The sequence below is a fragment of the Lysobacter sp. yr284 genome (assembly GCF_900107375.1).
Lineage (GTDB): Bacteria > Pseudomonadota > Gammaproteobacteria > Xanthomonadales > Xanthomonadaceae > Lysobacter.
In genome coordinates this window covers 1-56,986 of the sequence record NZ_FNPT01000015.1, presented here as the reverse complement: position 1 = coordinate 56,986, position 56,986 = coordinate 1, and the positions used below count along the sequence as shown (strand labels likewise).

General features: G+C 69.2%; 52 protein-coding genes and 1 pseudogene (1 of these 53 cut by a window edge). 42 read left to right on the top strand and 11 right to left on the bottom strand.

What is annotated here, in order from left to right; translation table 11 throughout:
- Positions 1-800: the 5' portion of a purine-nucleoside phosphorylase gene (locus tag BLV01_RS18695; RefSeq protein WP_091803365.1), read on the bottom strand. Its footprint begins 346 nt before the window's first position; 800 of the gene's 1,146 nt are visible here — the first part of the coding sequence; it begins with the start codon at positions 798-800; its stop codon lies off the left edge, out of view.
- A 488-nt stretch (positions 801-1,288) separates the two neighbouring features.
- Between BLV01_RS18695 and BLV01_RS18690 the strand changes: the two genes are divergently transcribed.
- From BLV01_RS18690 to BLV01_RS18645, 10 genes and pseudogenes are all read left to right on the top strand, one after another.
- Positions 1,289-1,987 (top strand): response regulator, encoded by a 699-nt coding sequence (locus BLV01_RS18690; RefSeq protein WP_091803362.1) that lies wholly within the window; start codon positions 1,289-1,291, stop codon positions 1,985-1,987.
- Positions 1,988-2,012: 25 nt separating this feature from the next.
- Positions 2,013-3,494 (top strand): sensor histidine kinase, encoded by a 1,482-nt coding sequence (locus tag BLV01_RS18685; protein WP_091803359.1) that lies wholly within the window; start codon positions 2,013-2,015, stop codon positions 3,492-3,494.
- Positions 3,494-5,026 carry a TolC family protein gene (locus BLV01_RS18680; RefSeq protein ID WP_254782690.1) on the top strand — a complete coding sequence of 511 codons (1,533 nt, stop codon included), beginning with the start codon at positions 3,494-3,496 and terminating at the stop codon, positions 5,024-5,026. Before BLV01_RS18685 ends, BLV01_RS18680 begins: the two co-directional genes overlap by 1 nt.
- On the top strand, positions 5,023-6,159 hold the full coding sequence (locus tag BLV01_RS18675; protein ID WP_091803356.1) for an ABC transporter permease: 1,137 nt from the start codon (positions 5,023-5,025) through the stop codon (positions 6,157-6,159). The genes BLV01_RS18680 and BLV01_RS18675 overlap by 4 nt, the downstream gene beginning before the upstream one ends.
- Entirely contained in the window at positions 6,156-6,956 is an 801-nt protein-coding gene (locus BLV01_RS18670) for an ABC transporter ATP-binding protein (RefSeq protein ID WP_091803353.1), read from the top strand. Before BLV01_RS18675 ends, BLV01_RS18670 begins: the two co-directional genes overlap by 4 nt.
- Positions 6,940-7,893, top strand: coding sequence for an efflux RND transporter periplasmic adaptor subunit (locus BLV01_RS18665; RefSeq protein WP_254782689.1), 954 nt, complete (start codon positions 6,940-6,942; stop codon positions 7,891-7,893). Before BLV01_RS18670 ends, BLV01_RS18665 begins: the two co-directional genes overlap by 17 nt.
- A 535-nt stretch (positions 7,894-8,428) precedes the next feature.
- Positions 8,429-9,289 (top strand): alpha/beta hydrolase, encoded by an 861-nt coding sequence (locus BLV01_RS18660; protein WP_091803348.1) that lies wholly within the window; start codon positions 8,429-8,431, stop codon positions 9,287-9,289.
- On the top strand, positions 9,286-9,645 hold the full coding sequence (locus tag BLV01_RS18655; protein ID WP_091803345.1) for a DMT family transporter: 360 nt from the start codon (positions 9,286-9,288) through the stop codon (positions 9,643-9,645). Before BLV01_RS18660 ends, BLV01_RS18655 begins: the two co-directional genes overlap by 4 nt.
- A pseudogene (locus BLV01_RS18650) lies at positions 9,642-10,010 on the top strand (EamA family transporter); the annotation flags it as partial. The gene BLV01_RS18655 and the pseudogene BLV01_RS18650, both read left to right, overlap by 4 nt.
- 88 nt (positions 10,011-10,098) lie before the next feature.
- The gene (locus tag BLV01_RS18645; RefSeq protein WP_091803338.1) at positions 10,099-11,331 is read left to right on the top strand and encodes a DegT/DnrJ/EryC1/StrS family aminotransferase; all 1,233 of its coding nucleotides are present in this window, start codon (positions 10,099-10,101) and stop codon (positions 11,329-11,331) included.
- 721 nt (positions 11,332-12,052) lie between these two features.
- On the opposite strand, the gene BLV01_RS18640 is transcribed toward BLV01_RS18645, so the two are convergent.
- On the bottom strand, positions 12,053-12,955 hold the full coding sequence (locus BLV01_RS18640; protein ID WP_091803335.1) for an arginase family protein: 903 nt from the start codon (positions 12,953-12,955) through the stop codon (positions 12,053-12,055).
- The gene (locus BLV01_RS18635; RefSeq protein WP_091803332.1) at positions 12,936-14,051 is read right to left on the bottom strand and encodes a GNAT family N-acetyltransferase; all 1,116 of its coding nucleotides are present in this window, start codon (positions 14,049-14,051) and stop codon (positions 12,936-12,938) included. The genes BLV01_RS18640 and BLV01_RS18635 overlap by 20 nt, the downstream gene beginning before the upstream one ends.
- A 113-nt stretch (positions 14,052-14,164) precedes the next feature.
- Here BLV01_RS18635 and BLV01_RS18630 point away from each other — a divergent pair, with 113 nt between their 5' ends.
- Positions 14,165-14,431, top strand: coding sequence for an acyl carrier protein (locus tag BLV01_RS18630; protein ID WP_091803329.1), 267 nt, complete (start codon positions 14,165-14,167; stop codon positions 14,429-14,431).
- 57 nt (positions 14,432-14,488) lie between these two features.
- On the top strand, positions 14,489-15,703 hold the full coding sequence (locus BLV01_RS18625; RefSeq protein WP_091803326.1) for a beta-ketoacyl-[acyl-carrier-protein] synthase family protein: 1,215 nt from the start codon (positions 14,489-14,491) through the stop codon (positions 15,701-15,703).
- A 222-nt stretch (positions 15,704-15,925) separates the two neighbouring features.
- Here BLV01_RS18625 and BLV01_RS18620 read toward each other — a convergent pair whose 3' ends face one another.
- The 3 genes from BLV01_RS18620 to BLV01_RS18610 form a co-directional block, all read right to left on the bottom strand.
- Complete coding sequence (locus BLV01_RS18620; protein ID WP_091803323.1) at positions 15,926-17,380, bottom strand: aspartate aminotransferase family protein; 1,455 nt, start codon at positions 17,378-17,380, stop codon at positions 15,926-15,928.
- Entirely contained in the window at positions 17,377-18,084 is a 708-nt protein-coding gene (locus BLV01_RS18615) for an MtnX-like HAD-IB family phosphatase (RefSeq protein WP_091803321.1), read from the bottom strand. Before BLV01_RS18615 ends, BLV01_RS18620 begins: the two co-directional genes overlap by 4 nt.
- 235 nt (positions 18,085-18,319) lie before the next feature.
- Positions 18,320-19,114, bottom strand: coding sequence for a hypothetical protein (locus BLV01_RS18610; RefSeq protein ID WP_091803318.1), 795 nt, complete (start codon positions 19,112-19,114; stop codon positions 18,320-18,322).
- Between the two features lie 55 nt (positions 19,115-19,169).
- Between BLV01_RS18610 and BLV01_RS18605 the strand changes: the two genes are divergently transcribed.
- The 21 genes from BLV01_RS18605 (at position 19,170) to BLV01_RS18505 (ending at position 40,928) form a co-directional block, all read left to right on the top strand.
- Positions 19,170-19,982 carry an alpha/beta fold hydrolase gene (locus BLV01_RS18605; RefSeq protein ID WP_091803315.1) on the top strand — a complete coding sequence of 271 codons (813 nt, stop codon included), beginning with the start codon at positions 19,170-19,172 and terminating at the stop codon, positions 19,980-19,982.
- A 165-nt stretch (positions 19,983-20,147) separates the two neighbouring features.
- Positions 20,148-20,366, top strand: coding sequence for a hypothetical protein (locus BLV01_RS18600; RefSeq protein WP_091803312.1), 219 nt, complete (start codon positions 20,148-20,150; stop codon positions 20,364-20,366).
- A gap of 192 nt (positions 20,367-20,558) precedes the next feature.
- Positions 20,559-20,894, top strand: a complete 336-nt coding sequence (locus tag BLV01_RS18595) for an I78 family peptidase inhibitor (protein ID WP_091803309.1) — start codon at positions 20,559-20,561, stop codon at positions 20,892-20,894.
- Positions 20,895-21,101: 207 nt separating this feature from the next.
- The gene (locus BLV01_RS18590) at positions 21,102-21,845 is read left to right on the top strand and encodes a fimbrial biogenesis chaperone (protein ID WP_254782688.1); all 744 of its coding nucleotides are present in this window, start codon (positions 21,102-21,104) and stop codon (positions 21,843-21,845) included.
- A 7-nt stretch (positions 21,846-21,852) separates the two neighbouring features.
- Positions 21,853-24,486 (top strand): fimbria/pilus outer membrane usher protein, encoded by a 2,634-nt coding sequence (locus BLV01_RS18585; RefSeq protein ID WP_091803306.1) that lies wholly within the window; start codon positions 21,853-21,855, stop codon positions 24,484-24,486.
- The gene (locus tag BLV01_RS18580; RefSeq protein ID WP_091803303.1) at positions 24,476-25,450 is read left to right on the top strand and encodes a fimbrial protein; all 975 of its coding nucleotides are present in this window, start codon (positions 24,476-24,478) and stop codon (positions 25,448-25,450) included. Before BLV01_RS18585 ends, BLV01_RS18580 begins: the two co-directional genes overlap by 11 nt.
- Positions 25,451-26,102: 652 nt before the next feature.
- Positions 26,103-26,639, top strand: a complete 537-nt coding sequence (locus BLV01_RS18575) for a fimbrial protein (RefSeq protein WP_091803300.1) — start codon at positions 26,103-26,105, stop codon at positions 26,637-26,639.
- 112 nt (positions 26,640-26,751) lie between these two features.
- Entirely contained in the window at positions 26,752-28,509 is a 1,758-nt protein-coding gene (locus BLV01_RS26940; protein ID WP_091803297.1) for a S8 family serine peptidase, read from the top strand.
- A gap of 1 nt (position 28,510) precedes the next feature.
- Positions 28,511-29,053, top strand: coding sequence for a hypothetical protein (locus BLV01_RS18565; RefSeq protein ID WP_091803294.1), 543 nt, complete (start codon positions 28,511-28,513; stop codon positions 29,051-29,053).
- A 171-nt stretch (positions 29,054-29,224) separates the two neighbouring features.
- Positions 29,225-30,910, top strand: a complete 1,686-nt coding sequence (locus BLV01_RS18560) for a S8 family serine peptidase (protein ID WP_091803291.1) — start codon at positions 29,225-29,227, stop codon at positions 30,908-30,910.
- 20 nt (positions 30,911-30,930) lie between these two features.
- Entirely contained in the window at positions 30,931-31,449 is a 519-nt protein-coding gene (locus tag BLV01_RS18555) for a hypothetical protein (RefSeq protein WP_139178855.1), read from the top strand.
- 456 nt (positions 31,450-31,905) lie between these two features.
- Positions 31,906-32,442, top strand: a complete 537-nt coding sequence (locus tag BLV01_RS18550) for a fimbrial protein (protein WP_091803288.1) — start codon at positions 31,906-31,908, stop codon at positions 32,440-32,442.
- Positions 32,443-32,543: 101 nt separating this feature from the next.
- Positions 32,544-34,313: a S8 family serine peptidase gene (locus BLV01_RS18545; protein ID WP_091803287.1), complete on the top strand. Its 1,770-nt coding sequence runs from the start codon at positions 32,544-32,546 to the stop codon at positions 34,311-34,313.
- Between the two features lie 2 nt (positions 34,314-34,315).
- Positions 34,316-34,876: a hypothetical protein gene (locus BLV01_RS18540; RefSeq protein WP_091803286.1), complete on the top strand. Its 561-nt coding sequence runs from the start codon at positions 34,316-34,318 to the stop codon at positions 34,874-34,876.
- 334 nt (positions 34,877-35,210) lie between these two features.
- On the top strand, positions 35,211-35,633 hold the full coding sequence (locus BLV01_RS26395; RefSeq protein ID WP_175486107.1) for a transposase: 423 nt from the start codon (positions 35,211-35,213) through the stop codon (positions 35,631-35,633).
- Between the two features lie 69 nt (positions 35,634-35,702).
- Positions 35,703-36,110: a transposase gene (locus BLV01_RS18530; protein ID WP_091803281.1), complete on the top strand. Its 408-nt coding sequence runs from the start codon at positions 35,703-35,705 to the stop codon at positions 36,108-36,110.
- Between the two features lie 233 nt (positions 36,111-36,343).
- On the top strand, positions 36,344-37,012 hold the full coding sequence (locus tag BLV01_RS18525; protein ID WP_091803279.1) for a hypothetical protein: 669 nt from the start codon (positions 36,344-36,346) through the stop codon (positions 37,010-37,012).
- A gap of 308 nt (positions 37,013-37,320) precedes the next feature.
- On the top strand, positions 37,321-37,791 hold the full coding sequence (locus BLV01_RS18520) for a DUF952 domain-containing protein (protein ID WP_091803276.1): 471 nt from the start codon (positions 37,321-37,323) through the stop codon (positions 37,789-37,791).
- A gap of 198 nt (positions 37,792-37,989) precedes the next feature.
- On the top strand, positions 37,990-38,208 hold the full coding sequence (locus tag BLV01_RS18515) for a hypothetical protein (protein ID WP_091803273.1): 219 nt from the start codon (positions 37,990-37,992) through the stop codon (positions 38,206-38,208).
- A 401-nt stretch (positions 38,209-38,609) separates the two neighbouring features.
- Positions 38,610-40,376, top strand: a complete 1,767-nt coding sequence (locus BLV01_RS27135; RefSeq protein WP_091803541.1) for a S8 family serine peptidase — start codon at positions 38,610-38,612, stop codon at positions 40,374-40,376.
- A 3-nt stretch (positions 40,377-40,379) separates the two neighbouring features.
- Entirely contained in the window at positions 40,380-40,928 is a 549-nt protein-coding gene (locus tag BLV01_RS18505; RefSeq protein ID WP_091803271.1) for a hypothetical protein, read from the top strand.
- Positions 40,929-41,072: 144 nt separating this feature from the next.
- Here the strand turns inward: BLV01_RS18505 and BLV01_RS18500 are convergent, their stop codons facing one another.
- Positions 41,073-42,275: an acyltransferase family protein gene (locus tag BLV01_RS18500; protein ID WP_091803267.1), complete on the bottom strand. Its 1,203-nt coding sequence runs from the start codon at positions 42,273-42,275 to the stop codon at positions 41,073-41,075.
- Positions 42,276-42,459: 184 nt separating this feature from the next.
- Here BLV01_RS18500 and BLV01_RS18495 point away from each other — a divergent pair, with 184 nt between their 5' ends.
- The 6 genes from BLV01_RS18495 (at position 42,460) to BLV01_RS25660 (ending at position 47,154) form a co-directional block, all read left to right on the top strand.
- The gene (locus BLV01_RS18495) at positions 42,460-42,816 is read left to right on the top strand and encodes a nuclear transport factor 2 family protein (protein ID WP_091803264.1); all 357 of its coding nucleotides are present in this window, start codon (positions 42,460-42,462) and stop codon (positions 42,814-42,816) included.
- A gap of 411 nt (positions 42,817-43,227) precedes the next feature.
- Positions 43,228-44,004, top strand: a complete 777-nt coding sequence (locus BLV01_RS18490) for a hypothetical protein (RefSeq protein WP_091803262.1) — start codon at positions 43,228-43,230, stop codon at positions 44,002-44,004.
- A gap of 414 nt (positions 44,005-44,418) precedes the next feature.
- Positions 44,419-44,802, top strand: coding sequence for a DUF6491 family protein (locus tag BLV01_RS18485; RefSeq protein ID WP_091803259.1), 384 nt, complete (start codon positions 44,419-44,421; stop codon positions 44,800-44,802).
- Between the two features lie 102 nt (positions 44,803-44,904).
- Entirely contained in the window at positions 44,905-45,525 is a 621-nt protein-coding gene (locus BLV01_RS18480) for a flagellar basal body L-ring protein FlgH (protein ID WP_091803255.1), read from the top strand.
- 257 nt (positions 45,526-45,782) lie between these two features.
- Positions 45,783-46,106, top strand: coding sequence for a hypothetical protein (locus BLV01_RS18475; RefSeq protein ID WP_091803252.1), 324 nt, complete (start codon positions 45,783-45,785; stop codon positions 46,104-46,106).
- A gap of 709 nt (positions 46,107-46,815) precedes the next feature.
- Positions 46,816-47,154: a cytochrome P450 gene (locus BLV01_RS25660; protein ID WP_139178853.1), complete on the top strand. Its 339-nt coding sequence runs from the start codon at positions 46,816-46,818 to the stop codon at positions 47,152-47,154.
- 133 nt (positions 47,155-47,287) lie between these two features.
- On the opposite strand, the gene BLV01_RS18470 is transcribed toward BLV01_RS25660, so the two are convergent.
- Complete coding sequence (locus BLV01_RS18470; protein ID WP_091803249.1) at positions 47,288-47,500, bottom strand: hypothetical protein; 213 nt, start codon at positions 47,498-47,500, stop codon at positions 47,288-47,290.
- Between the two features lie 569 nt (positions 47,501-48,069).
- On the opposite strand from BLV01_RS18470, the gene BLV01_RS18465 reads away from it, so the two are divergent.
- Positions 48,070-48,516, top strand: a complete 447-nt coding sequence (locus tag BLV01_RS18465; RefSeq protein ID WP_091803245.1) for a hypothetical protein — start codon at positions 48,070-48,072, stop codon at positions 48,514-48,516.
- Positions 48,517-48,771: 255 nt separating this feature from the next.
- Positions 48,772-49,113, top strand: coding sequence for a hypothetical protein (locus tag BLV01_RS18460; protein ID WP_139178851.1), 342 nt, complete (start codon positions 48,772-48,774; stop codon positions 49,111-49,113).
- A 507-nt stretch (positions 49,114-49,620) separates the two neighbouring features.
- Here the strand turns inward: BLV01_RS18460 and BLV01_RS25655 are convergent.
- Entirely contained in the window at positions 49,621-50,091 is a 471-nt protein-coding gene (locus tag BLV01_RS25655; protein WP_139178849.1) for an SEL1-like repeat protein, read from the bottom strand.
- 15 nt (positions 50,092-50,106) lie between these two features.
- Positions 50,107-54,282 carry an RHS repeat protein gene (locus BLV01_RS18455; protein ID WP_175486103.1) on the bottom strand — a complete coding sequence of 1,392 codons (4,176 nt, stop codon included), beginning with the start codon at positions 54,280-54,282 and terminating at the stop codon, positions 50,107-50,109.
- A gap of 956 nt (positions 54,283-55,238) precedes the next feature.
- On the opposite strand from BLV01_RS18455, the gene BLV01_RS18450 reads away from it, so the two are divergent.
- A complete protein-coding gene (locus BLV01_RS18450) occupies positions 55,239-55,658 on the top strand; it encodes a LuxR C-terminal-related transcriptional regulator (RefSeq protein ID WP_091803234.1) in 420 nt (139 codons plus the stop codon).
- Positions 55,659-56,354: 696 nt separating this feature from the next.
- Here the strand turns inward: BLV01_RS18450 and BLV01_RS26915 are convergent.
- A complete protein-coding gene (locus tag BLV01_RS26915; RefSeq protein ID WP_254782691.1) occupies positions 56,355-56,540 on the bottom strand; it encodes an HNH endonuclease in 186 nt (61 codons plus the stop codon).
- Positions 56,541-56,986: the final 446 nt, after the last annotated feature.

Genomic DNA, 56,986 nt, shown 5'->3' with positions numbered 1-56,986 from the left:
CAGTAATGATTCGACGATACGCTCGCGCCGCGCCGCACCTGCGGGCCGTCCTGGGTGGCGGGGAATCCGCGCCACAGCCGGGCGAGCGCGCGGGTGTCGTCGCTGGCGCCGAGCGCGGTGTCGCGGGTCAGCGCGAACGCCCAGCCGGTCAGTCCGGGATCGAGCGGATAGACCTGGGCGTAGCGCGCGAACGGCCCATACTCCATCGCCTGCGCCGGCCGCCGGCCCGGGCCGGCGGCGCGGAACGCGTACACGCCGTAGGGCCAGTCGGCCGGCGCTTCGCGCGGATCCAGCGAGCGGGCCATGTCGTTGAGCGCGTAGTCGACCCACACCGCATCGCCGACCGCGCCGGCCTGCGGATCGATGCCGGCCACGCCGGCCACCAGCCAGTAGGCGCGCCTGAAGTCGAAGCGCGGGTCCATCGCCAGCGCCATGGTCGAGGCGGCGGCATTGGCCAGGCCCATGCCGGTGGTCATCGCCAGCACCGAGCGATCTGCGTTGGCGCGCAGCGGGCGCACACCGCCGGGGAAGTCCAGGCGCCGGTCCAGGCCTTCGCGCTCGACCCACAGTTGCAACTCGCCCGGCGCGTCGCCGCGGTCCTCGCCGTTTTCGTACGCGGTCACGATCACCACCTTGACCGGCCACGGCCCGGCTTCGTCCGCGCTGGCGGCGGCAGCGGCCAGCGGCGCCGCCGCCGCGCAGGTCGCCAGCGTCCAGCCGGCGACGCGGCGCCGCGCGGACGCACTTCGGCGTTTGCCGGCCGGATTCACAATCGCGCGCTGCCTGCCTGCGGTTGCCATCGTGTTCTCTCCCTGGTGCGATCGGTTCGCGACCGTTGCGCGGCATCGTCGCCGATCTTAGGCCAGGCCGATGACCGCGCCGCTGCGGCCGCGGCGCTAACCCAAGCTCACCGTGCAACCGCGGTCACGGCGCGGCCGACTTTGCTGCGATAGGCATCGACTGCGCGCGATGCGGAACCTTGCCGGCCCGCCCCGGTCGAAGCCGCGCCGCGACCATGCCGGCTTTGTAACCGTACGTATCGGCCGGCTGCATCGCAGCCGAACGGCAGCTGACCCGCTGCGACTTTCGACGGATTCGCGGTAATGGAAAAAGGCCTTGAATCCAGCGGTGCCGAATCGGCGTCGAACGCGTCGGGCCCGCGATTTTCACCGTATTCCGACATATTTTTGACAGTAAGTAACGTTAACGAAAATCCGCAATGGCGAGTGCCACACTTTCGCCATCACGCCGGACGCGCTGCGCGTCCGCCACGAGCACAAGGACGCCTATGCGCATCTTGATCGCCGAAGACGATCCGGCCATCGCCTCGGGCCTGAGCGCCGCGTTGGCCGACAGCGGGCACGCCGTCGACCGCGTCGCGCGCGGCAACGACGCCGACGCCGCGCTGCACGACGGCACCTACGACCTGGTCGTGCTCGATCTCAACCTGCCCCAGCTCGACGGGCTGACCGTGCTGCAGCGCGCCCGCGCCCGCGGCGAGAACGCGGCGATGCTGGTGGTGACCGCGCGCGAGGGCGTCAGCGAGCGCGTGCGCGCGCTCGACTCGGGCGCCGACGACTATCTGGTCAAGCCGTTCGTGCTGGAAGAGTTCGCCGCGCGCGTGCGCGCGCTGCTGCGCCGGCGGGTCAGCCAGGGCATCCCGATGCTGTCGATCGGCCGGTTGCGCCTGGACCTGGCCGGCCGCCGCGGCTGGAACCAGGACACCGCGCTGGAACTGACCGGGCGCGAATTCGCCCTGCTCGATGCGCTGCTCAGCCGCCGCGGCAGCCTGGTCAGCCGCGAGCAGCTGATCGAAGCGCTGTGCAACTGGGAACAGGACATCACCAACAACGGCCTGGACATCGCCATCCACCGGTTGCGGCGCAAGCTCGACGGCACCGGCGTGACCATCCGCACCATCCGCGGCCTGGGTTACGTGGTCGAGGAAACCGGCGCCGTCGCGGTCGTCGGCGAGCGCCGCGCCTGAACGCCCGCGCCGTGCCGGAACCGTCGTGACCCACGCCGAACCGTCGCCCGGCCCGCGCGCACCGTTGGCCGCGCCGCGCGCCGCCGCGCCCGCGCGCGGCGACAGCCTGCGCCGGCGCCTGCTGCTGTTCCTGCTGGTGCCGGTGTGCATCACCGTGGTGCTGGTGTCGGCGCTGGTCTACGCGGTGGCCTCGCGCTACTCCGACAGCGTCTACGACGAAGGCCTGCTCGAAGACGCCTATGGCCTGGCCAAGGTGCTCAAGGCGACCGGATCGGACGGACAGCTGTCCGCGCAGGCCGCGTTCCTGCTCGAGTACAACAAGCTCGGCCACAACTATTTCTCGGTGCGCAGCCTGCGCCGCGGCGTGCTCAGCGCCAGCCACGAAACCATTCCGGCCGGGCCGGCGCCGCGCCTGGACGGCGACGCGCGGTTCTACGACACCGCCATCGGCGGGGTGCGCTCGCGCGCGGTGTCGCTCGCGGTGCCGGCGCCGGCCGATCCCAGCGACACGCTGGTGGTGACCATGGCCGAGACCGTGCAGGACCGGCAACTGCGCGCGCGCCAGATCCTGATCATGTCGATCCTGCTGCAGTTGGTGCTGACCGCGGTGCTGCTGGCGCTGACCTGGAGCGGCGTCAGCCGCGGGCTGCGCGCGCTGGACCCGCTGATCGGCCGGCTGGCGCGCCACGGCCAGGAACTGGTGCCGGTCGGCGACGTGCCGGTGCCGGCGGAGATCCGCCCGCTCAGCGCGACCATCGACGCCCTGCTCGAACGCATCCGCCGCTTGTTCGTGAGCCAGGAGCATTTCATCGCCGACGCCGCGCACCAGCTGCGCACGCCGCTGGCCGGGCTGGCGCTGCACGCCGAGCGCGCGCGCAGCAGCGGCGACGAAGCCCAGCGCGCGCAGGCGCTGGAGCAAGTGCAGGTGTTGACCATGCGGCTGGCGCGCACCGCCACCCAGTTGCTGGCGCTGAGCCGCGCGCAAGCGCCGGTGGAGGCCGATGCGCCGATGACCGGGCTGCGCCTGGACCAACTGCTGCCGCAGATCCTCGGCGAGCACGTCGCGCGCGCGGTGCGCGCCGACGTCGACCTGGGCTACGAAGGCCCGTCGGAGCCGCTGTCGGTGCGCGCCGACGCCTATGCCCTGCACGATGCGCTCGGCAACCTCATCGACAACGCGCTCAGCTACGTGCGCCGCGGCGGCACGATCAGCGTCGCCCTGCGCCGCCGGGGCGACTGCGCGCAGGTCAGCGTCGACGACGACGGTCCCGGCGTGGCCGAGCCGGCGTTGCCGCGCCTGGGCGACCGCTTCTTCCGCGCGCCGGACGCGGTGGAAGGCGGTACCGGCCTGGGCTTGGCGATCGTGCGCCGCATCGCCGACCGTCACGGCGCGCGCGTATCTTTCGCGCGTTCGGCCCTGGGCGGACTGCGGGTCGAGCTGGATTTCCCCCTGATTGCGCCCTCCGGCGCGCCTGCGACGGCGCCCTTGAGCGCGGAGCCGCGTTGATGTCCCTGCTTCTGCCCCTTGCACTGGCGCGCGACGCATTCGTGCGCGCCGCGCAGCCGCGCGATCCGCGCCGCGCGGTTGCGCGCGCGTGCGCGGCGCTGTTGCCGCTGGCGCTGGCCGCGTGCTTGAGCACGCCGATCCCGGACCAGACCCCGCCGCTGCCGGCGCAGTGGCGCAACGCGCCGGCGGACGCCGCGGCCGCGCCCGCCGCCGCGCCGGATCCGCGCGGCTGGTGGCGCGCCTTCGCCGACCCGCGCCTGGACGCGTTGGTCGAGCAGGCGCTGGCGGCCAACCTCGACGCGGCCCAGGCGCGCGCGCGGCTGCGCTCGGCGCGGCTGCTGCACGAACACGCCGGCGACCCGCTCAAGCCGGAACTGCGCGCGCGCACCAGCAATCCGATCGACCCCGACGCCAGCGCCTCGTTCTTCGTGATGGGCCTGGACGCGGTGTGGGAGATGGGGTTCTTCGGCCGCAGCGAGGCGCTCGAACGCGGCGCGCGCAGCGAACTCGACAGCGCCGCCGCGCAACTGCGCCAGGCGCAGATCAGCGTGGCGGCGGAAACCGCGCGCGAATGGGTCGCGTTGCGCGACGCGCGCGAACGCGAGCGCCTGCTCGACGGCATCCGCGCCGCGCGCGCCGAGCAATTGCGCGTGCAGCAGGTGCGCGCCGACCTGCGCCTGGCCGCGCGCGACAGCGTCGAAGCGCCGCGCGCCGCGCTGGCCCAGGCCGAGGCCGCGCTGGGCGAGCCGCGCCAGCGCGTGGTCGCCGCCGAACAGGCGCTGGCGGTGCTGCTCGGCCGCGCCGAACCCGATCCGGACTGGCGCGCCGGCGGCGCGCGGCCGGCGCTGGCCGCGGCGGCGATCGAACGCGCGCCGGCCGACCTGCTGCGCACCCGCCCCGACATCGCCCAGGCCCAGGCCGCGGTGCTGCGCGCCGCCGCCGACCTCGGCCTGGCCCGCGCCGACCAGTACCCTCGCCTGGCGTTCGGCACGTCGATCCAGTGGTCGGTCAACGTCACCGCGCATCGGCGCACCGAGACCGAAGGCATCGGCGTGTCCGGCCCGATCATCGACGTGCCGCTGTTCGACTGGGGCCTGCGCCGCGCCCGCGCCCACGCCAAAGGTGCGGAACTGGAAGCGGCCGCGCTGGCCTACCGCAAGACCGTGCTGGCGGCGGTGGCCGAAACCGAATCGGCGCTGTCGGCGCTGGAGCAGCAACGCCTGCGCGAGGACGCCGACCGTCGCGCCTTCTACGCGCTCGCGCGCAGCGCGCAGATGCAGCAGGTGCGGCGCGGGCTCGGCCTGGGCGGCGACGCGGAACTGGCGGCGAGCCGGATCGAGCGCGACCAGGCCGCGCTGGAGCTCAACGCCGCGCGCAGCGACCGCGCCCAGGCCTACATCGCGCTGTACAAGGCGCTCGGCGCGGCGCCGGAGCAGCGCCTCGGCCTCGGCGAAGACACCGCCGGCGCGACCGCGGCGAACCAGGCCGCGACCGCGCCGCGCACCGCGCGCGCCGCCGGAGCGCGCCGATGACCTCGCTGGCGCGCCAGACTTTGCGCTACGAATGGCGCCGGTTCCTGCCGGCGGTGCTGGCGATCGGTTTCTCCAGCCTGCTGTTGTTGCTGCAGGCGGCGCTGGTGCTGGGCATCTTCGGCAGCGCCAGCGTGTACGTGTCGGGCTCCTCGGCCGACCTGTGGCTGGGCTATCCGGGCACCCAGAGCGTCGACCAGGGCCGGCCGGTGGACCCGAACCTGCAGTCGCTGCTGCTGATGCAGCCGCAGGTGGCCAAGGTCGAACCGTTCTACTGGCTCGACGCGGATTGGCGCGGCCCGGCCAAGGACACCGGTGGCGTGTCGGTGTACGTGTCGGGCATCGATATCGGCCGCGACGGGCTGATGTTCTCCCACGCGTTGTCGCCGCAGCTGCGTCAGCGCCTGGCCTTGCCCGACAGCGTGATCGTCGACCGCGCCGAACTCGACAAGCTCGGCGTCGGCATCGGCCAGAGCGCGCACCTCAACGGCCATCGCGTGCGCGTGGTCGGCGCGACGAGCGGGCTGCGCGCGCTCGGCGGGGTCAACGTGGTCGCGTCGCTCGACACTGCGCGGCGCCTGCAGGGCGGCCACGGCAGCGCGACGTGGCCGGCGTACTTCGTCGCCCGCCTGCACGATCCGGCGCAGGCGCCGGCGGTGATGCGGAAACTGCGCGACGCCGCCGGCTTCGGCCGCTTCGAGGCCTGGACCGCGCCGGACTTCGCCCGCCGCGCGGTGCTGTTCTGGATGTTCGACACCGGCGCCGGCGCCGGCGTGCTGTTCCTGGCCGGCGTGGTGCTGCTGGTCGGCGCGGTCATCACCAGCCAGGCGCTGGTGGCCGCGGTCAACGGCTCGGTGCGCGAGTACGCGACCTTGAACGCGCTCGGCATCGGCATGCGCTCGCTGCGCTGGGTGGTGCTGGAGCAGGCGCTGTGGGTCGGCGCGATCGGAGTGATCGTCGCCACCGGCGCGGGCCTGGCGCTGATCGCGCTGGCGCGCGCGCGCGACGTGCCGGTGCTGTTCAACCTGCAGGTCACCGCGGCGTGCATGCTGGTGGTGATGGCGCTGGCGTCGCTGTCGGGCCTGTCGGCCTTGCGCGGGTTGCGCCGCGCCGATCCCGCGGTGCTGCTGCGATGAGCGCGCTCGCGCAGCCGCCGGTGCCGCCCGCCGCCGCCGATCGCGAGGCGGGGCTGGTCGCGCACGGCATCGTCAAATCCTTCGTTTCCGGCCAGGTCCGCACCACCGTCCTGGACGGCATCTCGCTGCGCATCCATTCCGGCGAGCTGACCCTGATCTCGGGCCCGTCGGGCTGCGGCAAGAGCACCCTGCTGTCGGTGCTCAGCGGCCTGCAGCGGCCCGACCAGGGCCGCGTGAGCGCGCTGGGCGAGGACCTCGGCGCGCTCGGCCTGCGCGCGCTGGAGGCGTTCCGGCTGCACCACACCGGCTTCGTGTTCCAGGGCTTCAACCTGTTCCCGGCGCTGACCGCGGCCGAGCAGGTGGCGCTGCCGCTGCACTACCTCGGCCTGGGCCGCGCCGACAGCCGCGCGCGCGCGCTGGCGGCGCTGGAGGAAGTCGGCGTGGCCCGGCGCGCGCACCTGCGCCCGGCCGAGCTGTCCGGCGGCGAGAAACAGCGCGTGGCGATCGCGCGCGCGCTGGCCAAGCGCCCGGCGTTGCTGTTTGCCGACGAGCCGACCAGTTCGCTCGACGCCGCCAACGGCCAGATCGTCATCGACATCCTGCACGGCATCGCCCGCCGGCACCGCACCCTGGTGCTGTGCGTGAGCCACGATCCGCGCCTGATCGGCCACGCCGACCGCCTGCTGACCATGGAAGACGGCCGCATCCTCAGCGACCGGCGCGATCCCGGCGCCGACCTTCCGCTTCCCCCTCTTCCTTCCCGTGATGCCTCCGTCCGCGATGATCCGACTCCCTGACCGCGCCGCCGCGCTCCTGCTCGCCGCCGCGCTGGCGCTGGCCCTGTCCGCCTGCGGCCGCGACGAACCCGCGCGCGCGAATGCGCCGCAGGCCGGCGCCCCAGCCGCGGCCTTCGCCGCGGTCGCGCGCGGCCGCGTCGATGTCGAAAGCGGCCTGCTGAAACTCGGCATGGCCGCCGAAGGCGTGCTGGCGCGGGTGCCGGTGCGCGAGGGCGAACGCGTCGCCGCCGGCCAGGAACTGGCCGCGCTCGACGCCACCGCCGCGCAGGCCGAGGACCGCATCGCCGAGGCGAAGCTGGCGCAGGCGCGCGCGCAGGTGAACCTGCTGCAGCAACGCCTGACGCAGGCGCGCGTGCGCGCCCAGCGCCTGGGCGCGGCCGCCGCGGCCGGCGCCGGCGACGGCCAGAGCGCCGACGACGCCCGCGACGCCCTGGCCCAGTTGCAGAACGAAGCCGACGGCGTCCGCGCCGCCGCCGACATCGCCGCCGCCCAACGCGACCAGGCCGCCTGGACGCTGAAGCGCCAGACCCTGCGCGCGCCGGTCGCCGGCGAACTCTCGCGGGTGTCCGCGCGCGTGGGCATGAGCGTGTCGCCGCACGACGCGCCGCTGTTCGTGCTGCTGCCCGACGGCGAACGCATCGTCCGCGCCGAGCTCAACGCCGCCTTCCTCGACGCGGTGCGTCCGGGCATGCGCGCGCAGATCCTCGACGACGGCGACAACCAGCGCCTGCTCGGCGCCGCCCGGGTGCTGCGCCTGGCGCCCGCGTTCGGCCCCTCGACCCTGGAAGACGACCCGGAAGTGCGCGCCAACGAACGCACGGTGGAATGCGTGCTGGCGTTGGACGCACCGGGCGAACTGCGGATCGGACAGCGGGTGTTGGTGCGGTTTCTCGGCCACGCCGGGCGCGCCGCGGCGGCGCCGGCGAGCGAACTCTGAGCGCGGCGCGCGCCATGCCCGCGAAGGCGGGCCGGCGGGCGTCGCCGAGGCATGCCGCTGAAGTCGCTGGATCCCCGTTTTCGCGGGGATAACGGCCTGCGGGATGCGCGGCCAGTTATCCGCCTGCATACCTGCGAAAGCAGGCATGCAGGGTTTCATCGCAGCATGGCGCTGAAGTCCGCGGATCCCCGCCTTCGCGGGGATGACGGATTGTGGGATGCGCGGCCCAACTGCCCGCCGTCATGCCCGCGAAGGCGGGCATCCAGGGCTTCACCGGAACAGGGCGCCGAAGTCTCCGGACCCCGCGTGCGCGGGAAGGACGCTGCGAAAGCCGCGTAGCCAAGTCCCTCCCTCCTCGCCGTCGTCCCGGCGCCGGCAGGCCGCGGCCGCCGTCCGGCTGAATCGCCGCTGCGGCCGCGGTCGTTTCCCGCCGGCGGCGAAAGGTTGGTGAAACCCGCACTGGGCAGACTGCCCGTTCCAGCCCAGGTCCGCCGGACGCATCGGTGCGGCCGCAGCGGCAGCGATGCGAGCGGCGATGATCACCAACGCGCAATTCCATTTCGAAGGCGGTCGCGACGGCGTGCTGCTGATCCACGGCCTCACCGGCACGCCGCACGAGATGCGCCTGCTCGGCAAGGGGCTGCAACGGGCGGGATACACCGTGTACGGGATGCAGCTGGCCGGGCACTGCGGCGACGAGGCCGATCTGCTCGCGACCGATTGGCGCGATTGGTACGCCAGCGTCGAGCGCGCGGCCGACGAGCTGCGCGGAAACGTCGATCGCCTGTACGTGGCCGGGTTGTCGATGGGCGCGCTGCTGTCGCTGCTGCTGGCGGCGCGGCGGCCGGACTGGGTCTGCGGCGTGGGCGTGCTCGGCGCGACCTTCCGCTACGACGGCTGGAACATGCCGGCGATCGGCCGCCTGTCGTTCCTGCTGCCGCTGTTCAAGCGCCTGGGCATCGGCCGCGGCCGCAGTTTCCAGGAAGCGCCGCCGTACGGGCTGCGCGACGAACGCATCCGCGCCCAGGTCAGCGGCGCGATGCTCGGCGGCGACAGCGCGGCGGCGGGGCTGCCGGGCAATCCCTGGCATTCGCTGGCCGATCTGTACTCGCTGTCGGCGCACGTGCGCCGGCGCCTGGGCGAGGTGCGCGCGCCGTGCCTGGTCGCGCATGCGACCGAAGACGACGTGGCCCACGTGCGCAACGCGCACCTGGTCGCCGACCGCGTGGCCGGGCCGGTCGAGTTGCTGTGGCTGCGCGACAGCTATCACATGATCACCCTCGACCGCGACCGCCGCCGCCTGATCGACGGGCTGGCCGGTTTCTTCCAGCGCGTCGGCGAGGGCCGCGCGGTCGGCGCGCCGGCCGCCGCCGACCCGGCGGCGCGCGCGGCATGAGCGCGCTGGTGTGGACGCTGTGGTCGGCGACGGTGCTGCTCGACACCGGCGGCCAGCTCGCGTTCAAGGCCGCCGCCGCCGATCCCGAGGCCGGCGACGGGCTGGCGCGTTGGAAACACATGCTGTCGCGGCCGTGGCTGTGGCTGGGCGGCGCGTGCTACGTACTCGAATTCCTGGCCTGGATCGCGTTCCTGTCGCTGGTGCCGCTGGGCCGCGGCGTGCTGCTGGGCTCGATCAACATCGTCGCGATCATGCTCGCCGGGCGCTGGCTGTTCGGCGAGAAACTCACGCCGTGGCGGCTGGCCGGCATGGGCCTGATCGGCGCCGGCGTGGCGCTGGTGGGAGCGGGCGCATGAAGCGGTTCTACCTGGTCGGCTTCGCCCTGCTGATGGGCTTCGACACCCTGGCCCAGCTGAGCTTCAAGCACGCCGGCGCCGGCGCGTTTCCGCCCGAGGCCTCGCTGGCGTGGCTGTCGCGGCTGTTGCAGCAGCCGTGGCTGTACGGCGCGCTGCTGGGCTATATCGGCGCGTTCTTCACCTGGATGAGCCTGCTCAAGCACGCGCCGATCGGCCCGGCGTTCGCCGCTTCGCACCTGGAAGTGGTCAGCGTGCTGGCGTTGTCGGCGTGGCTGTTCGGCGAGCGCTTGAACGCGTTGCAGGTGGTCGGCGCGGTCGCCATCGTCGCCGGCATCGCGTGCCTGGCCAAGGGCGAACCGGACGATGGCGGACATCGGGACACGCCGCCGGACGGCGCAGCGGCCGCGCGGCGCGCGGCGACCAGGCGCCCGTCGATGGCCGCGGGCGAAGCCGATGGCGGCGCCGCGCACTGAGCTGCCGCCGACGGCGGGGCTGCCGCTGCGGTGGCGCGACTTCGCGCCGGGCGCGCCGGCGTTGGCGCTGGGACCTGCGCTGGCGCGGATGCTGGAGGTGGACCCCGCAGCGGTCGCGCTGACCTGTTCGGGCACCGCCGCGCTGGTGCTGGCGCTGAGCGCGCTGCAGCGGACCAGCGCGCGCCGCAGCGTGATCGTGCCGGCCTACACCTGCCCGCTGGTCGCGATCGCGGTCGCGCATTGCGGCCTGCGCCTGCGCTTGTGCGACACCCGGCCCGGGCATTTCGAGATGGACCCGGACGCGCTGGCGGCGCTGTGCGACGACGACACCCTGGCGATCGTGCCGGCCCACCTGGGCGGCCGCCTGGCCGACCTGGGCGCGCCGCTGCGGTCGGCGCGCGCCGCCGGCGCCTGGGTGATCGAGGACGCGGCGCAGGCGCTGGGCGCGCGCCACGCCGACGGAACGCCCGCCGGCGCCGCCGGCGACCTGGCGATCTGCAGCCTCGCCGCCGGCAAGGGCCTGAGCATCTTCGAAGGCGGCGCGCTGGTCGCGCACGACCCGGGCGTGCGCGCGCTCATCGCTGGCCTCGCGCCGCAGCTGTTGCCGCGCTCGTTGGCCTGGGAGGCGCGGCGTTGCGTCGAACTGGCCGGCTATGCGCTGTTCTACGGCCCGCGCGGCTTGCGCTGGGTCTATGGCCGGCCGCTGCGGCAGGCGCTGCGCCGCGGCGACGACGTGGCCGCGGCGCAGGACCGGTTTCCCCTGGACATCCCGCTGCACCGGCTCGGCGGCTGGCGCCAGCGCATCGGCGCGCGCGCCGCGCCGCGGCTGCCGGCGTTCCTCGACGCCGCGCGCCAGCGCGCGCTGGCGCGCAGCGCGCAACTGCGCGGGATCGAAGGCGTGGAGGTGCTCGGCGACCGCCGCGGCGAACGCGGCACCTGGCCGACCCTGACCCTGCTGTTCGCCGATCCGCGCGCGCGCGACGCCGCGCTGAGCCGGCTGTGGGGCGCCGGCCTGGGCGTATCGTGGCCGTTCGTGCGCGCCTTGCCCGACTACGCCTACCTGCGCGGCACGGTACCGCGCGCGCCGACGCCGAACGCGCGCGACTTCGCCGCGCGGGTGCTCGCCATCGGCAACAGCCCGTGGCTCGACGATGCCGCGTTCTCGCGGATCGCGCAGGCGCTGGAGGAAAGCTGCCGGCAGCCGCGCGGCTGAGGTGGCGGGGCGAAGGCCCGTCGCAGGCGCGGCGTCGCGGTCGCGACTCGCGTCGCTCCTACAGTCGCGAACGAAGCCGCCCGAAGCCCCTGTAGGAGCGGCGCAAGCCGCGACCGCGCCATTGCGGCTACGTCTAAGGCCGCACCGCAGTTGCGGCGTCGCGGTCGCGACTCGCGTCGCTCCTACAGTCGCGAACGAAGCTGCCCGAAGCCCCTGTAGGAGCGGCGCAAGCCGCGGCCGCGCCATCGCAGCTACGGCGAAGGCAGCGCCGCAGTTGCGGCGTCGCGGTCGCGACTCGCGTCGCTCCTACAGTCGCGAACGAAGCTGCCCGAAGCCCCTGTAGGAGCGGCGCAAGCCGCGACCGCGCCATCGCGGCTACGTCGAAGGCCGCGCCGCAGTTGCGGCGTCGCGGTCGCGACTCGCGTCGCTCCTACAGTCGCGAACGAAGCCGCCCGAAGCCGCTGTAGGAGCGGCGCAAGCCGCGACCGCGCCATCGCGGCTACGTCGAAGGCCGCGCCGCAGTTGCGGCGTCGCGGTCGCGACTCGCGTCGCTCCTACAGTCGCGAACGAAGCCGCCCGAAGCCGCTGTAGGAGCGGCGCAAGCCGCGACCGCGCCATCGCGGCGACATCGAAGGCTGCGTCGAAGTTGCGACTTCGCGGTCGCGACTCGTGTCGCTCCTACAGCCAGATGCGGGACGGCCGCAGCGATCGCGCCAATGCTTCATCCCAGCGCCGCCAGCAGCCGCAGGTTGATCCGGTGCTGTTGCGCCTGCCACAGCCGCAGCGCGTCGGCGTCCGGCGCGCTCTGGCCGTCGGCCGCGGCCAGCAGGCGCTTCCACCATTGCGGGTAGGCGGCGATGGAGATCTCGCCGGTGACGTCGCTGGCGACGATGCGCGCGTGCAGCCGCGCGACCGCGTCGAGCAGGGCGTCGGCGCGCATCGCGCCCTGGTCCCAGTTGGTCATCGCGTCTTCGGGCCGCAGCACGTCCTTGTCGATGCTGAGGTAGATCGGATCGTCGCCGGCGCCGATCTCGTCCATGCACGCGGCCAGCGCCGCGTCCACGCCGGGGTAGCCGCGCACCGCGCCGCCCAGGCCCAGCGCGCGCGCCCAGCCGACCGCGACGCCGCTGGACCAGTAGCGCAGCTTGCCGCGGTACAGCGGCCGCAGCCGGTTCTCCCAGGCATGGCCCAGGCCGATGTCGGCGGAGGTGATGCCGACCACGTGCACGCGCGCGACCTGCGGCAGCGCGGCCACCTGCGCCACCCACGAGCCGCAGTGGATCGCCAGGGGAAAGCGCATGTTGTCGGGGTGGTTGTCGAACACCACCACCTGCAGGCGGCCGCGCGCGCGCGCGGCGCGGCGGATCAGCGGCAGGCTGAGGTGGTGGAAATCGCCGCTGCCGAGGAACGCGCAGCCGTGGCGCGGCGGCAGCGCGGCGTCGAGGCGTTCGCCGAAGCGCGCCAGCGCGCGCCGCGAACAGGCGAAGCGCAGCCGGTCGTGCCAGTCGCGCAGGTCCAGGCGCAGCGCGCCGGGCAGGGCGCCGACCGAGGCGTCCAGGTCGAGCACGACCGGCGCGTTCGCGGCGCCGGCGGCGCCCGCCGACTCAGGCGCGGCCGGCGGCATCGACGTCCTCCCCATCGGCCATCGCCGGCGCGGCGGCGGCGTCCAGCACGCTGCGGTCGGATTCGAACCACCGCGCCAACCGCCGCAGCGTCGCGCGCAGCAGCGGGTTGCGCGCGTACACCGCGTGGCGGGTGAAGGCGAAGCGCGCGCCGAGCTGGCGCTTGACCTGCGGATCGGTCCAGCCGGCCACGTAGGCGTCGAGTCCGCGCCGGCGCGCGTACTCCAGGTTCTCGAACCAGCTCAGCGCGTAGAGGTTGTGTTCGCGCGCCTGCGGATAGCGCAGGCCGATGTACTTGTCGACCAGCAGGCCGGCGTGTTCGTAGCACAGGTTCCAGCCGATCATCGCGCCCTCGTGGCGGTAGACGAAGACCACGCCGCCGCTGTCGCCGTCGCGCAGCAGGGCGCGGAAGTAATCGCGGCTGAGCCGGTCGAAGTGGATCTCGCTCTGGGCGTAGACGTTTTCGTACAAGGCGTAGAACGCATCGATGGTCGCTTCGTCGTCGAATTCGGGCGCGCCGGCGGCGAGCGCGTCCACGCTCAGGTCCGCGCGCGAGCGCAGCTTGCGCCGCAGGTCGCGGCGGCGCACGCGCGACAGCCGCGCCAGGTAGGCGTCGATGCAATCGAAGTCGATCGGCACCCAGGCCAGGGCCTGGCCTTCCAGCAGCACGAACCCTTGCTGCGCCAGCGCCTCGGCGAAGGCGGCGGCCTGGCGGTTGGCCTCGGCCGGCAGCAGCGGCGAATCGCAGGGCAGGTCCTTGACGATCAGCAGCGCGCACTGCCCGCCCTGCTCGGTACGCAGGCGCCGGGCCAGCGCGGCGGCGTCGGCGGCAAGGGGCAGCGGCGGCAGCCACAGGTATTCGGTGTTGGTCGCGCCGATGAAGCGGGTGCGCAGGCGCAGCCACGGCCGCCACAGCCGCTGCCCCGGCCAGCGCCGGATCCGCTGCAGCAGTTCCGGTTCGGCCGTGGTCAGCAGGTCGAACTGAGCGGTGAAGGCGGGCACGCCGCCGCCGGCCATCTGCGCGCTGAACCCTTCCGGCGGATGGGCCAGGAAGTGGCCGAGCAGCCGCTCAGGTTCCAGTCGGGTCACGAAAGGCATGTGCAAGGTTCGCCGGCTAGAGTCGGCCCCTGGTAGGCCGGGCCCGGCCGCGTCGCGCGTCGGGTGCGCCCTGCAGCGCGCAAGCCCCCGCAAGCGACACCAGGAGCGTCAGCATGAACGAGTCCGTCGAACGCCAGTTGTACGAGATCATCGCCAAGCAGAGCGGCATCGACGTCGCGACCATCACCCCGCAGTCCACGCTCAAGGACCTGGGCGTGGATTCGCTGACCGCGATCGAGACCATCTTCGAGATCGAAGAGCACTTCGGCGTGACCCTGCCCGACCGCGATCCCAATTTCGATACCGACTCGGTCCAGGGCCTGGCGACCGCGTTGCAGCAGGCGCTCGACGGCGCCGCCGCCGCGCCCGACGCGGCCTGAGCCGCGCGCGTCGGCCGCGTTCGGGCGCAGCCCCTCATTCGTCCGCCGGAGAACCGGATGCGCAGAGTAGTGATCACCGGCATGGGCGCGATCGGCGCGCTCGGCCACAACGCGGCCGACACCTGGCGCGAAATGCTCGCCGGCCGCAGCGCCATCGGCCCGATCCGGGCGGTGGCGGCGGAACGGCTCAAGGTCAAGGTCGCCGCCGAGGTGCGCGATTACGACCCGGCCGCGCACTTCGACGACAAGCGCCTGCCGCTGCTGGACCGCACCTCGCAGTTCGCCGTGATCGCCGCGCGCGAAGCGGTGCGCCAGTCCGGCATCGACTTCGACCACGACGACCTGCGCGAGCGCAGCGCGGTCATCGTCGGCACCGGCGTCGGCGGCGAGACCAGCCACGACGAGGCGTTCCGCCGGCTCTACGCCGAGAACAACCCGCGCGTGCATCCGTTCACCATCGTGCGGGTGATGGCCAACGCGCCGGCCTGCCACGTCAGCATCGAATTCGGCCTGACCGGCCCGGCCTTCGGCGTGGTCAGCGCCTGCGCCTCGTCCAACCACGCCTTCTCGCAGGCGCTGATGAGCATCCGCGCCGGCGCCGCCGACGTGGCCGTGGCCGGCGGCGCCGAGGCCTGCATTTCCTTCGGCCTGACCAAGGCCTGGGAAGCGATGCGGGTGCTGGCCGAAGACACCTGCCGGCCGTTCTGCCTGCAGCGCCGCGGCCTGGTGCTGGGCGAGGGCGCGGCGATGTTCGTGCTGGAAGAGTACGAGCACGCGCGCCGCCGCGGCGCGACGATCCTGGGCGAACTCGCCGGCGCCGGGCTGTCGGCCGACGCCAGCGACCTGGTCCTGCCCTCGCAGGCTGGCGCGGTCGCGGCGATCCGCCGCGCGCTCAAGGACGCCGGGCTGACCGCGGCGCAGGTCGGCTACATCAACGCCCACGGCACCGCCACGCCGGCCAACGATCCCAGCGAGAGCCGGGCGATCCGCGAAGTGTTCGGCGACCGCGCCGACGCCGTGCCGGTCAGTTCGACCAAGGCCGTGCACGGACATGCGCTGGGCGCGGCCGGCGCGCTGGAGCTGGTCGCCGCGCTCGGCGCGCTGCGCGAGCAGGCGGTGCCGCCGACGGCGAACTTCCTCGATCCGGACCCCAAGTGCGATCTGGACTATGTGCCCAACGTGGCGCGCGAAGCCAAGGTCGATGCGGTGCTGTCGAACTCGTTCGCGTTCGGCGGGTTGAATGCGGTGATCGCGGTGAAGCGCGTGGTTTGAGAGCGGCGGGTCGCCCTCAGCCCAAGCCCTCTCCCGCAGGCGGGAGAGGGGCTCGAACGCGGGCGGCGGCCGCAAACCGCGCTTGCGCGACTCGGGAGTGGCAACTGCGGGCGCAGCGACCGAGGGCGCGGGCCGCCGCCCTTGCTGCAACGGCGCCACCAACGCGACAACCGCGACGACCGGCAAACGAGGAAGCACAGCCGCCGCGGCCATCGCGTCCGCTTACAGCGAGCGCTTGGCGCGCGTCAGCAGCTGGTCGAGCAGCGCCAGCGCCTGGTCGATCTCCGCGCCGGAGATATGCAGCGACGGCGCCAGCGTGATCACGTTCTTGTAGTAACCGCCCACGTCCAGCACCAAGCCCATCTTCTTGCCGTTGTAGTCCAGATCGCCGGCCAGGCCGATGTCGCACATGCGGTCGAGCAATGCCTTGCTCGGGGTGAAGCCATCGGCTTCGCAGATCTCCGCGCGCAGCGCCAGGCCCAGGCCGTCGACGTCGCCGATCTCCGGATGGCGCTGCTGCAGGTCCTTCAGCCCGGCCAGGAAGTGCGCGCCGGCGCGCATCACCCGGTTCTCGTAGTCGCCCTCAGCCAGCATCTTCATCGTCTCCAGGCCGACCGCGGTGCCCAGCGGGTTGGAGGCGAAGGTCGAATGGGTCGAACCCGGCGGGAACACGGTCGGGTTGATCAGCTCCTCGCGCGCCCACAGGCCGGCGAGCGGGTTGAGGCCGTTGGTCAGCGCCTTGCCGAACACCAGCACATCGGGCTGCACGCCGAAGTGCTCGATCGACCACAGCTTGCCGGTGCGGTAGAAGCCCATCTGGATTTCGTCGACCACCAGCAAGATGCCGTACTTGTCCAGCACGCGCTTGAGGCCGGTGAAGAAGTTCGGCGGCGGGATCACGTAGCCGCCGGTGCCCTGGATCGGCTCGACGTAGAACGCGGCGTACTCGCACTGGCCGACCTTGGGGTCCCACACGCCGTTGTATTCGGTCTCGAACAGGCGCTCGAACTTGGCCACGCAGTGCTCGCCGTACTCTTCCTTGCTCATGCCCCTGGGGCCGCGGAAGTGGTACGGGAATTCGATGAACTGGGCGCGGTCGAAATGGCCGTAGCGGCGGCGGTAGCGGTACGAGGAGGTGATCGCCGAGGCGCCGAGGGTGCGGCCGTGGTAGCCGCCCTCGAAGGCGAACATCAGGCTCTTGCCGCCGCTGGCGTTGCGCACCAGCTTGAGCGAATCCTCGACCGACTGCGCGCCGCCCACGTTGAAGTGCACGCGGCCCTTGCGGCCCCATTTGTTCTGCGCGTCGAGCGCGATGGTCTTGGCCAGCTCGATCTTGGTCGGGTGCAGGTACTGGCTGGCGACCTGCGGCAGCAGATCGACCTGGCGCTTGAGCACCTCGTTCAGGCGCGGGTTGCGGTAGCCGAAGTTGACCGCCGAGTACCACATCTGCAGGTCGAGGAACTCGGTGCCGGCCGAGTCGTAGAGGTAGCTGCCGTCGGCGCCGGTGAAGATCTTCGGCGGATCGCTGTAGTGCACGGTGTCGCCGAAGGAGCACCAGGCCGCTTCGTCGGCGAGCAGTTCGGCGTCGCCGCGCGGCGGCGGGTCGGACAGGTCGGCGGTCGGCGGGGCGGCGTCGCGGAACGCCGCGTCGTCGGCGAGCAGGGCGGAATGGGTCATGGAGTGCGGGCCAGGGTGGGGAGGGGGAGGGCGGTGTCGTGCGGCGCGTCGAGCAGCCCGTCGAGCAGGCTCGGCAACAGCGCCAGCGCTTCCAGGAAGCCGCCGATCGGCGCATGCGCGATGCGCTGCTGGCGGCAGTGTTCGATCAGCTTGGCCTTGGCGAAGACGTAGTCGGCGCGCGCGGCGACGCAGAAATCCGATTGGCCGTCGCCGATCAACAGGTTGCGCAGGCGCGGCGGCGCGGCGCCGGCGACCGCGCATTTGCAGGTGCCGCTGCCGACCCGGCAGTCCGCGCGCGAATGCGGGAAGTCCAGGCGCCAGCCGCGTTCGCCGTCGGCGAGCAGGCGGTTGGCGATCACCGGCAGTTGCAGGCCGTGGCGGGCGAGGATGCGCTCGATGGCGTAGTCCAGGCCGTCGCTGACCACGGTCAGGCGGCAGCCGGCGGCGTGCGCGGCGCGCGCGAATTCGGGAAACGCCGGATCGATGCGGATGTCGTCGAGCAGCGCGTCGAGTTCGTCGCGGCCGGCGTCGAGCAGGGCGACCTGCTGGCCCATGCACTCGCGCGAACTGATCCGGCCGGCCTTCCACGCCGCCTCGATCAGCTCCCATTCCGGCCGCGCGTAGCGCACCAGCACGGCGTCGGTGACGTCGCGCAGCGCGATGGTGCCGTCGAAATCGCAAAGGATGTTCCAGCCCAGGCTCATGCGCGGTCCTGTGGGGATAGGCGTTGGCGGCAGCCTAGGCGGCTTTCCTTTCGCACGCCTTTCGCCGGCGCGGGCCGCGGGCGGCGGCGTTCAGGCGCGAATGTGACGCGGTGTAACCGCGATGCGGTAGCGGTGTCGCGGGAGGGTCGCGGCGGGCAGTACCGGCCGGGTTGTCGCGACTCGCCGGTTCATGGCAATCGAGCGGCGCAGGCGGCTCACGAGCGGCGCAGGCGGCTCAGCGCGGCGCCTCGGCCTCGTCCCATTCGGCGTATGCCAGGAATGGCTTTGCCAGTCCGATCCGCGCGAGGTGTTCGCCCAGGCCGTTGTCCACGTACAGGGCGTGCTGGCGGCCGAGCAGCGCGCTGGCGAAGTTGGGCAGCGGGAAGCTTTCGGCGTGCGGATCGCCGTATTTGCGCCGCAGGCTGTCGTAGGACGGCCATTCCCACGGCACCTCGGCGCGCCAGCGCAGCCGGCAGGCGCCGGCGTCGCCGCATTCGCGCAGCACGCGCACGCGGCCGTAGTACAGGCCGTAGACCGAATCGGCCTGGCTGCGGTCGGGCATGTAGAAGCGCGCCGATTGCAGTTGCGTGCGCGGCTGCCGCGGCTGCGCGGCGACGGCTTCGCGCAGCGCCGCCATCTGCGCGCGGACCTTGGCGTTGCCGGCGAAGATGCCGGGATCCAGGCGGTAGTCGCGGCCGCTGCCGTCGAGGTAGTGGTCCATCATCCGCCCGGTCTGGCGCGCGAACACCACCAGCCGTCCGCCGCTGGCGAGGGTGCGGTAGAAGTCGGACGCGAAGCGTTTGTCGTCGGCGTCGAACGGCGCGCCGGCGATCGCGAGTTCCTCCAGCGCGTCGATGCGTCGCTGCAGGGCGTCGCGGCCGATGCCGGTGCCCAGGGTGAACGCCAATCCGAAGCGGCGCCCGGGGAACAACGCGATCAGCGCGGCCAGCGCCAGCAGCGATGCGGCCAGCGCGATCCATCGCCATGTGCGCGGCCGTCTCGTGCGGCCGGGGTCGAGGCTTGCGTGCATGCGTCCTCCTGCGCGCATCCTACACGCACGATTGCGGCGGCCCTATCATTCGCCGATGCCGTCGACTTCAACCCAGAACCCGTTGCCCGAACCGGAGTCGCAGTGGATCGCGAGCGAGCGCGGCCGCCTGTTCGCGCAGCGCTGGCCGGGGCGCGACGCGGCCGCCGCGCCGATCGTGCTGCTGCACGATTCGCTCGGCTGCATCGCGCTGTGGCGCGAGTTTCCCGCGCGCCTGGCCGAGGCCAGCGGGCGCGAGGTGATCGCCTACGACCGTCTCGGCTTCGGCCGCTCCGATCCGCATCCGGGCGCGCCCGGCGCCGACTTCGTGACCGGCGAAGCCGCCGGCGGCTTGCGCGCCGTGTGCGATGCGCTGCGGTTGCAGCGGTTCGTCCTGTTCGGCCACAGCGTCGGCGGCGGCATGGCGGTGGCCGGCGCGGCGCTGCATCGTTCGCGCTGCAGCGGCCTGATCGCCGAGTCGGCGCAGGCCTTCGTCGAAGACCGCACCCGCGCCGGCATCCTCGCCGCGCGCGCGGCGTTCGCCCGGCCGGGACAGATGGAGCGCCTGCGCAAGTACCATGGCGACAAGGCGCCGTGGGTGTTGCATGCGTGGATCGACACCTGGCTCGACGACGGCTTCGCCGGCTGGAACCTGGACGCGCCCTTGGCCCGGGTGGCCTGCCCGGCCCTGGTCGTGCACGGCGACGGCGACGAATTCGGCAGCGCGCGCCATCCCGAGCGCATCGCCGCGGGCGTGGCCGGGCCGGCGACGCTGCGCCTGCTCGCCGATTGCGGCCACGTGCCGCATCGCGAGCGCGGCGACGAGGTGCTGGGCATCGTCGCGGCCTGGCTCGAATCGAGCGGGGCCTGATCGCGCGACGTCGTGCATCGCGGCGTCGCCGATCGCGCCGGCACTGTGTTTTTTTACAGGCGCAGCGCCGATTTGCGACGGCGATTGGCAATTGCCCCGCTTTTGCGCCGCAACAGCGGTGCTAGCCTGCGCCCTGCCCGGTCCTGGGCCTCTAAGGAGAGAGAAATGACCCGCAAGACCAAGTTGATGGCGCTGTGCGCGTTCGCGTTCGGCCTGAGCTTCGCCGCCTCGTCCGCGATCGCCGCGTGCAACGTGAGCTGCTTCAACACCTGCAAGACCAATGCGATCAACCGCTGCATCGCCAACGGCGGCACGCAGGAGGATTGCAACATGGACACCACGTATTACCAGTGCTATCGCAACTGCGGCTGCATCATTCCCTGATCGCCGCGCGCGTGGCAACGGCGCCCCGTCCGCGAGGACGGGGCGTTCGTTTTTTGCGGCCGGACGTTCGCGCGCGGATCGCCGGCGCGGCGTCGCATCGGGCGCGATCCGCCGCCGCCGGCACCCGCGCGCGGGTGACAAAGCACCGCGGATCGTCGGAGTATGGGGGCCACGCTCCGTCGAGACCGCCCGATGAACGCCGAACGTCCCATCGCCGTCCGCGCCGCGCTGCGCCCGCGCGCGCCGCTGCTGTTCGCCGCCGCGCTGGCGCTGGCCGCCGGCGCCTGCGCGCAGAACGCGCCGCGCCCGGATCTGGCCGGCAAGGGCCGCTGCCACGCCGACGGGCTCGGCTGGGCGGTCGGCCAGACCCTCGACGAAGCCACCGGCCGGCGCCTGTTCAAGGACAGCGGCGCCGGGCTGTGGCGGGTGGTCGCGCCGGACAATACCTTCGGCCGCGACCGCCGCGAGGACCGTCTCAACGTCCGCGTCGACCAGGCCCAGCGCATCCTCGCCGTCGATTGCGGCTGAACCGGCGGCCGCCGCCGGCCGGGTAGGGAGGCCCGGCGGCGCCGCGTTGTTACTTAGACCAGGGTCGCCCACGCGCGGCCCGACGACCGGGCCGGCCGCCGCAGGGGGCGACGGCGGCGCACCGGGCCCGCGGCGCCGCGCGCGTCGCGACCAACGCAAGGAGTCCGACGACGCATGACCATGCTGTGCCGGGGAAAGCAGTGGGCCGTGAAGGCGTTTGCGGTGGCGATGCTGTGCGGCGGCCTGGCCGCGCCGGCGCAGGCCGAGGTGACCATCGCCGGCACCCGCGTGATCTATCCCGCGCAGCAGCGCGAAGTCGCGGTCAAGCTCAACAACGTCGGCGCACGCCCGGCGCTGGTGCAGGTGTGGGTCGACGATGGCGACCCCAAGCAGTCGCCGGACGCGAGCAAGGCGCCGTTCCTGGTGTCGCCGCCGGTGGTGCGGATCGAGCCGGGCAAGGGCCAGGCGCTGCGCCTGGTGTACGGCCCGACCGCGACCGGCGCGGCCGCGGCGCAGGAGCGCGAGTCGGTGTACTGGCTCAACGTGCTGGAGATCCCGCCCAGCGTGGACCCGGCCGAACTCGACCAGAACCACCTGCAGGTCGCCTTCCGCACCCGCATCAAGGTGTTCCTGCGCCCGCAGGGGCTGCCCGGCGATCCCGAGGCGGCGGCGCGCGCGCTGCGCTGGCGCGTGGTCCGCGCCGGCGAGGCCGGCTGGGCGCTGGAGTGCAGCAATCCCGGCGCCTTCCATGTGTCCTTCGGCCGCGTCGCCGTCAGCCTGGGCGGGCGCGAGTACCGCTTCGACAACGCCGGCATGCTGGCCCCGGGCGCGAGCCTGCGCCTGGACCTGGCGCAACTGCCGGCGGCGCCGGCGGCCGGCGCCGCGGTCGCGTATTCGATCATCAACGACTACGGCGGACGCACCGAACTACAGGGGCAGACCGGGGAGTAGCCGCGCCATGGCGCGCATCGTTTCCCCGCCCGCCGCCGCGACGCCGGCCGCGCCCAGGACGCCGAGCGCATGTGCGTGGCGCGGCGGGCTGTGCCTGGGCATCGCCTTCGCCGGCGCCGTGCACGCGGCCCAGCCGCAGCCCGCGCCGCAGGCGCCGCCCGCATCGGCGCCATCGCAGCCGGCGACGCAGCCCGCGCCGTCGGCGCCCGCGCCACCGGCTTCGCCGGCCGCAGCGCCCGCATCGGCGCAGCCTCCGGCCCAGCCCGCGGCCGCGGCCGAATCCGGATTCGACCTGCGCTACCTGTCCGGCAGCGCGCGCCAGGCCGACCTGTCGCGCTTCGCCCGCGCCGGCGAAGTGGCGCCGGGCCGCTATCGCCTGGACGTGCGGGTCAACGGCGCGTTCGCGGTGCGCGAGGAGGTCGAGTTCCGCAGCGCGCAGCCCGACGCGCCCGCGCAGCCCTGCCTGGGCGGGCCGCTGCTGCGCCGGCTCGGCGTCGACCTGCCGGCGGCGGCGGACGAGCCCGAATGCATCGACCTGGCCGGGCGCATCCAGCACGCCGCGGTCCAGGTCGACTTCTCCGAACTGGCGCTGGACCTCAGCGTGCCGCAGGCGGCGCTGCGCCGCAGCGCGCGCGGCGCGGTCGCGCCGGAGCTGTGGCAGAGCGGCGAGAACGCGCTGGTGCTGGGCTACAGCTACAGCGCCAGCCGCCTGCGCGGCGACGACGGCGACTACGAAAGCAATTACCTCGGCGTGGAGCTGGGCGCCAACCTCGGCCGCTGGCAGTACCACCAGCGCGGCTCGCTGAGCTGGGCCGACGGCGAATCGCGGCGCTGGGACACCCAGGCGGCCTATGTCGAACGCGCGCTGCCGGCGTGGTCGGGGCGGCTGCAGCTGGGCCGGGCGACCGCGGGCGATCCGACCCTGGGCGTGTACGGCTTCCGCGGCGCGCGCCTGGTCAAGGACGAGCGCATGGTGCCCGACTCGCTGCGCGGCTACGCGCCGGTGGTGCGCGGCACCGCCTACAGCAACGCGGTGGTCGAGATCCGCCAGCGCGGCAGCCTGCTGTACCGCGCCAACATCGCGCCCGGCCCGTTCGAGATCGACGACCTGTACGCGGCCAGCAACGGCGGCGACTTGGAGGTCGCGGTGATCGAGGCCGACGGCCGCGTCGCCCAGTTCCGCGTCGCCAACGCCTCCAACCCGCAGCTGCGCCGGGCCGGCAGCCTGGGCTACGAATTCGTGCTCGGCCAGGTCGACGAGACCGCGCTGTCGCAGCGTCCCGGGGTGGCCCAGGCCAGCGCCCAGTACGGCTTCTCCAACGTCTTCACCGGCTATGCCGGCGGCCTGGTCAGTCGCGGCTATCGCTCGGCGGTGCTCGGCGCGGCCTGGAACACCGACTGGGGCGCGTTCTCGCTCGACGCCAATCCGGTGCGCATCGACGGCCTGGGCTCGGCGCTGCGCTGGCGCGGCGGCTACAACCGCCGTTTCGACTTCGGCCTGGTGGTCGCGGCGAGCGCCTCGGTCTATGCCGACGGCACCCACCTGGACCTGTATGGCGCGCTGCGCCGGCGCGAACAGCCGCTCTCCGGCGTGGCCCCGCGCAGCCTGCGCGACAGCGGCCAGCTGTCGCTGAGCTGGCCGCTGGGCGCGCGCACCTCGCTGTACCTGAGCGGCTCGCGTCTGAGCTACCGCGACGGCGCCAGCAGCGGTAACTACCAGGCCGGCGTGCGCGGGCAGTGGCGCAACCTCGGCATCGTCTTCACCGCGGCGCGGGTGGACGACGCCAGCGGCCGCCGCGACGACCAATACTTCCTCGGCCTGACCCTGCCGCTGGGCCGCGCCGCGACCGCCGCGGCCTCGCTGGAGCGCAGCGAGCGCGGCACCGACACCCGCCTGGGCGTCAGCGGCAGCCTCGGCCAGGAAGACGTGTTCGGCTACGGCGTCAGCGTCGCCGACGGCGCCGGCGGCGACCGCACCGGCGCGGCCAACGCGCTGTACCGCGCGCCGCAGGCGACCCTGAACGCGTCCTACGGCTGGGGCCGCGGCTACCGCCAGTACGGCTGGGGCGTGGACGGCGTGGCGGTGCTGCACGGCGACGGGCTGACCCTGGGGCCGCAGTACGGCGAGACCCTGGCCCTGGTCGAGGCCGACGGCGCCCAGGGCGCGCGCCTGCTGAACCAGGGCGGCGCGCGGGTCGACCGGCGCGGCTACGCGCTGGCGCCGTACCTGATCCCGTACGCGCGCAACACGGTCGAGATCGACCCGCTCAGCGCGCGCGCCCAGGTCGAGATCGCCGGCACCGCGCAGACCGTGGTACCACTGGCGGGCGCGGTGGTGCGGGTGGAATATCCGACCCAGAGCGGCCGCGGCGCGATCCTGAGCGTGCGCGACGAAACCGGCGCGGCGCTGCCGTTCGCCGCCGAGGTGCTCGACGAATCCGGCCGCAGCGTCGGCGCGGTGGCCCAGGCCAGCCGCATCTACGCGACCGGCCTGGCCGAACGCGGCCGCCTGTACGTGCGCTGGGGCGCGCAGGGCGGGCGCCGCTGCGCGATCGACTATGTCCTTCCCGCGCCCACCCGCCAAAGCGAGAACGCCTATGCGCTGGTCGAAGCCGTCTGTCACCGCGACGATGCGCGCTGAACGCGCCGGCCGTCGCCTCCCCGACGCCGCGGCCGCGGCCGCCGCCGCCTGCGCGCTGCTCGCCGCCGGCGCCGCCGGCGCCCAGTGCGCGGCGCCGGCCGAACGCGCCATCGCCATCGACGCCTCGATCGTAGTGCCGCGCGACCGCCCCGCCGGCAGCGTGCTGTATGCAGCCGACTACCCGTTGCCCGCGCCGGCGCCGGGCTGCGCCGAGGCGGCCCAGGACGGCGGCTGGCGCTATGCGCAGACGCCGCACCCGAGCCAGGCCGAGGACATCTACCGCACCGGCGTGGCCGCGGTCGGCGTGCGCCTGTCGATCGACGGCCGGCCGCTGCCGGCGGCCGAGTTCGCGGCGGTGGCGATGAGCCCGTCCACGCGCGGTACGCTGCGTCTGGAACTGATCAAGCTCGACGCCGGCAGCGGCGGCGGCGCGATCCGCGGCGCCGACCTGCCGACCCTGGTGTACCGCGGCGGCGTCGGCGCCGAAGTCGGCGCCGGCGACGCGATCGCCGCGCGGGTGAACTTCACCGGCGCGATCGCGGTGCGCGCGGCCACCTGCAACACCCCGAGCGTGCGCGTCGCGCTCGCGCCGATCGCGCCGCAGGCGCTGGCCCGGCCTGGTGCCAGCGCCGGCGCCAAGGACTTCGACCTGCGCCTGGACGACTGCCCGGCGGGGCTTTCGCGGATCAGCTACCGGCTCGACCCGCTCGCCGGCGCCGACGCCGCGACCTCGGCGCTGGCGCTGGACCCCGGCGCCAGCGCGCGCGGCGTGGCGGTGCAGATCCGCGACCGCGACGGCCGCCCGGTCGAGTTCGGCAGCAGCCACGAACTGCAGGCCGGCCACCTCGGCGACGGCGGCAGCTTCCGCATCCCGCTGCAGGCCGCGTACTACCGCAGCGACGCGCAGCCGCCGCAGCCCGGCACGGTCTCGGCCTCGCTGACGTTCACGCTCAGCTACGAGTGAGGGCGGTGGGAGCCGGCTGCGCGAGCGACGCGAGTCGCGGGTGCGGGGTTGCGCCTGCGATGGGCGTTCGGCGCAGTCGTAGCGGCGCGGTCGCGGCTCGCGCCGCTCCTACAAGGGGCTCCGGACGGTTCGTTTGCGACTGTAGGAGCGACGCGAGTCGCGACTGCGGGGTTGCGGCTGCGACGAAGCTTTCGGCGTAGTCATAGTGGCGCGGTCGCGGCTTGCGCCGCTCCTACAAGGGGCTTCGGGTGGTTCGTTTGCGACTGTAGGAGCGACGCGAGTCGCGACCGCGGGGCCGCAACCGCCACGCAACCTTCAACGCAGCCGCAAGGCCGCTCGCGCCGTTGCGATCAGGAGCACGCGCGGCGCCGCTTCGCCGATACGGTGCAGCATCGATGATCTGAACTCGAATCGACCTCTCAATTCCACACTTTGTGTGTGGGGTAATACAGGAAGTGCGCGTTTCATGTGATAGCGAGTGAATCCACGCCGCCCGATCGAACTCCTCCGATCTTCGGGCTGCGTGAACGGTTCGCCGCCGCGACGGTCGCTTGCGGGTTCGCCAGATTCCATCCGCACTGCGTGCCGCGCGTACTTGGCCATGCGATGTCCGCACGGTTCGTCGCATTCGATTCCTGCACTAGGGGACGTCATGAAGACCGCTTCCATCGCCGTACTCGCCCTCGCGTTCGCCCTGCCCGCGTCCGCGTTGGCTGCAGACGGCACGCTCCGCTTCGAAGGTTCGGTGATCGCGCCGACCTGCACGCTCACCAACGGGCCGACGCCGGCCGACATCCGGGTCAAGCTGCCGACGGTCGCGGTGTCGGCGCTGTCGGCCGCCGGCCAGACCGCCGGCCGCACCCCGTTCTTCATCCGCGTCGCCGATTGCGACGCCGCCACCGCCCAGGTCCAGACCTACTTCGAGCCGGGCCCGACCATCAACACCAGCAGCAACAACCTGACCCTGCAAGGCGGCACCGGCAACGCCGGCAACGTCGAGCTGCAGCTGCTCAACGCCGACCACAGCCAGGTGCTGCTCGGCAATCCGCTGGGGCTGCAGAACACCCAGTCGGTCGCGGTGGAAAGCGGCGGCGCCGCGCTGCGCTACTACGCGCAGTACGTGGCCACCGGCGCGGCTTCGGCCGGCGCGGCCAACAGCAGCGTCACCTTCACGATGATCTACCAGTAAGCCCCACCCCCAACGTGCGTACGGCCCGCAGCGGCCGGAGCCCTCGCTCCGGCCGCCACGGGCGCGGCATGTCCGACGAACGCGAGTTCGACCCAACCAAGGAGTCGGCGGTATGCGACAGCATCTGAGCAAGAGGACGGTACTGAGCCTGGCCATCGCGGCCATGGCCTGCGGCGGCGCCGCGCAGGCGCAGCAGGGAGACCCGCTGTACCGCTATCAGTGGCACCTGATGAACTACGGCCAGAGCGTGCTCGGCGACACCAAGCCGGCGGTCGGCATCGACCTGGGCATCGACGACCTGCACGACTTCAACATCCGCGGCCGCAACGTCGTGGTCGGCGTGGTCGACGAAGGCATGCAGATCGCCCATCCCGACCTCGCCGCGAACGTGGTTGCCGACGGCTCGCGCAACTTCAACACCGGCGGGCCGATCCACGATCCCAGCCCGACCCAGGCCGGCGAAGGCCACGGCACCGCGGTCGGCGGCATCATCGGCGCGGTCGGCTGGAACGGCATCGGCGTGCGCGGCGTGGCGCCGGCGGCGCGGCTGAAGGGCTTCAACTTCCTGTCGCCGCGCGCCGGCGGCAGCCAGGCCGACAACATCGTCTACTCGTGGTGGGACGGCGCCGAAGCCAAGGACGTGGCGGTCTCCAACAACAGCTGGGGCGCCGCGCCGCTGCTGCCGCCGGCGTTCTCCGAGAACGAAGTGGGCGCGTTCGAGAAGCCGATGGCGGCCACCCGCGGCGGCCTCGGCGCGGTCTACGTCAAGGCCGCCGGCAACCACTACAACCAGCATCCGGTGTTCTTCGGCCTGTTCAACGCCTGCACCGCCGAGACCCGCGCGGCCAACGTCGGCTGCACCCAGGCCGGCTTCGACCCGCGCAACAACCTGTTCAACGTGATGACCATCGCCGCGGTCAACGCCGCCGGCAAGCGCTCGAACTACTCCAGCCCGGGCTCGGCGCTGTGGGTGGCGGGCCTGGGCGGCGAGTACGGCCACCAGAAGCCGTATTCCACCGCCGTCAATCCGCTGAACTTCGATCCGGCCATCGTCACCACCGACGTCAGCGGCTGCGTCAACGGCTACAACAGCGACGCCGCCGACGCGCGCCTCAACGCGCTCGATTCCAGCCAGTCGGCCATCGACAACACCTGCAACTACACCGGCCGCATGAACGGCACCTCGGCGGCGACGCCGACCGTGGCCGGCGTCAGCGCGCTGGTGCTGCAGGCGAACCCGAAGCTGAGCTACCGCGACGTGCGCTACATCCTGGCCGCGACCGCGCGCCAGATCGATCCGCAGCAGCCGGTCGTCAAGCACGCCAACGGCACCACGATCGCGCCGGGCTGGACCGCCAACGCCGCCGGCCACCGCTTCAGCAACTGGTACGGCTACGGCCTGGTCGACGCCACCGCCGCGGTCGAGCGGGCGATGGCGTTCAAGCCGCTGCCGGCGCTGGTCGACAGCGGTTGGACCCGCGCCACGGTGGCCGCGCCGGTCGCGATCGGCGGCGCGAGCGCGCCGGCCAAGCTGCAGATCCGCATCGATCGCGCCATCGCCAAGGTCGAAGGCGTGCAGTTGGGCCTGGAGACGACCTACCCGATCACCGCCGGTTTCCTGTCCACCGCGCCCTCGCCGCTGCTGGTGACCCTGACCTCGCCCAGCGGCACCAAGAGCTACGTGGTGCCGGCGATGACCGGCGTCGGCGCGACCACCGCCTTCACCATTCCCTTCATCGCCAGCAACGCCTTCCTCGACGAGAAGGGCGAAGGCACCTGGACCGTGGAAGTGGCCGACGTGCCGCTGGCCGCGGACGCGGCCTCGAAGGGCAATCTCACTGGATTCAAGATCCGCGTGCTGGGGCACTGATATGAAGACCATTCCCGTGTTGTGCGTTTCCCTGCTCGGCATGGTCCTGGCGACCGCCGCGCAGGCCCAGTCCGGCGCCGCCGAATCGCTGCGCCAGGCCGCCAACGGCGCCGCGTTCAAGGTCGGCGACACCCAGTTCCGGCTGGCCCCGTCGGCGACGGTGACCGCCGCCGACGCCTCGGCCGATCCGGCCCAGGCGGTGGTCGCGGGCAAGTACGCGCTCGCCCTCGGCGCCGCGCCGGCCGCGGCCAAGCGCGGCCTCGCCGCGGCCCCGGCCAAGCTGGCCGCGGCGGTGTCGCAAAGCGGCGAGCCGGTGGTGGTGACCTCCTCGGTCAACGTCTACTTCGACCAGCCCGCGGTGCTGGCCGAAGCGGTGCGCAGCAGCGGCGGCCGGCTGACCTATGCCTCCGCCGTCGGCGGCAAGGGCACGATCGAGTTCGATTCGGTCCAGCAGGCGCTGGACGCGGCGGCGAAGCTGCAGGGCGTGGCCGGGGTCAAGGAAGCCAGCCCGAAGATCGAGCAGCTGGAAAACATGGTGCTGTGATCCGGCGGCGGCCGCGCGCACGACCGCGCGCGGCCGTCGGCGACGATTGAACCAGGGCGCGGCCTCGAACCAGCGCGGCGCGCGAGTACGACCTGCGGTACGCACGATCCCCGGGCCGGCGGCGCCGCAATGCGCCGCGCGGCCTTCCTCTATCCCGGCGGAGTGGCAGACATGCGGCAAACGATCTTGAGAACGAGCGCGCTCGCGGTGGCGCTGTTGGGCGCAACCGCCGCCCAGGCGCAGAACGACCCGCTGTACCGCTACCAGTGGCACCTGATGAACTACGGCCAGGCGGTGCTCGGCGACACCCGCCCCGCGTTCGGCATCGACATGGGCATCGACGACCTGCACGACTACAACATCCGCGGCCGCGGCGTGGTGGTGTCGGTGGTCGACCAGGGCGTGGAGATCGCCCACCCCGACCTGGCCGCCAACGTCGTGCCCAACGGCTCGTGGAACTTCAACGACAACTCGCACGACCCCACCCCGGTCAGCGGCGGTTCCTCGCACGGCACCATGGTCGCCGGCATCGTCGCGGCGGTCGGCTGGAACGGCCTCGGCGGCCGCGGCGTGGCGCCGTCGGCGCGGCTCAAGAGCTTCAACTACCTCGACGCCGCCAGCACCACCGCGCAGCTGCAGTACGCCTGGTGGGACGGCGCCGAGTCCAAGGACGTGTCGGTGGTCAACAACAGCTTCGGCTCCACCGCCGTGACCATCCCGGCGTTCTCGGAAAACGAAGTGCAGGCCTACGAAGGCCCGATGTCGGCCACCCGCAACGGCCTGGGCGCGATCTACGTCAAGTCCGCCGGCAACGACTTCATCGCCGACTGCCCCAAGGCGGTGGTCGACGCCAACGTCGGCTGCAAGCAGACCGGCCTGGACCGCCGCAACAACATGTTCAACGTGATGACCATCGCCGCGGTCAACGCCGCCGGCAAGCGCTCGAGCTATTCCTCCGCGGGCGCGGCACTGTGGGTGTCGGGCCTGGGCGGCGAGTACGGGCGCCAGGTCGCGTACTCGCCGGGTTATGCGGCGGTGTCGTACAACCCGGCCATCGTCACCACCGACCTGTCGGGCTGCGCGCGCGGCAGCAACGTCAACGGCAACGTGCGCAACGCGCTGTCCACCGACGCCTCGACCCTCGACAACACCTGCAACTACGTCGGCACCATGAACGGCACCTCGGCCGCGGCGCCGACCGTGGCCGGCGTCGCCGCGCTGATGCTGCAGGCCAACGCCAGGCTGAGCTTCCGCGACGTGCGCTACATCCTGGCCACCACCGCGCGCCAACTCGAACCGAACCAGCCGGCGGCGGTGCACGCCAACGGCACGGTGCTGGTCCCGGGCTGGACCCGCAACGCGGCCGGCCGTTCCTTCAGCAACTGGTACGGCTACGGCCTGGTCGATGCCGCGCTCGCGGTCGAGGTCGCCGGCAAGTTCAAGCCGCTGCCGCGCCTGGTCGACAGCGGCTGGCAGCGGATCGCGCCGACCGACGCGGTCGCCATCGGCGGCGCCGGCGCGCCGGCCAGGTTGCAGATCGCCATCGGCAACGACATCCGCAAGATCGAGACCGTGCAACTGGGCTGGGCCAGCAACTACGCCCACGCCAGCAGCACTGTGCCGTTCCCGGTGCAGGTCACCCTAGTCTCGCCCAGCGGCACCCGCAGCACCGTGTTCCCGGCGATGACCCGGCTCAACACCGCCGCGTTCAAGGCCGACTTCTTCGCCAGCAACGCCTTCCTCGACGAACCGGGGCAGGGCACCTGGACGCTGGAAGTCGCCGACGTGCCGCTGGCCGACGGCGCCGCCTCCAAGGGCGCCCTGGCCTCCTTCAAAATCCGCGTCCTGGGGCACTGAGCATGAAAATCGCGATCCTTGTGGGCCCGCTCCTCTTCGCCGCCGCGGCCGGCGCGCACGCGCAGGCGCCCGACGCCGCGCGCGAGGCGCTGCGGCAGGCCGCCACCGGCGATGCCTTCCGCATCGGCTATACCCAGTTCCGCCTCGCCCCCGACGGCGTGGTCGGCGCGGCGGCCGCGTCGGCCGGCAGCCAGGCCGTGCGCGTGGGCGACTACGCCGTGAAGCTGCAGCCGGCCGCCGCGCGCAGCGCCCGCGCCGTCGCCGCCAAGCCGCGCCTGGTCGCGGCGGTCGGCGACGACGGCAAGGCGGTGGTGGTGACCTCCACCCTCAACGTCTACCACCGCGATCCGGCCGCGTTGCAGGCGGCGGTGCGCGCCAGCGGCGGCACCCTGGTGTATTCCTCCGCCGCCGGCGGCAACGGCCGGATCGCGTTCGATTCGGTCGATGCGGCGATGAAGGCGATGGCCAAGATCCAGGCCATCGCCGGAATCAAGGAAGTCGCGCCGGAGATCATCGAGGGCACCGACGCGCCGACCTGAGCCGACGCGTCTGCCGTCTTCGCCGCAACCACGACCCGGCCGGCGCCTCGCGCGCCGGCCGGGTCGTTGCGTTTGCGGCGCGCGATTGTGCGAACGCACATCGCCGAACGTGCGTGCTTTATTCCGTGCCGATGCCACGCCAATCGCGGCATCGAAGGTAAACGATGCAATCGGGTAACAGTTCGCCCGACGCTGCGATCGAATGTGACGAACGGTGTAGGGGGTATGTGGAGAAAATACGTTGTAGTTAATGAGGGATGGTGAGCGAACTGCCAAATCCATCGCAGTTCGTGAACAGTTCATCGCTAAGGTCGGCGGGCTCGGATCTGCGGTTCGGATCCAGCGGGGGCGTATCCAACGGGATGCAGTCCAGAGGGACGCGATCCACAGGATCGGATCCAGGTGCCGCGTCACGCCGGTGCACATCGCAACGCGACATCAGATCTAGGGGACGAAATGAAGACCGCTTCGATCGCCGTACTCGCTCTCGCTCTTGCTGCGCCCGTTTCCGCCTATGCCGTCGACGGCACCATCCACATCGAAGGCTCGGTGATCGCGCCGACCTGCGTGCTCACCAACGGCCCCAGCCCGGCCGACATCCGCGTGCGCCTGCCCGCGGTCGCGGTGTCCTCGTTGTCGGCCGCCGGCGAAGTCTCCGGCCGCACGCCCTTCATCATCCGCGTCGCCGACTGCGACGCCAGCACCACCCAGGTCCAGACGTTCTTCGAGCCGGGCCCGACCATCAACACCAGCAGCAACAACCTGACCCTGGAAGGCGGCACCGGCAACGCCGGCAACGTCGAGCTGCAGCTGCTCAACGCCGACTTCTCGCAGGTGCTGCTCGGCAACCCGCTGGGCCTGCAGAACAGCCAGCAGGTCTCGGTCGATACCGGCGGCGCCGCGCTGCGCTACTACGCGCAGTACTTCGCCACCGGCGCCGCTACCGCCGGCGCGGCGAACAGCAGCGTCACCTTCACCATGATCTACCAGTAAGTCCACCCCATCCCCGTGCATGCGGCCCGCACCCGCCGGCGCGCCAGCGCTCCGGCGGCGCTGCGGGCCGCATGTCCGACGACCCACAAGGAGTTGGCGGTATGCGACAGCTTTCCGGCAAAAGGACGATCCTCAGCGTAGCGACCCTTCTGGCCCTGTCCGCAGGCGCGGCGCAGGCGCAGCAAGGCGATCCGCTGTATCGCTATCAGTGGCACCTGATGAACTACGGCCAGGCGGTGATCGGCGACACCCGCCCGGTCTCCGGCGTCGACATCGGCATCGACGACCTGCACGACTACAACATCCGCGGCAAGGGCGTGGTGGTCGGCGTGCTCGACCAGGGCGCGGAAATCGCCCATCCCGACCTAGCCGCGAACTTCGTGCCCAACGGTTCGTGGAACTTCAACAACAACAGCCACGACCCGACTCCGTCGGCGGCCCAGGGCGGCAACGCCCACGGCACCGCGGTGACCGGCATCATCGGCGCGGTCGGCTGGAACGGCATCGGCGTGCGCGGCGTGGCCCCGAGCGCGCGGCTGAAGAGCTTCAACTTCCTCGACGCCGGCGGTACCTCGGCGCAGATCCGCTACGCGTGGTGGGACGGTCCGGAATCCAAGGACGTGGCCGTGTCCAACAACAGCTGGGGCGACACCACCCCGCTGTTCCTGACCAGCGTCTCCGAGAACGAACTGGCGGCGTGGGAAAACCCGATGTCGGCCACCCGCGGCGGCCTCGGCACGGTCTACGTCAAGGCGGCCGGCAACGGCTTCAACACCGTAAACACCTACTGCCCGGCTTCCAGCGGCCGCGTCGGCTGCAGCCAGTCGGTGTTCGTGGAAGAGTCCAACTACTTCAACGTCATCACCGTCGCCGCGGTCAACGCCGCCGGCAAGCGCTCCAGCTACTCCACCCCCGGCGCCTCGCTGTGGGTCTCGGGCCTGGGCGGCGAGTACGGCTGGGAGCGCGCGACCGTCGCCGCCCAGGTGACCCCGGCGCAGCTGGCGACGCGTCCGGCGGTGTCGTTCGATCCGGCGATCATGACCACCGACCTGTCGGGCTGCGTGCGCGGCTACAACACCAACCGGGTCACCCCGGCGGTGTTCTGGTCCGACTTCGACCTCAACCGCCTGGAGTCGAACCAGTCCACGATCGACAACACCTGCAACTACGCCGCGACCATGAACGGCACCTCGGCGGCGTCGCCGACCGTGACCGGCGTGGTCGCGCTGATGCTGCAGGCCAATCCGAAGCTGAGCTACCGCGACGTCAAGTACATCCTCGCCACCACCGCGCGCAAGGTCGATCCGACCCAGGCCGCGGTGACCGACGCCAACGGCACGGTGCTGTCGGCGGGCTGGACCACCAACGCCGCCGGCCGCGCCTACAGCAACTGGTACGGCTACGGCCTGGTCGACGCGACCGCGGCGGTGACCCGCGCGACCGGCTTCAAGTCGATCGGCGCGCTGGTCGACAGCGGCTGGCAGCGCGTGAACCTGGAAACCCCGCAACCGATCGGCAACGCCGCGGCGCCGGCGCGCGCCAGCGTCAACCTCGCCGCCGCCGCGGGCCGCATCGAAGCGGTGCAGATCGGCCTGGCTTCGGATTACCCGGTCGGCAGCACCCTGCCGCTGAAGTCCACCCCGCTGGTCGTCACCCTGGTCTCGCCCAGCGGCACCCGCGCGATCGTGGTGCCCGCCGGCTCGGTGCCGGTCGGCGCGACGATGACCTTCGACCTGGCCGCGGTCAACGCCTTCCTCGACGAGTCCGGCAGCGGCAACTGGACGGTCGAAGTGGCCGACACCAGCCTGGCCGCCGGCACCGACGCCAAGGGCAAACTCTCCTCGTTCAAGATCCGCGTCCTGGGGCACTGAGCATGAAAAATCATTCCCTTTCGATCTGCGCGGGCGTGCTGGCCATGGCGATGGCGCCGGCGGCACTGGCCCAGGTCTCCGCCTCCAAGGCCGAACTGGCCCAGGCCGCGGTCGGCGACAGTTTCACCATCGGCCACACCCAGTACCGCATCGCGCCGTCGGCGGTGGTCACCCGTCCGGCCGAAGTCAGCACCGATGCCGGCCGCGAGATGATCGCCGGCGACTACGTGGTCGCGGTACCGGCGGCCGCCTCGGCCAGCGCGCGCAGCGCCCGCTCGCTCAGCAGCGGCGGCGAGAACCTCGGCGCGGCGGTGTCCGAGTCCGGCGAGACGGTGGTCGTCGCGCCCGAGCTCAACGTCTACTTCACCCATCCGGGCGTGGTCGACCAGTTGGTCAAGCAGACCGGCGGCACGCTGCTGTACTCCTCGGCGGTCGGCGGCAACGCGACCATCGGCTACGCCTCGGTGAGCCAGGCGATGCAGGCGCGTCAGCTGATCCAGGGCCAGGCCGGCGTGAAGGAAGTCAATCCGCGCCTGGTCGAGCAGCGTCGGGTTCCGTGGTGATTGCGTTGCGGCGCCGGGCCCGCCCGGCGCCGCATCGATGACGCAGATGCGCGCGGGGCCGCTGGCGGCCCCGCATTCCCCGGTCCGCTGCGGCTTCTTGTCGCAGCGCCGGTCCGCGGTTCGCGGCCCCATGGCGGGTGCGAACGCGCCGCGGGATCGGCGAGGACCGCCCCCATCGCAGGCGACCCGCAGCGAGCGCTGCGGCGTGCGACGGCAACGCGCCGGCGCCGGCGCAGGCGTGCGGCCCGGCTTCGCCGATCCGCCGCCGAAACCGCGACGGCCGACGCCGTCCGTGCACGGAACAAGGATTCCAACGACTGGCAGGAGCTGGGCCATGGAGCACGACCCGACGCCGCGCGACGACGCGGCCACCGGCACGGCGGCGGCGAACGCGCGGCGCCAGGCCATCGCGCTGGACGACCGCGAGTGGGAGGCGTTCAAGCGCGCGCTCGGCGAACCGGCGCTGGTGCGCGCCGGCAGCGAGCGCGACGACCGCCGCTTCGTCGACGCCGCGCTGTCGGTGATGACCGGCCATTGCTACTGGACCGACCTGCCGGCGCAGGACTACGGCAACTGGGTGTCCAACTACCGCCGCAACCGCCGCTGGATGGCGCGCGGCGTGTGGCAGCGGGCGGTGCGCAGCGGCGCCCTGCCCGAGGTCTGGGCGCAGCGCATCGCCGAATACGCGCAACGCCAGGACCAGCAGCGGGTGCGCCGCAGCTCGCGCAAACGCCAGCGCCTGCTCATGCAGGAATGAACGCACAGGAGTGAACGCGCGCGTCGGCGGCCGCAGCGTCGCGGCGCGACGCGCAGCCAGGAGGGAAGCATGCAAACCGAAATCAGGCGGGACCGGATCGGCCACGGCCGCGAAGACGCGCGCGGACGCGCCCGTTTCGTGCAACTCAGCGACAGCGAATGGCCATTGCTGGAACAGGTGGTGCGCCAGGTCATCGCCCTGGAGGATTCGCGCCGGCCCGATACGCGCCGCTTCGTCGATGCCGCGCTGTCGGTGATGGTCGGCCAATGCGCCTGGACCCAGCTGCCCGAGGACCAGTTCGGCGACTGGCGGGTCTGCTACAACCGCAACGAACGCTGGATCGAGCGCGGCGTGTGGACCGTGCTGGCCAACAGCGGGGTGATGCTCGACGCGTGGTCGGCGCGCGTGGTCGCCTACGCCGAACGGCGCGTGCGCGAGAAGCGCTTCCGCGCCAAGCGCCAACGCCGCGGCGACTAGCCGTCGCCGCAGCGAGGCCGGCGCGCCTTGGCGCGCAGGCTGCGCGACGCCGGTCGCTGCCGCCGGGCCGACATCGCCGCCTGGCGCGGGCCGGGCGAGATCGCCACCGTCGCGGCACGCGATAATCCGTCGCCGCGGCGAAACGCTGCGGCAGGGCGCGTGGGATAGTATCGGCGCGACCCAGGACAGCGACCCGGCCGACGCGCGTCGCCGCGTCGCGGCACGGAGCGATCATGGCGATACTCGGCAACGATGCCTACGAGTGGTACCTGTACCAGGCCAGGCAGCCCTGCGTGTTGGCGAGCGCGCGCGGCCAGCGCGGCGTGCTGGCCAAGGACGCCGCGTTCGGCGTGCGCGGCGCGAGTTCCGACAAGCGCGCGCGCCGCCTGATCCTCAAGGAACTGGGGCCGCGAACGGTGTTCTCGCTGCCGCAGGCGCAGGCCGATGCGCTGCTGAAGAAAAGCCGGCCCCTGGACGCCGACGCGCTGCGGCCGGAGCCGAAGGCCACGCGCCTGGCCGCACGCCTGGCGCGCGCCGATCCCAAGCAGTTCTGGTCCGTCGTCGCCGCCCTGAACTGGCCGAAATACGGCCTCGACCCCGCGTACCTGGCGATCGCGCGCGCGGCCCTGCGCGAACGGCTGCGCGCATCGGAGCTGACGCGGCTGGAGAAGGCTGCGGCCCGGCACCGGCGCGCGCTGCAAAAAGCGGTGGAGCGCCTGGAGAAACAGGCCGACGAGCAATTGTTCCTCGGCGGCGACGACAGTTTCTACGACGCCCTGGCGCATGCCGTGTCCAGCGGGCAGCGCGCGTTCGACGCGTTCGTGCGCAAGCCGGAGTCGTTCGTGAAGAAGTACAACCGCGCGCCGATCGAGGGCGAGAACTTCGAATCCTGCTTCCTGTAGCGCAGCCGACGAACAGGTGATGCCGCGCGCACCGCGTCGTGCATCGCAGCGCCGATCCGGCGCCGACGCGATAGGGCGCGCAGGAAAAGTCCGACCGGGTTTGCAGTTCGCAAGCGGGATCAACACAGGTTTCATGATTTACTGGTGCGCGAAGCTGGCCAAAGGCTGCATCTCGGAAGACTGACCGCCCCCCAAGCCAAGCCGCCGCGTGCGGCCCGGCTTGCGGCGTAGCGATTCGCGGCTGCGGCCGCGGGGCCTTTCGCCGCGCACTGCACGCCCGCTGCGCGGGACGGATCGGGAGACACCAGATGCTCGGATTCCTGCTCATCGCATCGACGCTCGCCGGCGGCTTCGGCCAGGAACCGCCGGCGGACGCGAGCGCCGCGCGCCCGGCGATCGCCTACAAGATCCTGACCCGGTCGGAACGGCAGACGCTCGAAACGAGCGGGCGCTTCGAAGGTTCGGCCAAGGACCTCGAAGACGGATTCGTCCACCTTTCCAGCGAAACCCAGCTGACCCGGACCGCCGACCTGCACTTCGCCGGCAACCACGACCTTTTCGTCGCGGCCGTGGACCTGCGCGCTGCCGGCGCCGACCTGCGCTGGGAAGTCTCGCCGCGCAGCGGGCTGGTGTTTCCGCATCTGTACGGCGTGTTGGACAAAGCCCTGGTGATGGGCATCGCGCCGCTGCGCCGGGACGACGAAGGGCGCGTCGTCTTGCCCGCGCAGCTCAAGGCGCCTGCTGCAGCGTCGCCGCGATCCGGCCGCGGTCCTGATTGAGCCACGCTCGCCGATCCAGAGTGTGTTCGCTGTTCATCGGCGTCGCGATCGCGAGCGGGTTTTGTGTTCGCGATCATGTATTCGCGCGCATTCAGCGATAAGCGCGAGTTTTCGATGATGCGATGCGGCGTGCGCGCGCGCTGCCGGGTGCGCATGTTGTGATTCCGGCACTCGGCCGGACACAAGGAGAAACCGGTGATGCGCGCGAAGACCCTGTTGCTTGCATTGACCCTGGCGGGCGTGACCAGCATCGCATCCGCGGCGGGCGGAAAATTGCCGCCTCCCGGCTGGGCCTATACCTACTACCAGGACGGACAAGTCGTCGGCCACGCCGTGCACAACCAATGCACGGGGCAAATCACGGTCACCGGCATCGTGACCAGCGACTACACCGGCGGGCAGACCGTGAGCTGCTGACGCGTACCGAGCATCCTCCGCGGCGGCGGCTTTGGCTGCCGTCGCGGATCGGTGGATAAGGCGTCGCAGCCCGAAAAGGCCATCGTGTCGCAAGGCCGATGCGTGCACCGCGCGCGTCGATGCTTACGCACCCAGCGGTGAGCGAGCGATACCGATCGCCTGCGAAAAAATACGCAAAAACAGCCACGACAACGCAACCCAGCCGGCCTCCCCCATACCCGCGGCGTTTGGTTTGCTGACCGGTCCAACCCGCCGCCCGGATAGGGGTTCGGCGACCGCCACGCGTTCTACAAAGGACCGATCAGTCCACCCACCCCGTGCATGCGGCCCGCATCGGCCGGAGCGAGCGCTTCGGTCGCGACGGGCGCGGCATGCCCGGCGAAACCCAAGGAGTCGGCGGCATGCGACAGCTATTCGGCAAGAGAACGATCCTCAGCGTAGCGACCCTGGTGGCCCTGTCGGCCGGGGCCGCGCAGGCGCAGCAAAGCGATCCGCTGTATCGCTATCAATGGCATCTGATGAACTACGGCCAGGCCGTGCTCGGCGACACCAAGCCGACGTTCGCGGTCGACCTGGGCATCGACGATCTGCACGACTACAACATCCGCGGCAAGGGCGTCGTCGTCGGCGTGCTCGACGAAGGCGTGGACATCCACCATGCCGACCTCGCCGCCAACGTGGTGCCCAACGGCTCCAAGAACTTCGATCCGGGCCGCCCCGAACACGACCCGACGCCGACGACGCCCGACTACGGCCACGGCACCTCGGTCGCCGGCATCATCGCCGCGGTGGGCTGGAACGGCATCGGCGTGCGCGGCGTCGCACCGAGCGCGCGGCTCAAGAGCTTCAACGGCTTCGGCGATGTTTCCACCTCGCTGAGCGAAGACAAGATCTTCTACGCGTGGTGGAACGGCGCCGAAGCGCAGGACGTCGACATCTCCAGCAACAGCTGGGGCGTGGGCAGCGGATCGCCGCAGACCTTCTCCGAGAGCCAGGTCGACGCCTACGAGAAGCCGATGGCGGCCGCGCGCAACGGTCGCGGCCGCGTCTACGTCAAGGCCGCCGGCAACAACAACCTGCAGCGCGATAGCTTCTTCGGCCGGATCAAGTGCGCCCAGGCGATCCTCGACGCCAATGTCGGCTGCGTGCAGACCGGCCTGGACCCGCGCAACAACCTGTTCGGCGTCATGACCATCGCCTCGGTGGACGCGACCGGCAAGCGCGCGGTGTACTCGTCCGCCGGCTCGGCGCTGTGGGTGTCCGGCCTGGGCGGAGAGTTCGGCGGCGAGCGCGCCGTACTCAGCGAAGCGACCCGGACGCGGCTGGCGGAGACGTTCGGCGATGCGGCCATCGTCAGCCCCGCGATCGTCACCACCGATCCTTCCGGCTGCGCGATGGGCTACAACCGCGAAGACGCCGAAGCGTTCAACCGGCTCGACCATGCCGCCTCGGCCATCGACGCGAGCTGCGACTACAACGGCACCATGAGCGGCACCTCGGCGGCGGCGCCGACGGTCTCCGGCGTGGCCGCGCTGGTGCTGCAGGCCAATCCCAAGCTCGGCGCGCGCGAGGTCAAGTACATCCTGGCCACCACCGCGCGCCAGGTGGACAAGGATCAGCCCGACGTCAAGCATGCCAACGGGACGTTGCTGGTGCCGGGTTGGCGCAAGAACGCCGCGGGCCATTTCTTCAGCAATTGGTACGGCTTCGGCCTGGTGGATGCGACCGCCGCGGTCGAACTCGCCGGCCGCTTCAAGTCGCTGCCGGCGCTGGTCGACAGCGGCTGGCAGCGCGTCGCGCCGGCGCAGGCCGTCGCCATCGGCGGCGCCGGCGCGCCGGCCAAGCTGCAGATCGCGATCGACCGCGACATCGGCAAGATAGAAGGCGTGCAGCTGGGCCTTGCGACGAACTATTCGAGTTCCTCGAACACGCCGTTCCCGTTGCAGATCGTGCTGGTCTCGCCCAAGGGCACCCGCAGCACCATCGTGCCGGCGATGACCAGCGTCAGCAGCTCCGCGTTCAAGCTCGACTTCGCCGCGTCCAACGCGTTCCTGGACGAGCCGGCCAAGGGCACCTGGACGCTGGAGATCGCCGACGTGCCGCTGGCCGCGAACGCCGCCGCCAAGGGCAAGCTCAATTCCTTCAAGATCCGCGTCCTGGGGCACTGACCGATGAAAACCAACGTACTCCTCGTTCCGATCCTGCTGGCGGCGGCGGGCATCGCCGGCGCGCAGTCCGGCGACAGCGCCCGGCGCGAACTGCAGCAGGCCGCGACCGGCGACAGCTTCAGCATCGGCGACACCCGCTTCACGCTCGCGCCGATGGCGCAGGTCAGCACGCTCAAGACCGCGCAGGCGGCCGATGCCCAGCAGGTGCAGGTCGGCAAGTACCAGATCAAGCTGCAGTCCGGCGCGGCCAAATCCGCGAGCAAGGCCGTCGCCCCGGCCAAGCAGAAGATGGCGGCGGCGATCGCCGACACCGGCAAGCCGGTGGTGGTGACCTCCACCCTGAACGTCTACGTCGCCGACGCTTCGGCGCTCGGCGCGGCCGTACGCGCGAGCGGCGGCAAGCTGACCTACGCCTCCAAGGTCGGCGGCAACGGCCGGATCGAGTTCGGCTCGGTGCAGGACGCGATGAGCGCGATGCGCAAGATCCAGGCGCTGGCTGGGGTGAAGGAAGCGAGCCCGGCGATCATCGAAGAGGAAAACGTCCTCTACTGAGCGTCGGTTCTTGCGCAAGCACGAGCCGCCGGCCGGAATCCGTTCCGGCCGGCGGTTCTGCGCGGGCGCGCATTGCCTGGCGCACGGCGTTGGCTCTGCGGCCCGTAGCGGATGTTCGTACGCGCAACAGCGACGCCGCCCGCCTCACTCGCCTATCGCCGACCCTCGAACCGGATCCGCGCCCGGCGCCGGCGCCTTCGCGCGGCCACTGAGCGCCCAGTCGCGCAGCCGCAGAAACGGCTGCTCCACCCCGTAATGCAACACCGCCGCCGCAGCCAAGGCGGCGAGGCCGTAGACGGCGAAAGCGACGAGGCTGTGGCCTGCCAGCTGATCGCCGACGGACTCGTCCACCACATGGAACACGCCCTTGTGCACCAGGTACAGGCTGTACGAGGTGGCGGCCAACCAACCGATGCCGGGGATCGACCAGCGACCGATCCAGCTGGCGCGGGTGGCGCCGGCGAAGACCAGCAACGCGAAACCGGCCGACAGCACCGGCCAGCCGATCGCGTTGGCGAGCAAGCCGGTGCGCTCGCGGAACAGCCACATGGCCACGGCCACCACGCCCAGCCCCGCGAGCAGGGCGCCGTTGGCGTAGGCCTGGGCGCGCCGCCACCATTGCGCGCGGAAGATCTTCAGGCTGGCCAGCACCACGCCGGCCAACAAGCCGTCGAGCCGGTTCCAGGTCGGGAAATAGATGTCCTCGGCGAACCAGCTGCGCGCCGACTCGCCCACCGGGCCTTCGGTTTCGACATCGTGCAGCCAGACCCCGGCGCGCAGCGCGATGCCGCCGAGCACCACGCTCGCGCAGATGGCCACGAACGCCGCCGTCGAAGACCTGCGCATCAGCCACCACGCCAACAGCGGGAACACCAGATAGAAATGTTCCTCGACGCACAGCGACCACGCGTGCGAGAACGCCTGGTTCTGGCGGTAGTCGATCAGCAGATTGAGGGTGAAGCTCAGGAACTTCCACGCCGACTCCAGCCCCGGCGATTCGCGGAACCCCGGCACCAGCAGATACACCGCCAGCACCGCCAGGAACGCCGGCAGGATGCGGAACGCGCGACGCAGGTAGAACCCGCCGAACGACAACCGCTCGCCGCGCGCGAGCGGCGCCAGCACCTGCGAACCGATCAGGAAACCGCTCAGCACGAAGAACAGGTCGACGCCCATCCAGCCGTAATGGCATAGCCATGTCAGGCCCTCGTCGGGTCCCTCGTTGAGGAAGGAGTGGAACAGCATGACCCACGCCACGGCGGCCGCCCGCAACAAGTCGAGGCCGGGAAGCCGGTGGGCCTCGGCGGCCGACGGCGGGGTTTGCAGGCGTCCTGCAGCGACGGGCATGTCTGCCACGGAGCGTCCTCGCGATGGATCGGGTCCGTATTGTATTCACAGATGGAGCGCGAGGACCGATCGATGCGCGGCGTGTGCGATAGAGGACGCGCCGGTCACGGACGACTAACGCCGTTGGCGTTAACTCTTGTGACCCCTGCGCGGCCGCGATGGCTGCGCTACGACGGAGGTCAGAATGTCGCGCACGAACAAGGCCGTCCTCGAAGCGGCGAACGAAGCGATCCGCGCTTTGGACATCGAAGCGTTCCTGGCCTTCTGCACGGACGATATCGTGTGGACGGCGATGGGCGAGCAAAGCCTGCACGGCAAGGCGGCGGTCCGTGGCTGGATGAAAAAGAACTACATCGAAGCGCCGCGTTTCACCGTTACCGAACTGATCGGCGAAAACGACATGGTGGCGGCCTTGGGCGTTATCGACGCTGCCGACGACCAGGGCCGACCGGTCCGTCACGATTATTGCGATGTCTGGCGTTTCCGCGACGGCAAGATGGCGGAGTTGAGAGCCTTCGTGGTGGTTTCCGCTCAGCGGTGATCGGCGCGGCTTGGCGCGATCGGGTTGCAGCCGGCGAACATGCGCTCAGCCGCACGACGCCGAGCGGGCAGAAGGCGAGCGAGAACAGACGCGCGCCTCTGCCTTGGCGCACGCAGGCATTGATTCGGCAACTGTGCCTCGTATGCGCGCACGACCGGGACCGAACGCTACGAGCGACCGTTGAGGACGCGCCGCTCGATGAATCCGCGCCGATATTCGCTGCGTGCGACAGCACACTCTGAGATTGAACGCTTCAGCTTCGGCAGCCGCCTCGGTTCGGTGCAACGACGGATGTCTTCGCGCCGGTCGCGCGATGTTAAAAACTTTTCGCGTCTCCGCGACGCGCTCCACATGCGCGCTGGCCGAATCTTCGCCACGTGCGGACAGTTTCGATCCGCTTGGAGCGAACCAATGACGAGCAACAAAGAACCACGCGATCTGAATCGCGATCCCATCACCGGTACGCCGGGCGCTCATCCCGTCGGCGTAGGCGTCGGCGGCTTGGGCGGCGCCGCGGCGGGCATGGTTTTAGGCGCGTTGGGCGGGCCGATCGGAATGTTGATCGGCGGCGGCATCGGCGCGATCGCCGGTGCCTCCGCCGGCAAGGGCGTGGCCGAGAAAATCGATCCGACCGGCGAAGCCGGCTATTGGCGCGAGGAGTACAGCCGGCGCCCGTACTACGATCCCAAGTACGACTACGACCGCGACTACGGCCCTGCCTACGCCTATGGCGCGGCGGCGCGCTCGAACCTGCGCGACCGCGCGTGGGACCACAGCACCGAAGCCGAGCTCGAGCGCGATTGGGCCCAGGCGCGCGGGCAGTCCCAGCTGGAATGGAGCGACGCGCGCGCGGCGGTGCACGATTCGTGGGGGCGGGCGGATCGCACCTATCGCACCTACGAGGCCACCGATCGGTATCACCAGTCGCGTTTCGATCAAGCCCCGTATCGCGACGCCGATGCGCAGTACGCGGATTACCAGCCGGCGTATCGCCTGGGCACGCAGGCGCGGCACCAGCACACCGACCGCGAATGGGACGATCGGCTGGAAACCGAACTCGGCCAGCGCTGGAACCACGTCAAGGGCGAGTCGCGACTGGGTTGGGACGAGGCCAAGGGCGCGGCCAAGGATGCGTGGCACAGCGTAGAGCGCGCACTGCCCGGGGACGCGGACAAAGACGGCCGCTGATGCTGGCTGCGGAACAACGTCTTTCGTTCCGCTGAAAGTGGATTGCCCGGTTCGTTCGAGGCAGGCCCAGGCGACGCGCCTGGGCCTGCCTGCCGTGCGCGCCCGGAAGCGGGTACGTATCCGATGAGCGAAGGGCCCGGGGTTGGAAACCGTCGCCGTCGGGCGAAGCCAAAGCCGGGTCGCGATTTCGTGGCCGGCGCTAAATCGCTGAAAATAAAACACAGGCGAACCGTGCGCTGGCCGTTTCGGTATGATGGTTGCGAGCGCGCGGCCGGTGTCGCACGCGGTTCTTATCGAAGATTGGCCGAGTGTGTTTTTTGGTGCGGGCAATATATAAATTACCTGGCTTTGATTAGGGTGGGACAGTTGTCCCGCCCGCAACACCGACCGAACTTAGCGACAGGATTCGCCTGCATGAGAACGACCGTATTCGTCATCGCGCTCGCTTCGTTGTTTCCGCTGATCGCCTGCGCAAAGCCGCCCGAAATGAGCAGCGAGGAGAAGCTCGCGCTCTACAGTCGTTACGCGGGCGAACCGGTAAAGAGTGTTCGTGCCGTCGCACCCCGATTCGCTGGATGGACTCCCATCAGCGATACCGCCGCCGCGCTCTGGGTCAAACGCGATGAGGCCTACCTTTTGCGGTTCTACGGCCATTGCGAAAACATGAAGTACACCGGCGCGATTGGCGTGACCAGCCGAATGGGGCGCGTTTTCGCCAAGCTCGATCACGTGGTCGGGCCCGGTATCCGTTCGTGCCGGATCGATGAGATCCGGAAGCTTGACCTTTCAGCCGCCTGACGGAAGCGACGTGGGCTCAGCGGATCGCGCCCGAGCCAGTGCCGGGTGGGCCGCGATGTAGCTCAGGAAGATGGCGTCGAAGAAACGAAAAGGACGTTACAGATGAGTACCCAAGCCAAGACCCGCCATGCATCGATCGCGGCCCTGCTGATGGTCGCGACCGTATGCGCCGGCCCCGCCACGGCCCAGAACTCCGCGGCGTCGGCGATTCCGGTTCCGCCCCCGCAACCGTCCGGTGTGGTGCTGGAAGCGCCGCCGATGCCGATGTCGCCGCCGCCGGCGTCCTCATTGCCGCGCAAAGACCCGGTCGACGTCAACGACTATGTCGGTTACCCGGCGGCGAACCCCGCGCATCGCGTAGGCGATGCGATCAGGGTGTTCGCGCTCAAGTCGACGTGGGCCAAGCCGCCGGTCGCCAGCGGTTCCCAGGTCGTGCCCAGCGACCTGCTGACCATCATTCCGGCCGAGGTGGTCGCCGTAAAGCCGGACGGCAGCGTGCGCATCCAGGGCCTGCTGACGCTCGATGTCAGCGGCAAGGAGCAGACCTACCGGGTCTCCGGCCTGGTCCGTCGCCAAGACCTCGACATCGACAACGCCGTGGTTTCCAACCGGATCGCCAACGCCGAGCTGGAGTTGGTCGACGACGGCGGGATGGACCCTGCGCGACGCCAACGCGCGATCGAGAATATGTACAAGTTCCTGAGTCTGCAGCGGGCGCGGTGATAGACCGTCCCGGCATCGTGGGCGCTTGAGTCCTGGCTGACTTGGTAGCGCTGTGTTCGCTAGTTCATTACGGCAGAAGCAGCACGAAGAATGCGAAGCGCAATCAACCGCGGCGTCCTGCGCGGATGGCGGGTCTGTGCGACAGCGTTGAGGCGAAGCTCTTGAAGGTCTGCGCCGATATCGGCTGGATCTGCGGATGGATGGATGAGTGACTGGTGCAAGCGCCCGCGGTGCACCGGTCGTCGCGAAGGCGCGTCATGCTCTGCTGCGTTCTGACGGCTGACGCCGAGACGCAGGAGGGCGACGCGTTCCGCCCCGTCGAGGTCGCGTTCGTGTCGAGCAGTCGAATTTTCTGTATGCAGGCCGAGCCGACAACTGAAGCGAGCAGCTTGGCCGACGTCGCCATCGATCTGCAGGATGGACTGGCGTGGCTTGAGGGGCATGGAGTCAGTGCCAGCGCGGTCGCTGCAGCGCTTGCCAGTGCGAGCGCGCGCTTGCGCCACGCGACCGCTCTGGGAACGGCGGCGGTCGGTGCTGTAGCTATGAACTATCAAAAAAGCCCTGGCGCCGGAGCCTTCTAACATCAGCTCGTATACCGAATCTGATCGTGCCCATTGCTCAGTGCCGACTGGCAGGCTCTTCATGGTCAATTTGACCAGACGCCACATAAGCTTTGATTAAATCTACCGCGCTTCTATTTCCAGCATGAGGTTGGATATCAGTCCGCGAGGCGTCCAGTGTTGGCAGTTACGGCGATAGGCTCGAGGCGGTTCTATGCAAGTTGGGGAGTCCGTTCGCCAACAAGAAACAAGCGCAGTCTATCGATGAAGTGGAGGTTTGAATCGTCCAGGCTTGCGTTGATATCTCGCAGCTATGAGTTGTACTACCCGAGGAATGAATTATTCAGTCAAGGACGGAACTACGGAAGTTATGGCGCGCGCAGCGATTTATTGGTACTTGTATCGACGCCCAATGACGGGCGAGGATGGGAGTCGACATGAAAGTCACGCGAAAGGTACCGCGTTTGGTCGTGCTCGCGGCGTTCTGTTGCGGTGCAGCGCTCTCGCTGAGTGCGTTCGCCGATGGTCCCCTCAATCCTTGGGAAGTCTGCCAAAACCGTTGCGAAGTGACCTACTTCGCATGTGGATCCAGCGCTACGTGCGTGGCCGAATACAAGGCTTGCAAGCGGCGTTGCGGCATTCCTCCCTGATCGAGGAGCGCAAGCCCGAATAAACCGAGGTCCGCGGGGCATTTCGTCCCCGCGGACTTTCTACGAATAAGCAAGTTGCATTGGAAATGCTGCGCCTGTGCCCGCTGGCGTCTGAGCATGTAAGACATGTGCTCACAGAGCATCGCATCTGTTTAATCACCGTGCTACGCGACGACAACATTGCGGTTCCCGTCTTCGCCTTGCACCACCATGAAAATGAATGCCATGGCCCGCGCAAGTTTGAACCGATGCGCTGGCAGAGCACTCACACGTCTTCTGCACTCATACTATTTTCTGCGGTGTTGGAAACGCAGGGCGACATGCGCATCGTGGGTGAAGCCGCGAATGGCAACGATGCGCTGGCCGCAATCGCAAGCAGCCGGCTGGGTGTGGTGCTGTCACATTACGACCTAAGCTGAAGGAAGGGCCCGAAGATTCCTCCGTTCGTCGGGAGATGAGCAGCGATGTGTGCGGTGCGCGTGCGGAAGGTGGCGCTGCAGTCGCCACGTCACGTGGCCGCGCTCACGCGGCAACAGGCCGCGCTGTGTAGCCCTAGCGCTTGAGGCGCTTAGTTCTTTCCATGCGATCGACCTGGATGCCGGATCGCAGGCCGCTCTCCGCCTTCGCTATCGCCATCGCGATGCGTGCGTGCTCCCTTTCGCCAGCACGAAGCATCTGCACGGCGATGTCGCCCCATCGCTGAATGCGCCGCTCCCGACTCCAGCCCTCGAAGCGTTCCCTGGCAGGCCGTATCAGTTTTTTCATTTTCTGGTCTCCAGATGGGAAGCGCTGGATAGCGCTTCTCCGTAGCCGGCATTCCGACAGAATCGGCAACGGATGTCTTTCAAACTATTTTGAAGAAAGCACCCATGGGTGCAGCGCGTGCAACAGAAGTGCGGCTTGCAACTGGGCGACGGGATAGGGGCAGGGCGGGATGGGATCGGGGCTAGGGGCGGTGCATGCGAAGGGGAGTGCACCTTCGTTTCCGCGATTAGGTGAAGGTCGGGCTATGCCCTCACAAGTGTTGCGACGGTCACGGCGCCCCGAGTCTGTGATGGTGGTGACGTTCGTGACGGCTCTTACTTTGTGTTTCGTCTGGGAGGGTAGGGCACGCGTCGCGGCGCATACATCCGCTCATCGGACTAAACGTGGGAGCGCATGAGGAACGTTCAGATGCGAAAGGTCTGAGTGAAGAAGAGCGTGAGCCCATTCGGCCGGCTTTTCCGAGTAGCTAAAGGCATGGAAGCCGGCCGACCCAAGAGCGAGGCCACAGGCGCATAGGGATAGCCGGGTCTACCGGAATTCCCCTCTCAGAACCTAGACAAGGATTGAACATGAACTTCTTCTGCAAAGCGAAGCTGACCTTGGCGATGATCGCCATGGGCGCACTGTCCTCGACTGCGGCTACCGCGAGCGAAGCTGCGGCGGCCGCTAGTTCGGGCGGATACTCGATGGACATCTGGGCGTCTCCGCAAACGGTGTACACGCCCCGAGGGGGCGTCGGTTCCACGAACGTCCACTGGACCTGGAACCGCGTCGCGGGCGCCCCGCCGTATGGATGCCTGTATGTGCAGAATCACGATACGGGGAAGTGGACGGTCGTCCAATGCGAGCACCCCAGGAACTGGTACACCACCTACATTCCGTGGATCGTCGGCGGAAGGAACACCTACTTCAGAATCGCCGTCCAGTTCGATACCGTAACCCACGACCAGCCAGCCTTCATCGAGTATTCGCCGTCGGGAAACACGATTCTGTCCGTTGTTGGTGTTGAGCAGTAACCTGAAGTACGGCGAGCGTCACCACCATTACAGCGCCTATCCTTCGTGATGATGGTGACGCTCGCGACGGTTGCTCCTCTATGTTCAATCTCGATGAGAAGGACATGCCCTGCCGGACATGTACCCCTTTCCCCGAACTAAAAATAGGAGAGCAATCGTCACCAACATCACCACCGTCACGGCATCGCGAAAGCGCTTGAGCTCCTGCCGACCTGGCCGCATCGTGTTCGCAGGTCAAGTACGAGCACAAGCAGCATGAAGAGTAAGAAGCGCAATCAACCGCGGCACGCTGCGCGGATGCGCAAGCAGACGGCCCGCCTGGGCGACAGCCTGGAGGCGAAGCTACTGAAGGTCTGCGCCGACATCGGCTGGTTGTGCGGATGGCGGGAGGTGCGAATGGAGCCGGCGCCGTCAGCGCGCCGGTCGTCGCGTAGGCGCGTCATGCTCGGCCGCGCGATGGCGGCTGATGCCGGGACGCAGGAGGCGGTGTTCCATCCCGTCGAGGTCGCGTTCGTATCGAGCGGGCGAACCGCCTACGCCCAGGCCGAAGCGGCAACCGAAGCGAGCGGATTGGCCGACTTCGCTATCGACCTATAGGATGAATTGGCAGGTTGGACCGCATGGGCATCAGCGCTGGTCAAGTGGCCGGTGCGCTCGGCGACGCGAGAGTGCGCTCGCTCGGTCGACAACTGCGGGAACAGCGGCAGGCGGTGCCGTAGCAATCGGCTAGTCATCTGCGCAAAAGGAAGGCACCGTTGCCGGGGCCCAAAGATAGCTGCGATATGTCTACGGAACCCTGGGCGATTCAAAGCTCATCTCAGGCGGAAGGTCGACGCACTTGCAGGTCGAGCAGCCTCAGGAGGGGCTGGGCGTTGCAGACTTCGCTTCGGATGCGCAGGACGAGATCGCGTATCAGCTCAACAACGTATCCAACATCGTGCAGACGTTCGCGGATCCTCGCCTTCGCCATGTCAGCGAGCGATTTGCAAAGGGCCAGGCTGCATATTGGTTTCGGCGATCACAAAAGAAAGGCCCCGTTCTCCGAGGCCTTTAAGTTTTTCAATGATTGGTAGCCAGAGGGGCCCTGATATGTGTTATGGCTAACTACTCCATCTCTCTTAAAAAGTCGGCAGCTTCTTCAATTCCTGCTTCAGCAGCCTCTCGAATCAAGCGCTGTGCCTGGTCTCGACTGCTTGGCCGTTGGTCATCAAGAAGAATCAGTCCATGCCTGAACTTCGAACGCATATGCCCTTGAGCAGCGGCTGAGCTAAATAGTAACTCAGCTTTTTTCATATCAATGCCTAACAAGTCACCGCTTTCGTAATACTCGCCAAGAGCATGCATGGCCGGTGCGTAGCCAAGCATTGCCGCATCGTTGAGCAAGGAAATACTGCGCCTCTCAAAGTCAGTATCCGATTCCGTACCTGCGATGCTAAATGTTGAATAAAGGTAAATCGCTTCTGGCACTAGAAGCTTTACGAGAGGTTCGAGGATGTCCTTTGCAACGGAGCAACTTCCCGAATTTATTTGCTCAATCGCGAGATCGAGCTGATGTCTTAAATAAAGATTGGCCATAAAGTGAACTCAGTTTTACTTGGTTGGGTTTATGCGATCGCCCTTAGGGTTCGTGCACCTGCATGTGACGTGGTGGACAGATTTGGCGCCAAGCGCCTCTTTCGCACTTTTTTCGGCGGCTCTCTTTGCGGACTGCAAGTCAGGGCCCTCGCCGTAGCCGAACGCAAACTCCTGGTCATCGATTGAACAATTGTCTGGACTTCTTCCATTTCTATCGGCTCGACAGATGCAGGTATATTTTCCGCGCTGCCTCTCTGGGTAAGGCACCGCTCTCGGTTGCGTTCGGGGCGTATCTCCCGGGATAGAAAGAGCTAAAAGAGCCGGGCTCGCAATTCGAGCGCCAGCCAATAGCCATCTAAGTTCCGGAAGAGCAGGGCCGATGGGAATCGATAGAGCGGCCAAACCATTCGGGTCGGAAAGCGTCAGAGGGCTCCCGTCAACATATGCATATGTGCTAGGGCCTGCATTCAAACCAGTTGGGTCGCTCTGTAAGTATCGCCCTGTGGCGGGGTCATAATCTCGAAAATAGTTGTAATTCAATCCCGTGGCCACATCGTAACGCTGCCCCAGAAACCGCATGTTGAACACGAACACGGTGCCGTCCAGATCGGGATCTTGATTCGGGGGGTCGTTGCCGAAGGCCTCGCTCTTTGCGTTCCAGGTCCAGATCGCGGTGTTACGAGTTGGGTCGATAACGGCCCGCGGCGTGCCGAGATGATCGGACTCTACGTACATCACTGTTTGTGCACTCTCGCTGCCCACCAGCAGACCGGCCAGCGAGTCGTCGAACCAGATGGCCTGCCGTTGGGCTGCGCCGTTGGCGTCGTAGTCGCCGATCCAGTTGCCGTCTTCATCGTACAGCGTATAGGTCAGCACCGAGCCGGCGCCGTTCTCGATAGCAACGCGCTCGCCAAGGGCGTTATATCGATATCGTGCACCGACAACGCCATTCTGCTTGACCTGACTGAGCCGGTCGCTGCCCTCGTAGAGGAACTCGCGTGCGGTGCTGCCGATGCTCGTGGTGTTGCCGACCGCGTCGTAACCCCGAGCCACTCCCGCCACGCTGCCGAGACGATGGTTACTCCAGGGGTACGCGTAGGTCTCAGCAGTGGTGGTGCCACGTTGCAGACTGGTCCGGTTTCCGGTTTTGTCGTAGGTGTAGGTCTCCATCGGGGCGCCGTTGGGCTGCTTGGTGATCGCCAGCCGCCCTAACGTGTCGTGGACATAAGTAGCCTGGACCGTGCTTTGCAGGCCATCCTTCAGCTCAGTCAATTCGCCTGCGGCGTTGTAGCCGTAGCCCAGCGACAAGCCGCCACTCGCGGCGTCGAAGATGGTCTTGGGCCGGTAGTCCAGATCGTAAGTACGGCTCAGGGTACGGCCGTTGCCATAGGTCCAGCCGGTCACCGGACCGAAGGGGTCGTAGGTCGCATTGTTTAACAGCACCGTGCGGGTACCGCCATTCGGACGCACCCCGATCTCCTTGATGCGCGCTTGCGCGTCGCGAGCGTAGTCCGCCGTGGTGCCGTCGGGGTAGATGACGGTATAGAGGTGACCGCCGATGGTGTAGGCGTATTTCAGAGTGAAGCTCTTGCCCGCGACGATCTGCACCTTGCGCACGATCTGTCCGAAGCGGTCGTAGCAGTACTTCAGCTCGTTGCCTTCGGTCCGGCTCGAGGTCAGGCGACCCAGGGCGAAGGTCTGTCCGGCGGTGCATTCGGTGTTGACCGTGTCGTAGTCGTACTCGACATCGGCCGGGCCGCTCGCGGCGTAGAAGATCGCCTTCTGTCGACCCAGCGCGTCGTAGGTGTAGCGATTCACGGCCGCGTCGTTGGCATCTTTTTTGGTCGCCAGTTGGCCGGCGGCATCGTACGTGTAGTCGGTGACCCCGGTGTCGGGACTTTCCAACTGGAGATGGTCGCCAAAACCGTTGTAGCGGTACTGGGTCGCCAACCGGTTCGGGTCGGTCACCTGGATGATCTGATCGCGGGTGTTATAGCGAACATCCATCTGAGCTCCCACGCCGCCCACGTCTTGCAAGGTGCGCACCAGGCGCCCGAGCGGATCGTAATCCTGGTCGGTGATCCTGCCCAGCGCATTGGTAGTCCGGTCCGGGTTACCCATGGCGTCGTACGTGAAGCTGGTCGCGTTCTGCGAGGCGTCCTTGATCGCGCTCAGTTCGTCGTAGAGATTGTAGACGCGCGACATGGTGTACTTCAGCGTGCCAGACGCGGTTTTGACGTCTTCCTGCTTTCGGTTTCCGGCCGCGTCGAGGGTGTAATGCAGTGTGTTGCCCGCCTGGTCGAACACGTCGGTCAGGCGATGCGCGTCGTCATAGGCATAACGCAGATAGTCGCCATCGGGCAGCGTGACCCGATCGATCAGGCCAGTAGGGCGGTAGTCGATGCGGGTGATCCGATCATCGGTCTCGGCGCTGTCGTCGGAACCGCGCACCTTGACCGCAGTCGGCCATCCGCGCGCGTGATACTCGTAATCCTTGATCGCGCCGTTGGCGTCCTTGGACGATAGCAATTGGCCCGCGCCGTTGTAACGCAGCGCTTCGAGAACTACCTGTCCTAGTGCGTTGGTGGCCTTCCACAGGTCGCCCTTGCGGTGGTCGCAACTGCTGTGCCCCGTGGCGCAGCCGCTGTCGTCGGACGCATAATAGTTGTAGCTCAACGTATCGGCGACATCAGTCCGCGGCCCGTCGATCAGCGTAGGCAGGCCGATAACCGGGCAGCGACCGACATCGACGTCAGCCTGTTCGCAGTAGGTAGTCGTGATCGTTCTGGGCGGGGCGGTTCCGGATACGTCTAGTTGACTGTGCGTCAACGCCTGGCCGCGGGCGTTGTAGGTCCAGGTCTCGTTGATCGCCAGTGCATTGCTTGCATCGTAGACGCGCCGCGCCGTTGGCACGCGGAAATCCGCATGCCAGTCGGTTTGGGTGGTGCGACGGAGCCCGGAGGTATCGCTCGCGGCCTCCACCTGTTTCAACAAGCGCCCGCGCGCGTCGTAGTCGTAATCGGTTACAACGCCGTTGTCGTTGATCACATCGTAGTGGCCGTTGAGATCGTAGGTGTAGCTGACCGTGCGCGGCGTACATCCGGAACACTCGGTGACGATCTTCGTCGGTACTATTCGTCCGTTGACGCTGGCGAGATTGAGCTTCCTGGATGCGCCCGACGGTAACCCGATTTGGGCGTACGTCATGAAGGTGCCGTTGTCCGAGCTGGTGTAGCTCGAGGTGTACTGATCCAACGAACCGGCCAACTCGGTGCCTTTTGCGCGATCTGCCGAGTAACGCGTGGAGGAATAGCGAGCGCCCGATTCGTCTTCCACGCCGGTGAGCGCGCCGGTCACGTACATGCTTGAGCCAATGTATCCAACTTCGTCGTACAGGTACTTGACCTTCGTGCCGTCCTGATACTCGACGACAGTGAGTCGTTTTTCCGGTGTGTAGGCAAGCTTGATCGCTCGTCCGTCGGGCAGGTCCAGTTGTGAAATCAGATTGGCCGCGTTGTACTGGAAGCCGAGCTGACGCCCTAACGGGTCGGTCACGGTTTTCAGACGGCCTGCAGAGTCGTAGGTCAGCAGTTGGCGATATCCATCCGAGCTACGGATCTGCGTCAACAAGCCGGTGCTGTCGAAGACTTCGAAATGTCCGTCTTCGTCTTCGTACTCCCAGCCAGTGGGGGTTTCAAGCAGGCGGGTGGTCACGCCCGTATAGGGAACCCATTCATTGCCGGAAGCGGGTTTCTTGAACGCGGCGACCTTCCCGTCCGGACGGGAAATGAAAAACCTGGTTGCTCCGGTGGGTAAGGCCCAGCGTGTGGCACGGCTGCCATAGTTGAAGGTGCGATTCCCCCCTAGTACGTACGCATTCGGGGGCAGGGTGTCCCAAAGCAGCAGATAGTTGTAGGTCCAGGAAAACTCTAGCGGGAACGGGCCGTCACCGCGGTACTCGACTTTGGATTCGAACTTGTTGGCGTTGCCGGCGTTGATCGGGTCGCCGAAGCATTGCCCCGGGCAATCCGGAGCGCCCATGTTCTTTTCAGGCTCGGCGTTTTGTGGATCGGAGTTGTAATTGACGAAGTACCATTTACCTCCGCCTATATCCAGCCAGCCTGCGGTCGGTGTGTATTTGCAATGGTCTGGGTATCCCAAGGCTGTTACAACTGCCTTGCAGGCTGTCATCGCTTCTGCGTGCGTTTTGCACGTGCCATTCATCAGAAGGTGGTTTGGGCTCACATTTTTGTAGGTTTCTTCGCATGCTGAGGCCGACCAAGATGCGCAAGCGAGCAGCGCCAACGAGGCCGCTCGTAGGATGGCAGTTCTCCAAGACGCGCGTGGGGGCAGGCGCCGCGTGCTTATCGCATCGGGGCCCGGTTGCGTTCCGGTCGCGGGTGATATCACGGTTTATCCCTTTAAAGAATGGAGACGCGAAGCTCGCTATAGCGAGCCGGAGGTGCTGGAGGGGGCGGGCTGCGACAAGCAACTTTTGAGCGTAGGACGTTCGGGGCCGGCCGGGCTAGGCGGAGAGCGGGACGTTTCCATGTCGATGTCGGGTTGGACCACGGGATCCGTGTGGCGTCTGGCCGCATCATTCTCTGACCAAGTGTCGCTGGCAAGCTTCTCGGGTTGTGGGACCGTTAATCGGCCTGCTAACGGTACAGTCATGATTTCGTTTAGTGTGTTGTGGGTGTAGCGATCTGTGCGTTTGAGCGTGCCATTCGGGCTCACGATTCGTACTAGCGTGGGCAGCCCACGATGCAAACAGAGCTGCCGTGCTTGCACCCTGGCGGCAGTTGCTGCGCCATCGCGGCTGGCAAACGGTACTGGTGATCGTGAGCCGTCCACGACGACGCACCAGTGCTTTGCCCCGAGGGACACGACGTCGAAGTTGATAGCGGACGAAGCGTCTGCATCTTCCATCCCACGCTCCTACAGTGTGGGGGAGGCCGAAGAAGCTAGCAAATATGGAAGGAGCGGCGCTGTAGGAAATTTCTGATTTTGTTTGCGCGTGTGCCGAGACGTTTTCATCGTTCGTCTATCCATACTCCGCGCTGCGCCGAGATTTGACTCAGCGAAAAGCAAACTTGAAATGATCAAGTTGATGGCGGCACGGGCGTGTTGGTTAAGTCCGTCCCGATATGGACGGCCTGGAGATGACGCGCCGGTTGCTGGAGGCGCACCCTGACCTGAAGGTCTTGATTGTCTCGGTGCTGGAGGGCTGCCCCGTGCCGCGTCGGCTGCTGGCGGCCGGCGCGATGGGCTACGTGTCGAAGGCGCGACGGCAGCACGGTCGTGCGGCGGTCCGGGAAGTGGCCGCCGGGCACCGCGCTATCTGGACGACGCGCTGGGCGCGGGTGCTGTTCGAGACGACGCCGTTCGACCAGCTCAGCCTGCGCCAGCTGGAGGTCGCGCTGCTCATGGTGCAGGGCAAACGCAACGGCGAGATCGCGCTGGAACTGGACCTGACGGAGTCCACCATCCGCACCGTGCAGGCGAAGGTCATGGCCGTGTGCAGACCGGCATCGCGCTGGCGCGGTTGGCGATGGACTGCGGACTGATTCCGCCGGCTGGCGACGGAGGTGCCTTTCTTCCGAATCGCTCGGGATAACCGCGACCGGCGCCGCGCAGTCGCCCCGCATCGGCCCGCTGCGGGGCCGATGCGCGTGTGTTACTCAGATGCAATCAACTCAGAGAACGGTGCACCTGCCCTGTCTGTCGCAGATTGCATAGACGGACCATCTTTCGCCGCTGCACTCGTAGATCCTGAGGCCCACTTGTACTCGGGAGCCTTCTTCCTCAACGGTGCATGCCCTGCCTGGGCCAGGAGTCGACGCGTATGCACTGCACAAGCCCACGCCCACTGCGAGCAGCCCGACCGCCAAACCTTTCACCATGTTCTGGTTCATGAGAATTTCCTTGTTCGAGAGGTCGCCGCTGGAATGCGCGAGGTTCTTTCCCCGACGTCAGCAGCTTTCCGTCGGGCCAAGGTAGCTTAGAAGGTGTTGTCGTAACTTTAAATTGCGTCCGTGGCTGCCCAAGACGGCCCTTCGGAATCGCAACTTCGGTTTCCACGACACGTCCAAGCTCACACACCTTGGACGTTCGCTCCGTCCGGCTGGCGACGGCGGGGCGTTCCGTTCGAATCGCTCCAGGTGATAGAGAGGTGAGACACGAGGTCGGCGACCTGTTCCCCTACGTCGAGGATCTGAGGCCGTACGCCGACTGGCTTGAGGAGTAACGAGTCCTATTACGGGTTAGCACCAGCGCCCTTTAGCCATTCTCTCCGCCACCAGTTCTCTAAAGGCATCGGGCGAAAGAGGGCGCCTTCTTCGATGCCGACGCTGATTGCAGAGCCAACAGGCGGCAGCAATGTTTTCCCTGGTGCTACGACCGCCTTCGTGACGAGCGATCAAATGCTCAGCGGTGCATTGCCGTGACATTGTTCTGGGCGGCTGCAGATCAAGTTCGGATGGAGATTGCAGCCACATGGCACGGCCGCAATAGCAGCAGCGGCCTTGTTGGGCTACGAAGGCGCGTTCGCGAAGACGTTGAAGGTTGGGCATAGCGGCTCCGTGAGGTAGGCAATCCTGTCTCCGCCATAGCGGAAGAGCAGGCACCTGGAGCCGATTGGCAATGCAGGCAAAACACCGGGGCGCGTAGCCGAGCCGGTGCAGAACTTATAGTCCTTACCTCGTGGTCTCGCAAGCACGCATGGGCAGACGGTTTGATCCCGATTCTGAGGGGCATATATGCCATCAAACCGCCCTATTTGTACCAACGCTAAGTCATTGAAAACAAAGAAAACGCGAAATCGCGCGTTGGACTAAAAAACCAACGCCCTGAGAAAAGAGAGAGAAAAGTAGGGTTGATCTGCCCCGTTTCGGTC

Coding starts and splice junctions, on each gene's coding strand:
- BLV01_RS18450 (WP_091803234.1), top strand. CDS start 55,239: ATGGACGGCCTGGAGATGACGCGCCGGTTGCTGGAGGCGCACCCTGAC.
- BLV01_RS18490 (WP_091803262.1), top strand. CDS start 43,228: ATGACGAGCAACAAAGAACCACGCGATCTGAATCGCGATCCCATCACC.
- BLV01_RS26915 (WP_254782691.1), bottom strand. CDS start 56,540: ATGTCACGGCAATGCACCGCTGAGCATTTGATCGCTCGTCACGAAGGC.
- BLV01_RS18615 (WP_091803321.1), bottom strand. CDS start 18,084: ATGAGCCTGGGCTGGAACATCCTTTGCGATTTCGACGGCACCATCGCG.
- BLV01_RS18625 (WP_091803326.1), top strand. CDS start 14,489: ATGCGCAGAGTAGTGATCACCGGCATGGGCGCGATCGGCGCGCTCGGC.
- BLV01_RS18675 (WP_091803356.1), top strand. CDS start 5,023: ATGACCTCGCTGGCGCGCCAGACTTTGCGCTACGAATGGCGCCGGTTC.
- BLV01_RS18655 (WP_091803345.1), top strand. CDS start 9,286: ATGAGCGCGCTGGTGTGGACGCTGTGGTCGGCGACGGTGCTGCTCGAC.
- BLV01_RS18635 (WP_091803332.1), bottom strand. CDS start 14,051: ATGCCTTTCGTGACCCGACTGGAACCTGAGCGGCTGCTCGGCCACTTC.
- BLV01_RS18520 (WP_091803276.1), top strand. CDS start 37,321: ATGCTCGGATTCCTGCTCATCGCATCGACGCTCGCCGGCGGCTTCGGC.
- BLV01_RS27135 (WP_091803541.1), top strand. CDS start 38,610: ATGCGACAGCTATTCGGCAAGAGAACGATCCTCAGCGTAGCGACCCTG.
- BLV01_RS18505 (WP_091803271.1), top strand. CDS start 40,380: ATGAAAACCAACGTACTCCTCGTTCCGATCCTGCTGGCGGCGGCGGGC.
- BLV01_RS18565 (WP_091803294.1), top strand. CDS start 28,511: ATGAAGACCATTCCCGTGTTGTGCGTTTCCCTGCTCGGCATGGTCCTG.
- BLV01_RS18465 (WP_091803245.1), top strand. CDS start 48,070: ATGAACTTCTTCTGCAAAGCGAAGCTGACCTTGGCGATGATCGCCATG.
- BLV01_RS18620 (WP_091803323.1), bottom strand. CDS start 17,380: ATGACCCATTCCGCCCTGCTCGCCGACGACGCGGCGTTCCGCGACGCC.
- BLV01_RS18660 (WP_091803348.1), top strand. CDS start 8,429: ATGATCACCAACGCGCAATTCCATTTCGAAGGCGGTCGCGACGGCGTG.
- BLV01_RS18690 (WP_091803362.1), top strand. CDS start 1,289: ATGCGCATCTTGATCGCCGAAGACGATCCGGCCATCGCCTCGGGCCTG.
- BLV01_RS26395 (WP_175486107.1), top strand. CDS start 35,211: ATGGAGCACGACCCGACGCCGCGCGACGACGCGGCCACCGGCACGGCG.
- BLV01_RS18455 (WP_175486103.1), bottom strand. CDS start 54,282: ATGACAGCCTGCAAGGCAGTTGTAACAGCCTTGGGATACCCAGACCAT.
- BLV01_RS18485 (WP_091803259.1), top strand. CDS start 44,419: ATGAGAACGACCGTATTCGTCATCGCGCTCGCTTCGTTGTTTCCGCTG.
- BLV01_RS18525 (WP_091803279.1), top strand. CDS start 36,344: ATGGCGATACTCGGCAACGATGCCTACGAGTGGTACCTGTACCAGGCC.
- BLV01_RS18460 (WP_139178851.1), top strand. CDS start 48,772: ATGAAGAGTAAGAAGCGCAATCAACCGCGGCACGCTGCGCGGATGCGC.
- BLV01_RS18545 (WP_091803287.1), top strand. CDS start 32,544: ATGCGACAGCTTTCCGGCAAAAGGACGATCCTCAGCGTAGCGACCCTT.
- BLV01_RS18470 (WP_091803249.1), bottom strand. CDS start 47,500: ATGAAAAAACTGATACGGCCTGCCAGGGAACGCTTCGAGGGCTGGAGT.
- BLV01_RS18605 (WP_091803315.1), top strand. CDS start 19,170: ATGCCGTCGACTTCAACCCAGAACCCGTTGCCCGAACCGGAGTCGCAG.
- BLV01_RS18665 (WP_254782689.1), top strand. CDS start 6,940: ATGATCCGACTCCCTGACCGCGCCGCCGCGCTCCTGCTCGCCGCCGCG.
- BLV01_RS18500 (WP_091803267.1), bottom strand. CDS start 42,275: ATGCCCGTCGCTGCAGGACGCCTGCAAACCCCGCCGTCGGCCGCCGAG.
- BLV01_RS18560 (WP_091803291.1), top strand. CDS start 29,225: ATGCGGCAAACGATCTTGAGAACGAGCGCGCTCGCGGTGGCGCTGTTG.
- BLV01_RS18585 (WP_091803306.1), top strand. CDS start 21,853: ATGGCGCGCATCGTTTCCCCGCCCGCCGCCGCGACGCCGGCCGCGCCC.
- BLV01_RS18680 (WP_254782690.1), top strand. CDS start 3,494: ATGTCCCTGCTTCTGCCCCTTGCACTGGCGCGCGACGCATTCGTGCGC.
- BLV01_RS18530 (WP_091803281.1), top strand. CDS start 35,703: ATGCAAACCGAAATCAGGCGGGACCGGATCGGCCACGGCCGCGAAGAC.
- BLV01_RS18595 (WP_091803309.1), top strand. CDS start 20,559: ATGAACGCCGAACGTCCCATCGCCGTCCGCGCCGCGCTGCGCCCGCGC.
- BLV01_RS18495 (WP_091803264.1), top strand. CDS start 42,460: ATGTCGCGCACGAACAAGGCCGTCCTCGAAGCGGCGAACGAAGCGATC.
- BLV01_RS18540 (WP_091803286.1), top strand. CDS start 34,316: ATGAAAAATCATTCCCTTTCGATCTGCGCGGGCGTGCTGGCCATGGCG.
- BLV01_RS18575 (WP_091803300.1), top strand. CDS start 26,103: ATGAAGACCGCTTCCATCGCCGTACTCGCCCTCGCGTTCGCCCTGCCC.
- BLV01_RS18670 (WP_091803353.1), top strand. CDS start 6,156: ATGAGCGCGCTCGCGCAGCCGCCGGTGCCGCCCGCCGCCGCCGATCGC.
- BLV01_RS18515 (WP_091803273.1), top strand. CDS start 37,990: ATGCGCGCGAAGACCCTGTTGCTTGCATTGACCCTGGCGGGCGTGACC.
- BLV01_RS18640 (WP_091803335.1), bottom strand. CDS start 12,955: ATGCCGCCGGCCGCGCCTGAGTCGGCGGGCGCCGCCGGCGCCGCGAAC.
- BLV01_RS25655 (WP_139178849.1), bottom strand. CDS start 50,091: ATGGCCAATCTTTATTTAAGACATCAGCTCGATCTCGCGATTGAGCAA.
- BLV01_RS18600 (WP_091803312.1), top strand. CDS start 20,148: ATGACCCGCAAGACCAAGTTGATGGCGCTGTGCGCGTTCGCGTTCGGC.
- BLV01_RS18630 (WP_091803329.1), top strand. CDS start 14,165: ATGAACGAGTCCGTCGAACGCCAGTTGTACGAGATCATCGCCAAGCAG.
- BLV01_RS18475 (WP_091803252.1), top strand. CDS start 45,783: ATGCTCTGCTGCGTTCTGACGGCTGACGCCGAGACGCAGGAGGGCGAC.
- BLV01_RS18610 (WP_091803318.1), bottom strand. CDS start 19,114: ATGCACGCAAGCCTCGACCCCGGCCGCACGAGACGGCCGCGCACATGG.
- BLV01_RS18645 (WP_091803338.1), top strand. CDS start 10,099: ATGGCGGCGCCGCGCACTGAGCTGCCGCCGACGGCGGGGCTGCCGCTG.
- BLV01_RS18480 (WP_091803255.1), top strand. CDS start 44,905: ATGAGTACCCAAGCCAAGACCCGCCATGCATCGATCGCGGCCCTGCTG.
- BLV01_RS18580 (WP_091803303.1), top strand. CDS start 24,476: ATGCGCGCTGAACGCGCCGGCCGTCGCCTCCCCGACGCCGCGGCCGCG.
- BLV01_RS26940 (WP_091803297.1), top strand. CDS start 26,752: ATGCGACAGCATCTGAGCAAGAGGACGGTACTGAGCCTGGCCATCGCG.
- BLV01_RS18550 (WP_091803288.1), top strand. CDS start 31,906: ATGAAGACCGCTTCGATCGCCGTACTCGCTCTCGCTCTTGCTGCGCCC.